Source organism: Paenibacillus dauci (genome assembly GCF_000971985.1).
Taxonomy (GTDB): domain Bacteria; phylum Bacillota; class Bacilli; order Paenibacillales; family Paenibacillaceae; genus Saccharibacillus; species Saccharibacillus dauci.
Genome location: NZ_KQ040798.1, coordinates 230,687 through 288,357, shown reverse-complemented (window position 1 = coordinate 288,357; position 57,671 = coordinate 230,687). Strand labels below are relative to the sequence as shown.

Sequence of the window (57,671 nt, the reverse complement as noted above, 5' to 3'; positions counted from 1 at the left end):
CGCTTCAAGTTATTATGTCACGTCTGAATCAGGTAGAAGAGAGCTTTAAGCATAATGTGGAATTATCCCGTCAGCAGGCAGGCAGTTCACAGGAACTGGCGACTTTTGCTCAGATGATTGAACAGGTAGCACGTGAGCTGGAGGAACTCCAACAGGCAGAATGCAGGAGCTGATTCACCCCGGAATAGAACAGAAATAATGAGCAAAAAAAAGTTTGATAAAAAAACAGAAGTTCTTTGACTTTTTGAGGTATGAGTGTATAATAGGAAGAGCGTGATTAATTTTATGAACGAAGGTGATTACTCATGAAAAAAGAAGGACATCCTAAATTCCAACAGGCTATTTTCTTGGATCCAAGCTGCGGATATAAGTTCCTGAGTGGAACAACTAAAACTTCCGGCGAAACAATGGAATGGGAAGACGGCAACACTTATCAAGTAATTCGTGTTGATACTAGCTCTGCTTCTCATCCGTTCTACACTGGTAAACAAAGAAACGCAGACGTTGGTGGCCGCGTAGACAAGTTCAACAAAAAATACGGCTTGAAAAACTAAGACGTATCTATTGTGAGCTTATCTTCACAACCATTTGCGTTGTGAACCGTCATAAAAAGCGTACCGAGTGCATAATCATTATGCATACGGTACGCTTTTTTTGTGCTTTTTAGCAAATTCGTAAACCGGATGTACATAAGTGTATGCGCATGATTAAAACGAATACTGGTATGTGATGGAAAAGTTTATACTGCGTTTACATTAACCACACACTGCATACAAATTCGACAGATATACTGTTCAAGAAACCATTATCTCATCCGATCGAACTGGCAAAGTAAATACGAACGAAATCTGCTTCTGCTGAAAAATGGTTAAAACAGGTGGAGTGAATATCATGATGGAGCTTACTATTCTAGGTGGAGCAGGCGAGCAGAGCCGTTCCAGTTATCTGCTCCGGCAGGAAGAGCAGTATGTACTGCTGGATTGTGGAATGGATATAGCAGAGGAATCCGGGAATTCTTCAGACAAACTGACGCATATCATGTCCCGGCTGCAGGCTGTTTTTTTGTCACATGCGCATGAAGATCACAGTATCGGACTGCCGCTGCTGGAGCGTTATGGATATACCGGTGAGGTATGGACGACCCGGGCGACGATCCGGCAGCTGCCGGTTTGTCTCAAGGCGCTGGAAGAACATCAATATGCTGTTGCTGATCGTCAATATGCTTCGCTGCCGGCTGGCGAAGAGACGATATCCAGTATCCGTTTCCGCTATCTCGAGGATACCGCGCCACGCGGAGAGTGGACCTGGCTTCAGCCGAATCTGGAAATATGCTGGGGAAGAGCAGGTCATTTGCCGGGTTCTATCTGGATTGCTATCCATTGGCAGGGTAAAACGATTCTCTATACCGGCGACTACAGTGCTGAATCCAGGCTGCTGGAAGCAGATCGGCCCTTGCATCATTCTCGTATCCTGTCGCGTGCCTATCCTGCTCCAGGTCAAATCCGGGATCTGGATCTTGCTATTGTGGATGCAGCCTATGGAGTGGATACCGATCGCCAGGGCAACAAGCTGTCCCAGCTGAATCGCTATATGAAGGAAACACTGAAGCAGGGAGGGGCTATTTTACTGCCGGTTCCCGTGTACGGAAGAGGACAGGAGTTGATGATCTGGGCGAGTGAACAGTACGGAGAGATCCCGATTCTGGTCGAATCGGATCTGCTGGATGCGCTGGAATTGTTCGCAGCAGACCCACATTGGCTGCGTGCTGACGGGATGGCGCGTATTGAGCGATTGCTGCATCATCCACGGCTGCACCGGATGTATGACGATGATTCCAGGGAAGAGCTATTTCTGCGTTATCCCCGTTCGATAGTGTTTACCGACGATGGTATGATGCAATCGGTCAAAGCCCAGCAGCATTATACCCGAATGGCTGCAGGCTCGGCGAATCGTGTTATTTTCACCGGGGATCTGGCTTATGGATCATTCGGACGTGCACTGCTTATGGATATGGAACGGCGTGGTTGCCAGATTCATCATGTACGGTACAAGGTACATCAGGGACTGCCGGATGTGCGCCAGATGCTGCTCGATCTCAAAAGTCCACGCACTCTGCTGGTACATGCGACCCGGCCCCGTACAGATGGATTGGCCCTTCGGCTGCAGCAGGAAGGATTCCAGCAGGTACATGCTCTGCAGCCGGAAGACCAGCTTTACTTTTAGACCATGCAAGCAGAGGAATTGGGGAATCGGACTTGCAGATGTCTAATAGAAAGAGCTGGTAAAGACTCATAACGATAAAAGCGTACCGCAGAGAAGAGATTTCTCAGCGGTACGCTTTTTTGTATATTTACTCTATTTTATTGTTCGCTCTCTAGATATCTAGACCCCTGAACCCTCTCAACCTCTGAATCCCTCATCTGCATAAGTTTGTTCTAAGCAACACCTTGTCTGTTCCGATTAGTTGGTATGGGTAAGACAGGAAGCAAAACGATGGATCAGACCGGAATAATGACGCTCCTTATTGTAGGCATAATACAGATACCGTCGCTGATCCAAGCCAGGCAGTGCTTTCATTTGAAGACGATGCTGACGTACTTCCTCTTCAACAGCCATTTTGGAAAGAAAAGCGACAGAGCCGCCCAGCATTACCGAGCGTTTGATCGCTTCGGCAGAGTCCAGCTCCATATAGTGAAGGGGCTGTAGCCCGATATCGTTCATCCAGCGATCGCTCAGCTGACGTGTGCTGGATTCGCCGCTGTGCAGTACCAGGCGGCTCTGTTGCAGCAGGTCCAGACGAAGTTCTTCTTCTGCCGCCAGCGGATGATCTGGCGAGAAAATGGCAACCAGCTGATCTTCGCCGATCAGTCCTTTGACAAGGGCGGGATGTTCAAAAGGTTCAGTCAGCATAATTCCCAGATCGATCTCGTGATTAATCAGCATCTCTCGTGTTACCGGTGACGTCTGCACTGCAATCGAGATGCTCACACCCGGATGCTGCAGGCTAAACTGGTGAATAATTTCCGGCAGCAGATAGGTAGCTGGTACATAGCTGGCTCCAATACGCAGCTGTCCACGCTCCAGCGCGCCAAATTCCTGTACGATTCGTCTGGATTCTGCCGCAAGTGCATTGATTTTGACAGCATAATGCAGCAGCGCTTTTCCCGGTTCGCGCAGGATGACTTTGCCGCCGCGCGATTCGAACAGGCTAACACCCAATTCTTTTTCCAGACTTTTCATATGAAAGGTAACTGTAGGTTGCTTGAGTCCCAGCTCATCTGCAACCGCAGTGATTTTCTGATGCTTGTTCAGCAATTCTACAATTTGCAGCTTGATCAGATTCATGATTGATTTCCTCCATGCCCCGCTTCGTTATGGAATGGGGTCTGATTTGTTATCCTCTGTTCAATCTAGCATAGATTTATTCGATGACTGTCAAAAGACATCATAGTTAAAATTGATACTTCGTTTACATTATCCGCATATAATACATAAACTCCGTAGCTATACTGAATTCAGAGAGCAATTATCTGATTGAATGACAGGCACCATTTACCTTTACCGCCTAACTGAATAATCATGAAACAAGCATAATCATGGAACAATGAGTTAAAAGGGGAATACACCAATGACACAAATTACGCTTCAGGGAGTAAGCAAGAGCTACGGGAATGTGCAGGCGCTCAAGCCTGTGGATCTGATAATTCCTGCAGGCAAATTCACCACACTGCTGGGACCTTCCGGCTGTGGTAAAACAACGCTGCTGCGTCTGATCGCCGGGCTGGAGACGCCGGATACCGGCGAAGTACTCGCTGATGGCAAACCGGTCTTCTCGCAGCAAAAACGCATTAATATGCCATCGCATCGGCGTGAATTTGGCATGGTATTTCAGGAATTTGCCTTATGGCCGCATATGACCGTATATGAAAATGTTGCCTTCAGCCTGAAAGCAGCCGGCCAGAAAAAGCAGATTCGCGAGTCCGTGGAGCGGGCGCTGGAGCAGGTACGGCTGACAGGCATGGAGCAGCGGCAACCGCATCAGCTGTCAGGTGGACAGCAGCAGCGGGTCGCTTTTGCCCGGGCTATCGTTATGCAGCCGGGACTCATTCTGTTCGATGAGCCGCTCAGTGCATTGGATGCGCTGCTGAGAGAAGAGATGCGGCATGAGCTGATGAATCTGGTACGGGAGCTGGGCATTACGGCTCTGTATGTTACGCATGATCAGACAGAAGCGATGTCGATGTCTGATGAGATTATCGTTATGCAAGGAGGCAGCGTTCTGCAGCGCGGTACGCCGGAAGACATTTACCGGAATCCTGCGGATTCGTTTGTTGCACGATTCATTGGACGCTCCAACTGGATCGAACCGGGACAATCCCTGTTCCGGCCGGAGCATGGATGCTGGGAGACTACCCGTGAAGCTGGCGAGCATACCTACCGCGCTATAATTCGCAGGGTCAGTTATATGGGAGACCGGTATGAAATAGAGATCGACGCCGGACAGGAGCGAATCTGGACTGCCTATCATACCCAGCGGCTGCAGCCGGGCGAGGAAGTACAGATCCATGTTGCTCCCCAGCATGTATGCAGCGTAGCTAGTAGAGAAGCGACAGATACACTGCATAGTAGTCGTCAGCATATTTCCTGAATGAAAGATTGAATATTATCGAAACGGCGAATTGATCGCCGCTTGAATGCGTGAATATCTGAATAGCCAAATGTTTGAATACAGCAGGAGAATCAGTGCTTTATTGATACCCGGTCATTTACCAATAATACGTTCATATACAGGAGGAATTATCCAATGAAATGGAATCAGACATGGAAAAAGGCAAGCTTACTCGCTATTACAGCAGTAATGGGAACTGCACTGGCAGGCTGCGGTACAACCGGCAGCAGTGTAAGTCAGGCCGCCAACGGCAAAACAGAAAATAGCGGGACTCTCGTCGTATATAGTGCGGGACCCGAAGGACTGGCCAAAAAGATCGAAGAAGGCTTTGAAGCGAAGACCGGTATTCAGGTCGAAATGTTCCAGGGAACAACCGGCAAGATTCTGTCCCGAATGGAAGCGGAAAAATCCAATCCGGTCGTGGACGTTGTGGTACTGGCCTCATTGCCTTCCATGCAGTCGATGGCCAAAGATGGTCTGACACTTCCTTATACAGGTGCACCCAACAGCGACAAGCTGGTCAAAGACTGGTCTGATCCAAACGGTAATTACTTTAGCTACAGTGCATCGGCACTGGGTATCGTCTACAACACCGGTCAGGTGAAGACACCGCCGACTTCCTGGGCGGATCTGGCCAAACCGGAATGGAAAGACAAAGTCAATATTCCCGATCCTTCCCTGTCTGGCTCGGCACTGGACTTTATTACCGGCTATCTGAGCGCCAAGGGAGATAACGGCTGGTCGCTATTTGAGCAGTACCGACAAAATGGTGTAGCCATGGCAGGAGCCAATCAAGAAGCACTTGATCCGGTCATTACCGGTGCCAAAGATGTAGTGGCAGCTGGTGTCGACTATATGGCTTACAAAGCCAAAGCGGATGGAGAGCCTGTCGATATCGTGTATCCGGCAGAGGGTACTGTGATCAGTCCGCGTCCGGCAGCTATTATCAAGACGACCAAGCATGAGGAGCAGGCCAAGCAGTTTATCGATTATCTGCTGTCCGATGATGCCCAGAAGTTGGTAGCGGGTGCTTATCTGCTGCCAGGGCGAACCGATATTCAGGCAGAGAATCGCACCAATCTGGCTGATATTCCGACCTACCCGGTGAAGTGGGACTGGATGGATGAGCATGGTGAAGAAGTGGCTACTCGTTTTACCGGACTGTACCAGTAATATCTATCAATCCATCTGAGGGTGAATCCTATGATCCATTATCGTAAATGGAGTACGGCTGCAGCGTTTCTGCTGCTGACCGTACTCATTGTTTTTCCACTGCTGCTGATTTTCTATACGGCGATCGAACGGGACGGGCATATTGATCTTGCTGCTCCGCTGGAGATCATTGCTGGCAGCAATTTGGCTTCTGTGCTTTTTAATTCACTATGGCTCGGCATACTGGTTATTCTTGTAACGACAGCTCTTGCCCTGCCTTTGGCATGGATTATGGCACGTTCGCCGCTGGGACGACAGCGCTGGCTGGATGTAGTGCTGCTGATTCCTTTTATGACACCACCGTATATCGGCTCGATGGGCTGGATGCTGTTTATGCAGAAGAACGGTTATATGGAACAGCTGCTGCCAGCTGCAGCTGCATGGACACCGGCCTTTTTCAGTCTGGGCGGGATGGTCATGATTATGAGTCTGCATCTGTTTCCTTTTCTGTATCTGATTCTGCGCAACACTCTGCTGCAGATCAGCGGCAGTATGGAAGAAGCAGGCGCTGTCCATGGCGGTACGCCGGGCTATCGGTTTCGGCGAATTATTCTGCCGCTGCTGCTGTCCAGTTATGCGATGGGCGTTCTATTGATTTTCGTCAAAACGATTGCCGAATTCGGTACGCCGGCTACATTTGGCCGCAGGATTGGTTACTATGTAATGACTTCGGAGATTCACAAATACATTTCCAGCTGGCCGATTGATTTTGGTAAAGCTACTGCGCTGGCGTCCCTGTTGCTGAGTGCCTGTCTGGTGATGTGGTACATACAGAGCATTCTAAGCAGTCGTTATTCGTACCGATTGACCGGAGGCAAAGGATCTCGCAAAAAGGGCTATACGCTGACCGGCTGGAAAGGGTTGCTGAGCTGGCTGTATATTGCTCTGCTGCTGCTGGTCTCGATTGGAATTCCGTATTTTTCCGTTATTACGGCTTCGCTGCTGAAGCTGCGCGGTGCGGGGATAGCTGCCGGCAACTGGACGTTCAAGCACTATGCAGAGCTGCTGCAGCCGGGATCAGACAGTCTGGAAGCGCTACTGAACAGCTTTACACTGTCCCTGGCCGCTTCGACAATCGCTGTGATCATCGGTACATTTCTGGCTTTGAAAGTAAGTCGTGGGCAACGCATGTCGCAGAAGTGGATCGATCTGTTCAGTCTGATGCCCAATACTGTACCGGGTATTGTGATTGTTGTCGGTCTGATTCTGTTCTGGAATTCGCCCTGGATGCCGGTCCCTCTGTATAACTCATACGGTATGGTGGTACTGACCTATGTTATTCTGTTCCTTCCCTATACGGTGCAATACGTCAAAGCCAATTATGGTCAGATTGATTCGGTGCTGCTTCAGGCAGGAGCGATGGCTGGCGGCAGACCGCTGTATGTATTCCGGCGTATTCTGCTGCCACTGCTGATCCCCGGCATTATCGCCGGTTGGATGATGACATTTACTATTTCTAATCGTGAGCTGGTCGCTTCTCTGTTGATTCTTCCGCCATCCATGCAGACGTCAGCTACGTATATTTTTGCCCAGTTTGAGCAGGGAGCCGTCTCGATGGGAATGGCGATGGCTGTTGTCTCGGTCGGAATTACGACGATCCTGCTGCTTATTCTGAATGTACTGCCTTCGGCGCGTGGAGGACAAAAGGTCTGATGGAACTGACAGTACTCGGCGGCGCGGGAGAACATGGACGATCAAGCTATCTGCTGACAGCGGATCAGCAGCATGTGTTATTGGATTATGGGGTCAAAAAGGAAAACGGCGGTGTGTATCCGCTGATGGAACATATGGATGAATGGATCGGTGGACTGAAGGCGGTATTTCTGTCCCATGCTCATGAAGATCACTGTATTGCTTTGCCGGTATTGTACCGTAACGGATATCAGGGAGAGGTATGGACCACAAGAGCGACAGCGAATCAGCTGCCGACCTATTTTGAAGCCTGGAAAAGGTATACGGACAAGCATGCAGCAGCGCGTCCATATGATGATTGTGACGTGCAAAGTATCCGTTACCGTTATCTGGAAGATGTGATTCCGTCAGGGCAGTGGGGCATCCTGCTGCCGGAGCTGGAAGTATGCTGGGGACGCTCGGGCCATCTGCCCGGCTCGATCTGGATCGCACTGTCCTGGAAAGGAAAACGAATCTTTTTCTCCGGCGATTACACGAGTGAATCCCAGCTACTGGATGCCGATCGTCCGCTTCATTATGCACGAGGATCTTCGAATCCAACGGCACAGGGGATATTGCCTGATCTGGATCTGGCCATTATGGATGCAGCCTATGGTGATGATCCGGAACAGCAGCGCAGCAAGCTGTCGCACTTGCAGCAGCATATGGATCATGCTCTGGACAGAGGCGGCTCTGTATTGCTGCCAGTTCCACTTTACGGAAGAGGGCAAGAGCTCATGCTGTGGGCAAGCGAACAATATCCGGGTATCCCGGTACTGGTCGAGGAAGTGTTACTGCAGGGGATCGAACTATTTGCCAATTATTCAGGCTGGCTGCACAGCAATGCTCTCCAGCGGCTGAAGCGGATACTTTGTTCTCCCAATCTGCACCGGATCAATAGTGATCAATCGGTTGAGCAGTTGTATTCCCGATATCCGCAGGCGATCGTGCTGGTAACCGATGGCATGATGCAGTCCATAATTGCCCGGCAGCACTATGAATATCTATCCAAACAGTCCCATCATACGATTATTCTGACTGGTCATCTGGCTGCAGGTTCACTTGGACGAAGACTGCTGGATCAGTATAAAATAGAGCAGACCGGCTGTGCTGTACATCATGTACGCTATAAGGTTCACCAGGGACTGCCGGATGTACGTCAGATGCTGCACGATCTGAATGATCCGCCTACTGTACTTGTACATGCACCCAAATCCCATACCGACCGTCTGGTGGAGAGGTTGGAACAGGAAGGATTCCGTCATATTCATTCTCTTATACCCTCTGCCAGACTGAGTATCTGACCGGTATTGAATAATTGATGGTTGGCATATAGAGATTATGGATATAATTAATCATTTGGCATAGAAAGAATGAATCCCCTTTAATCCACAGTCGATACAATGAATGGGTAAGAACATTCCTTACACCAATTCATGAATAAGGGGAGAACAACAGCGTGAACAATAATGTGTTGAAGAACTGGAAAAAGACGGTCGCAGTATGGGTAAGCAGTACAGTGATGGCAGGATCATTCATTATGATTCAGCCTTCTACACCAGTGGAAGCCGCTGCCAATATGACACCCGGTTACGAAGTGAAATTTGTATTGAATCAGAACGTGCTTGATCCCGATTCTACTCCGGATGCAGAATTGACAAGTGCCTTCGCACTGCCGGGCACTGCACAGAAAATTGCCGTCGAGTACTTTGACACAGATGCACAAAGTCTGAACGAGCAGGGCTGGAATGTACGTCTGCGCAAAAAAGAAGATAAAAAGAATTACGAAATTACTTATAAAAAGCGTTACGCTGTAACTAATGGAGATATCAATGCTGCGCTGAACCTGGCCAATAAGGAAGGATTTGATGCAGACGATACCAACTATGAAGCAGAGATCGACTGGGGATATAGCAAGCAGACACTAAGTCTGTCCAATGACAAGGATGTCAAAGCATCGGACTCCAAAGCCACGCTACCATCGGATTCCAAAGCACTGGGTATGATCCTGGATAAACTTCCGGGCAAATTGGATGATTGGAACGATCAATCCCATTGGGGTAAGCAGCAGCTGAAAGATTCGCGTGCCTATGGTCCGATTATGGCCAGCAAATACAAAGGTACATGGAACGGTCTTGAGGTAGATGTAGAAGTATGGCCCATCCGCAGTGCAGACGGTTCCACTACAGAACCGGTTATCGAAATCTCCTTTAAGGCAGATGAGTATGCAGATGCTGCGACCAATCGTCAGAAGCTGATGGATTATCTGAACAAGGAAGGCTGGCTTGTGCCACAGGATTCTCTCAAAACACAGCTTGTACTGGATCGTTACTGATTGTAAGCGGATGATCGTTTTATGAGAATCATATAAGTACTTAAAATAAATAAACAGGCAGGAATTCCGTATAGGAGCATCCTGCCTGTTTATTTTTATAGTTATTGTTCGGTATATAGTTGCCGGGAGCCAATGGATTGAACCGGACGGTGGTTATCGGGGAAAATAGTCGCAAAACGCTCAATCTGTTCCTTGGATAGCTGAATCGGCTGTTGCAGGACGGTCCAGCTGACATGTTCGGTACAGGGCGGGGTAGTGAGCGAGCCGGTATAATGAACTGCATGATGATCTGCAGGCAGCAGATGGGACAGCTCTATGGGCTCGGTCAAAGGAACGGCCTCTTCGCTTGCTTGATCCGGTAGATGCTCCCACAGCTGGCGGAAGGCACTGTTATCACTGCCAGGCTGGATCAGAACCCCGAGAACTGCGCTTTGACCATCTGCGCTTTTATGTACCAGATGCAGCTCCATGGCTGCATTTTTGCCATCAATCTGATGTTCGCTTGGATGATGAAAATGGAACTGGACCAGCGTATATTTTTGACCTTCAATCGTGATATAGTTATCTGTATTCTGTACATTGACTTGAATGGTATGACCGTTATTAATCACGTTCACTGGTGTAGTGCCATAATGAATCTTGACCGGATGTACAGTAGCAGAAGGTACCAACTGGGCATCTTCAATATCAATAGGGGACTGCTGCTGACCGGTACGACAGGTGGAGAAGCCCGTCTCAAGTTCTGCCCAGTGGGCGGGTCCGTGCTCATGATCGTAAGACCAGTGAGGAGCTGCTGTGGTAGAGATAGCTGAATGGGCAGCAGATGCAGAGGCACCGGGCGTGGTCACGGAGGAGGCGGCCTGATGAGTCTGGCCGCAGCCAGCGAGCAGCAGAACAGCTGCCGATAATGTAGTGTATTGCCATTTTCGATTCATTATGATCCTTCTTTCGAATAGAATAGTAATAGATTCACATTGTAAAATAATACATATTATGAATTAAATGAGAAATGAGAACCGTCACATTCTATAATGAATCGATAAAAATGAAAGAAAGAGGGAAGGATCAAGAAGAGAATAGACATAAAAAAAAGAAGCTCCTCTGCGAAAGGAGCTTCTTTGGCTATAATTAGTAGCTGGATTCTGTAGAATATTGGCTCAGACCTGCGATTGCTGCGCCGAACAGAACAGAAAAGATAACCGACACGACGATACCGATAACTATCCAGATCAATGCTGCTTTGGCATAGTTGGATTTGGAAAGATTAGTGTTACCACCAAAAGCCCATACAAACAGCATAACAAGGTTTACGATAGGAATAGCCATCAGCAGCATAGTGATCATCCATTCCTTGAAGCTTACTACTCCTGTGTTATATCCTTGTTGACCTGGTGGATAGTTGTCTTGCGGCAAATTACTCATGAAAAAATACCCCTCTCAAATATGTATATTGTGAACTAAATCTATAGAACGTTTACCATTATACAAGAGGTTACCTAAAAATGACAACTAAGTAACTTTAAGATATTCATGGTAATATAGCTACTATATCTTAATAGCACAAGCAGTGGTTTAAAAATATTTAAAAAATTTGGAATAATATTACTTTGTTTCGATATGACTACTTGTGATCATTTTCTTCCAGCTCTTTTCTTTACAAAATGAAAAGGGTAAGCGATACTATAACTAAGTTTTTTGATCGGAATTAAAAGAAAAAGCTCGTATATGCCAATATCCGTATAAAAACTATTGCAAGTTACTAAAAGTATCTTTATAATGAGACATATTGAAAGATTGACCTGTGGAAATTTCAAAAAGGATTTTCAGGGTTAATAAGAAACGTATTCTACTAATCGAATAGAGATCTTCGGGGTAAGGTGAAATTCCTGACCGGCGGTGATTGCTGACAATAGTCAGCAGCAGCCCGCGACTCACTGCTTTGTTTGTGAAGCAGATGACTGATCTGGTGCAAATCCAGAGCCGACGGTAAAGTCCGGATGGGAGAAGATCAATAAATAGGCTTATGCCGGTTTCTTTACTGATGCCGCATACGTTTATTTGATCAAGCCCCTGACTGTCGAATTTTCGATATCAGGGGCTTTCCGCATTAAGATCTCCTATTCAAATTCTAATCATACGAGGAGTTTGAATTATGGAAAATGCCAATGTACGTATCCAATCTGCATCATCTGCCAAACAACGTCATATTAAAAGCGGGTTCTGGCTTGTATTTATCGGGGCAGCTTTATGGGGTATTGATCCGCTGTTCCGGATTATTCTGCTGGATTCCTTTACCTCTACCCAGATTGTTCTGCTCGAGCATCTGGTTGCACTGCTGTTCGCCGCACCGATCCTGTGGATCAACCGGCATGAACTGCGCGGCCTGAAATGGCAGCATGTAGGGGCGCTACTGTTCCTTTCCTGGGGCGGCTCGGCGCTCGCCACAGTCCTGTTTACAATGGGACTTGCACATGGTGATTTGAATGCCGTGCTACTGCTGCAAAAGCTTCAGCCGATCTTCGCGATCGTACTGGCTCGCCTGCTGCTCAAGGAAATGCTGCCACGTGGATTTGGCTGGTTGTTCGTACTGGCACTCGGCGGTACGTATCTGCTGACATTCGGATTTGCCATTCCAATCGGTCATATGGGTGATTTTGCGCAGGTCGGTTCACTGCTGGCACTCGGTGCAGCAGCATTATGGGGCGGATCGACTGTAATGGGTCGTCTGATGGTCGGCAAGATGAAATATGAAACGGTCACTTCTCTGCGCTTTATTCTGGCGATTCCATTGCTGCTGTTCATGACACTGAACGAAAATGCAGCGTGGAGCCTGCCTGCCGGTGCGCTGCCGGTTACACTGGTTATCGTTAACCTGCTCGGTCAGGCACTGCTGCCGGGTCTGCTCAGCCTGCTGATGTACTACAAAGGATTGTCTACGACCAAAGCATCGGTAGCTACACTGGCAGAACTCAGCTTCCCGATGGTAGGTGTACTGATCAACTGGATCGTCTATAAGCAGATTGTAACCTGGTCGCAGCTGCTCGGCTTCTTGCTGATCTGGGGGGTACTGTTCGTGATTTCCCGTCAACAACAGCCTTCCGAAGCGAAAAATACCGTTCCCATGGCTTCCTGAACCGCCAAGTAAAGTAGAAAAATATGGAAGCATCCGCTTTCTGTAGAGGATAAACAAGCTTTTGCGAATATATAAAATAAAAAGCTGCTGTCTCATTCGTCCGGTGCGGATGTGAGACAGCAGTTTTTTTCTGTTTTATAGACGTATTTCTGCATTTCTTGTTGTGAAATAATCTGCCTTGCTATACAGCAGATAGCTCGTTAGCATAACCTGTACGCGCAAGTTTTTTCAATCCCTTATTTACGGCCGGAGACAGGTGCGATATCAAAAAAGTCGATCTCTCCATATCCGTCTCCTTTGGAGAAACGAATCGTATGCTGACCACGATCCAGTTCCAGTAGCTGAGTGGAGAGTCCCCAGTTTTCCCAGCCCTTATTGGTAATATAAAAAGGAGTGGGAGCAGCGCCATCCACCGATAGCATCAATGTGGACCAGTCCATTCCTGTCGTACCATTAGCAGTGCGGGCAGAGAGGATATACGAACCATCTGCCGGAATCTTGATCTTATATTCTGCATAGCTGTCCGGCTGATCGATATGACCGGCTTTGGAACCACGTGAGCCATTTTCGCTGGAAGAAGCATAAGCACCACCGCCGAATACAGCATTTTCCGCTTCATAACGGGTGTGCTTGGGCTCTCCAGAAGGCAAGCTGACCTGTTCGTTGGCAGCTGTCGGTTCATCCAGATCCGGTGTACCATCTCGATTCCAGTCAAATTCCTGTGCACGGATCTCGCGATTCCATCCAGAGCCGTCAAATTTGGCAGCATGGTAGATAATCCAGTCTTCACGCCCATCCGGGGAAGTGGTGAGAGAGGCATGACCGGGGCCATACACACCATTGGCAGAGGCGAATACCGGTTTGTCCCGCTTGTTCCAGGAAGCAGGTTTGAGCAGATCGCTCCGGGTATCAGCAGTGATCAGACCGAGTGAATAGTCATTGGTCCAGCTACCGCTCGCAGAGTAGAGCAGATTGATCGTGCGGCCTTTGACATAGACCTGCGGGCCTTCATTAACATTGGGTTGATGATTGGTCTCCCAGGCATATTCCGGGCGGGCAATTTCTACCCTTTCCGAACTGATCGTCCATGGATTGCTCATACGGGCGATATACAGACGCTGACTGACATTTTCACTGCCTTCCCAGCCGGACCAGATATAGTACAACTGGCCTTTGACTTCGAATGCGGTACCGTCAATGCCCCAGCGGTTGGTAGTATCGGTGATCTGTCCTTTGTCTGTCCAGGTACCCTGCATTGGATCGGCTGAGGTATTTTCCATGACATACATGCGATGATTGGCATTGTCGCCGTCATCCTTGGCGTAATAGATATACCAGGCACCCTGCAGATAATGAATCTCGGGAGCCCATACATTTTGTCCACCGGTCGCAATCTCGCGCTTCTCGGCGGCGTCGATACCTGTAATCGTAGAGGACTTCCAGATGGTCACGTTATTGCCGGTGGTTTTGGTAAAATAATAAAATCCGTCGCTGTGTTTGTACATCCATGGATCTGCGCCATCCTGCATAATGACAGAATAGAATTTTTTGGTCGAATTGGACTTGCTCGTATGTGCTTTGTCAGCGGATGCCATGCCTGTGTAACTGCTGCTAAGTATCAGTACAGCCATTATAAATAGGAATCCCCCTTTAATAATAAGTCGATGCGATTTCATTCAGCCAACCCCTCTCTTGAATTATTAAAACGCTTACATTTAGAACTCTACAGTAGACCTCTTCCAGCGAACAGGACAATATTTTGGAAGAATGGACATTCCATTGGAGATTATTGCGCAGCACATTCCCAAAAAGGAAAGAAGAGGTTATACTTCCTTGCCAACAGGCAGATGTTGTTGAACGATATCGATATTAGTCCATCTCTCATCTACAGAATTGTACAGGAATTAGGATAACCGTTATTCAGACAGAAACAGTGTATACGATATATACATTTTATTTGATAAAGGAGGCAGCCGATGCGGCAGCAACGGAAATATTATGGAAGTCTCGGACGCAGGCTGTGGATACTGGCGGTAGCAGCAGTGCTGCTTTTGCTGCTGGCTTATAGTGTGTATGCACTGGAATCGAACCGCAGGCATGATACGATCACCCCGTCAGCAGCAGAGGGAGAAATTGAAAAAACAATATCAATTACATTCTGGACACCATTTAGCGGCGGAGATATTTCATTTATGCAAGAGCTGGTTCAGCAGTATAACGATCAGAATCCCGATCATATCCGGGTAACGATGAAAAATAATAAGCTGGACGATTATTATACCAAGCTATCTACAGCGATTGTGACCGAGGAAGCACCGGATGTGGCGGTCGTCCATGCTTCGATGTATGCGCAGTATGTACCTGCCCGGTTTATCACGGATATCAGCTCTGCTGCTTCATCTGCCGGTGTACAGTGGGAGCGTTATAATCCATCGATTCTGCAGCGTACAGTCATCAAGGGCAATCATTATGGTCTGCCACTGGATACTCATTTTAGTGTGCTGTATTACAACAAAAAATGGCTGCAGCAGGCAGGCGTCTACAAGGATGGACAGGTCATTATGAAGCCCGGAGAAAAAGGGTTTATGGAATTCTTGCAGACGATACAGCGCAAGGTACCTGAGGATGTAGCACCGCTGGCAGTGCCGAATGTGAGGATTGATTCGCTCTGGCTATGGTGGTCACTCTATGCACAGATGCAGGACGGGGGTGTATTGTATACTCCGGATGGCAGCCGGGCAGCATTGAATATGCCGGCTGCGCGCCAGTCGCTGGAGCTGGTCGCTTCCTTGTATGATCAGAAGTTGATCCCGCCGGATATTAGCAATGCGACCAGCCAGTTTGCCCAGGGACGCGCGGCACTACTATTTCTCGGTGTATGGTCGATCGGCTCGTTTGAGCAGGTAGACGGATTGGATTTTGGGGTGATGCCTTTTCCACAAATTTATGATCAGCCTGGTTCCTGGGGAGATGCGCATACACTGGCATTTCCGGCACACAGTGCACAGAATCCCGAGCGTCTTGCTGCAGCGCTGAAATTTGCACAGTGGCTGACAGAGCATGGGGCAGTATGGGGCAAGGCTGGGCATGTACCTGCTGTACGCGACCAGGCAGCATCGGAAGCTTATCTATCGCTGCCTTATCGGCGGGAATATGCAGGAGCCGCGAATAGTGTGGAGTATTTCCCAGAGCATCCCAAGCAGAGCGAAGTCAGCGATGCACTCGTCAATGAACTGGAGAAGCTCTGGTATGGCAAGCAGACGGTCGATCAGATGCTGAATCGACTGGAGCCTCTGATCAATGGCATTTTAAAGGAGTAAATCATGAGAAAATGGCTGAAACGATGGAAAAATATGCGACTGGTCAATCGCCTGATTCTGATGAATACCGTACTAATCTCTATACCACTCATTATCTCGTCCTGGATCAGCAGTATCGGATATTCCAATTCCATTCAGGCGAATGTCGGCAGATATCAGGCTGATGTGGTACGGGAATTTACAGCTAATACGGATGCTTTTATGAATGAGCTGGTTCTGCTGTCAGTAACACCGTATCAGTCGCCGGAACTGCTGAATTATCTGGAGCAGAGCGGTACAGATCATCTGAACGGGGATATATATGATCAGAGGCTGCTGCTGGAAAGCTTTGTCCGACGGATTCTGGTGAATGGACGGGTCGATGTGGCCGGAGTCTCGCTATTATCAGCGCATGCCCGCTCCTATGTAGAGCTTCCGGATAGTCCAGGACGATTTGCTGAAGCTGCAGATCAAGATCGTGTCGTGCCAGCTGGAGCCGAAGTGACAGGTAAAGGGTATTTTGCCGCTCCTCATTCTCTCTTGTCGGATAATGGCTCAACCTACGAAGTGTTCTCGATTATTCGCCAGATTCGCAGTCTGGAGAATGGACGTCCGCTTGGCACGCTGGTGATTGATGTACCGAAGGAAGCGCTGATCCAGCGTATACGCAATCTGGAGAGTTCGCAGACTTCCGCATTTGCAATGGTGGATCAGCAGGGAAAGTACATTTATCGCAGTCCTTCATTTGCATTAACCAATCAGGTACTTGCCAGCTATAGGGGAGAGGGCACGCTCACGCTGGACAATAATGGTCAGCCTGTACTGCTGACCTATCAGACTTCGCCGGTCACCGGCTGGACCGTGCTGCAGGCAGTTCCTCTATCGGTACTACTGCAGGATGCGAGCCGGATCAATCAGCAAATGATCTGGCTGGGCGGCCTGTGTCTGATTCTGTCTGTACTGCTGTCGGTCATTCATTCGATGCGTATTACCCGTCCGCTCAGCCGACTACGCGATTCGATGAAGCTGGTGGAGCGAGGACAGTTCGATATCGAACTGCCGGCGAGAAATACGGATGAAATCGGCCATCTCAGTCGTGCCTTTAATATGATGGTCTCCCGGCTGGGACAATTAACCTACCGACTGTACGAAACAGAGATTCGGGAGAAAAATGCACAGATTGCCTCGCTGCAAAGTCAGATCAATCCGCATTTTCTGTATAATACCCTTGGATCGATCAGTATGTATGCCGAGCTGGAAGATAATCGGGAGATTGTGCAGATGACCGGTCATCTCAGTGCACTGCTGCGTTATAGTATCGGCGGCGAGCATACGGACGTGACGATTGCGCAGGAGCTGGATCATGTACAGGGTTATCTGGCGATACAGCAGATTCGCTATGGAGAACGTCTGTCTTATGAAGTGAATGCACCGGAAGAGTGGCTGAACTGTCCTATCATACGGCTGACGCTGCAGCCGGTTGTAGAAAATGCAATCGTTCACGGACTGGAAAGAGGACGCGGAGATGTGCACATCATCATCACTGTTCGCCGGGAAGCAGGCAGCATGCAGATTATCGTGCAGGACAATGGACCAGGGATGGAAAAGCAGGAGCTTGCCGATCAGTATGACAAAATGAACAAGGGAGTACTGCCGGAAGGGCCGGGTGGACATGGACTGGTCAATGTACATCGCCGGATTGTGCTGCGTTATGGCCAGGAATATGGGCTGCGTCTGTACAATCTGGAGCAAGGCGGTCTGCAGGTGAGGATATGCATCCCATTTTCCTGATACGAGCAGTAAAGGAATGGTATCCAACGTGATAAATCCAGTGAATAGATAAATAGATATAAAATAAATAAGTATATAAATAGGTCACTCGAATAGTAGAGAAAGATTACGAGTTATCAAGAGAAAGGGGCATATGTAATGTATAAAGTACTTGTTGTAGACGATGAGATGATTTTCCGTAAAGGAATACGCCATTTGATTCAGGGATTTGATCTGAAATGGGAAGTATGCGGCGAAGCCAGGGATGGTATGGAAGCATTAGAGATGATCCGGGAGCACCAACCCGAGCTGGTCATTACCGATATTCGTATGCCGCGTATGGATGGTATACAGCTGCAAGCTGCAGTAGCCGAGCAGTATCCGGATATCTGCTGTATCGTACTCAGCGGATATAATGATTTTGAATATGCACGCAGTTCCATTCGCAGTGGTGCGCGTGATTATTTACTGAAGCCGGTACAAAAGGATGAACTGTATGCAGCGCTGAACCGAATTGATACAGAGCTGGCTTCCCGTGAGTCTGTACGTCCGGTTAGTCGGCCGGCAGAGCAGTTGATGCGGCAACAGCTGTTATCGGGCATTGTACATGGTCGGGTAGCTTATGATGCAGCAGAACTGCTGGAAGAAGCCGGATTGTCTTTTGACGGCAAAAAAGTATACTGCCTGATCGCTCAACTGGATCGAAGTTCTGTTGCCGAGCAGCGTTATCATCAGACCGACCCGGAGCTGTTTTTGTTGTATATTCAGCAGTTGGTACGGGAGATTATTTTGGCAGACGGGAACGGCTATACCTTTATGGAACAGCACCGTGTAGTGACGCTGATTCAGGCGGAGCATACGGAGGATGCCGAAGCCCGTATACGTCAGCAGGCCGGTCAGCTGGTACGTACGATCAAGCGTCTCTCCCAGCTCACGATTACCGTCGGCATTGGGCGGGAAGCGGCAGATCTGGAGTGGGTTCCGCGTTCTTATCGTGAAGCGGAAGTTGCACTGCTATACCGGCTGACCACTGGCGGCGACCGGGTTCTGATCTATCCATCGTCAGCCGAGAGTGGGCAATCGGTACATCCGGTTCGTTTGCCGGCAGCGGACAGGCATTTTCTGGAGCAGCTGTTGTCCCAGGCAGATGTCGGTCAACTGAATCGGCAGGTGCAGGAGTTTATCGATCGGCTGTGCCGCCAGATTAGTCAGCCGCAGATCGTACAGCAGCAGATCAGCCGGATTATGATGGAATGTTACGAGATTGCACTGGATTATGGTATCGTGGAAAACTGGCTGCAGGGCGGCGATATTGGTCATACGCTGCAGGAAGTATGGATGATCAATGATCGCCGGGAGCTGGCCAATTACTGTAGTGGACAGCTCTATGCGCTGTACCAATTGATCCGGCATCGTGAAGGGCATGTAACTCATGCGGTGGATCAGGTAGTCGAATATATGGAAGAGCATTATGCAGAACCGATTACACTCGGTCTGATGGCAGAAAAGGTATATCTCAATGCTTCGTATTTGAGCAGTCTGTTCAAGACGCGTCTGGGAAGATCCTTTATTGAAGTGTTAACTGATATACGTATCCGCGAAGCGATTCGCAGATTGGTGCATACGGATGAGAAGATATCCGGTATTGCGATCGAGACCGGCTTTGTGAATATCCGGCATTTTAACCGCGTATTCAAAGCCGAGACCCAGATGACACCCAAACAGTACCGTGAGCACAGGCGCAGCCTTTCGAATCCGGTCTGATTTTTTTGAACTGCTATATCTATCGTTATGCTGTTAGTGGCTGCTATCTAAGCAGACATGAACATCTATCAAAAGACAGAACCCAAATATATGTCCATACTATCGAAAAAAGCGTCATGGTTCAGGACCTCCCTGTATTTTAAGATAAGTAATGTAAGCGCTAGCAATTAAGAAACGGCGCATCATCCATCTTAAAACATACAGGGAGGTTTTGTAATGAGAAGAAATAAATTTATATCGACTGGCATACTGCTGCTGGCTATCATGCTCGTATTATCCGCCTGCGCAGGAGGCAGCCAGCCTTCACAAAGTACCGAAGGCAAAGAGACCGGAGGCAAGACCAAAATCACGTTCTGGACACCATTCAGTGGTGGTGATGGTGAATTCATGACCGCTATGATTGATAAGTTCAATCAGGAAAATAAAGACATTCAGGTAGAGCAGCTGAGTAACCGCTCGGAAGATTATTATACCAAGCTGCAGACGTCCCTGGCTTCGGATCAGGCTCCTGATCTGGCCGTGCTTCACTCCTCACGCATGCCGCAGTTCGTTCCATCCGGTTATGTGACACCGCTTGACGATCTGGCATCATCTGCCGGCGTCAAATGGGAAGACTTTAACCCGACGATTCTGGAATCGACCATCTACGATAACAAGCATTATTCCATTCCACTCGATACTCATGCGATTGTTATGTATTACAACAAAAAATATCTGGAACAAGCCGGTGTACTGAAAGACGGCAAGCCTTCCTTTGAACAGTCTCCCGAAGGATTCACGGAATTCCTGACCAAGATCAAAAATGCTGTTCCAGCAGATGTAGCGCCGCTAGCCCAACCAAGCGTACGTATTGATGCCTACTGGATGTTCTGGGGATTCTATAACCAGCTGACTGGTGGAGGCAAGTTCTACGATGCCAATGGCAAAGCCGAACTGAATAATCCCGAAGCTCTGAAAGCATTGGAATATGTGAATAGCCTATATACATCCAAGTTGATTCCGCCAAATGTCAATGATGCCGTCAAACTGTTCCAGGATCAAAAAGCTGCCATTGTAATCACTGGTGTATGGAGTACAGGTGCATTTGAAAATATCGAAGGTCTGGACTTTGGCGTCGTACCGATGCCGCAAATCTATGATCAGCCAGCCACATGGGGAGATTCCCACACACTGGCTCTTCCCAAGCACAGCAAAGAAGATCCTGCCAAGCAGCAGGCTGCACTGACGTTCGCCAACTGGCTCGCCCAGAATGGTGAGATGTGGGCCAAAGCCGGTCATATCCCGAGTGTAAACAAAGTACTGGATTCACCTGAATTCAAGGACATGCCATATCGTAGTGACTATTCGCAGTCTGCTGACTTCGTCAAATACTGGCCTCGTAACGAAAAGCAGGGTCAGGTGAACGATAATGTGATCAAAGAATTCGAGAAAATGATGGCAGGCAAGCAGGACCCAGCTACCACGCTGGAAAAATCCAATGCCGTTATTGACAAAACGATAGGCCAGTAAGCCTGAAGGAGAAACAGAGCGGAAAAGGCAGCTGCCGATTCCGCTTTCTCCATCTGTACGAACATTTTGCTAAGACAATGATACCGGTGCCACGCCGAACAATCATAAGGTACCGGATTATATCTAAATAGAAGGGGGCATTATAATGGCTGTCAAATCCATTGCGCAGAAAAAAAGCATGACTATGGGCAGCAGAGGACTGGCCCGCCAGGGCTGGGTAACCGGTGTCATGATGGTACTGCCCTATACTCTGTTCTTTCTGCTGTTCTCGCTATTCCCGATTTTGTACGGACTGCGGGTCAGCTTTTATGACTGGTCTTTGCTGGGAGATAAGGAGTTCATTGGATTCCTCAACTATACAACACTGCTTCAGGATGAAGAATTCCGCGACAATCTGCTGCATACCGTATTGTTCACCCTCGTCAGTGTGCCTCTGATCTGTGGTGTGGGCTTGCTACTGGCAGTGCTGATCCATGGTATCCGGCGCGGACAGGCTTTTTTTCGGGCTGCTGTATTTATGCCGTACGTATTATCCGTCTCGGTGATCTCCAGTATCTGGGTTATTTTTCTGCAGCCGTATAGTGGTCTGTTCAATCAGATTCTGCGTACGCTGGGTATTATCAATAGCGAGATTTTCTGGTTGTCCGAGCCGATGCTAGCCTGGGCTTCGATCATCATGTCCACGATCTGGTGGACAGTAGGTTTTGTATTTGTACTGTTCCTGGCAGGATTGCAGGATATTCCTGCTTCTTTCTATGAAGCCGGACAGATTGAAGGCGCCAATCGTTGGCAGACATTCTGGCATATTACTTTTCCGTCCCTGTCCCGGATCACGATCCTGGTCGTGGTACTGCAGACGATTGCTTCTTTCAAGATCTTCGGACAATCCAAGCTGATCACTGGCGGCGGACCGGCAGGCGCTACCAAGACAGTCGTGTTTTCCATTTATGAGAACGGATTTCAGACGTTCCAGATGGGTTATGCATCAGCGATCGCCTTTGTGCTGATGATTGTTATTCTGGTTATCTCTGTACTGCAGACACTGATTCTACGCAAATTCGAATCCTAAGGAGGGACAGGTCAATGACAACAATGAACCGGGCGTATATGTATGTAAGCCGTATTGTAGCACTGCTGCTGGCTGTATTTTTCCTGATCCCGATCGTCTGGATGCTGCTATTATCCTTCACTCCCGAAGGTCAGCCGATCTTCGGCGGCGGGTTTCATTTCTCGTTTGCCAATTATGCCAAAGTACTCAGTCAGGCACCAATCTTCGGCTGGATGGGCAACAGTCTGATTGTATCGGTTATCACTACAGCGATGGTATTACTGCTATCTTCCATGGCAGCATATGCCTTTTCGCGGATTCGCTTTCCGGGCAGCAAAGTACTCTTTTTCCTTTTCCTGTCGGCGATGATGATTCCGGCTGAAGCCACATTGATTCCACTGTACCTGTTTATGAGAGATATCGGTCTGCTGGGTACGCGCACATCGCTTATTCTGCCTGCGGTTGCAGGCCCGATGGGGATATTCATCATGAAGCAGTTCTTTGACGGATTACCTAAGGATCTGGAAGAAGCTGCCCGTATCGATGGTGCCGGTTTCTTCAAAATCTGGTATCGCATCTTCCTGCCGCTATCTCGTCCGGCACTCGCTGCACTGGGAATCTTCACATTTATCGGGGCGTGGAATGATTATGTATGGCCGCTGATCTCGATCTCGGATAAGGCATTCATGACGATTACCCTGGGACTGCCGATGTTCCAAAGCTCCTACGTGCAGCAGTACGCGCTGCCCATGACTGCCAATGCACTCGCTGCTGTACCGGTTCTGCTCATTTTCCTGCTGTTCCAGAAGCAGATTATCAAAGGGATTGCGTTCACTGGCGGGAAAGAAATGTAAAGGGGGTATCGGGTGCAGAAGTGCAGCCACTGCGGTTTTGGTGACGCAGATGGTGAGTCTTGGTGGACCGCTGCGCAAAGAGATTTGGTCAAGTCCTCCGGTGGAGCCTGGAAATCTACGAATAGGGAGAGGCAGTCGATTTCCAGGCTCCAATGTCGTCCTTTGACCAAATTCTCTTTGCTTCGCTCCGTGCTAGATGTTTCCATTATTGCTGTCTAGAGGGCGGGTGTCTGCACTTCTGCAGATAGGGGAGGAGAGGGTAGTAAGAGATAACAGATAAGAAATAACAGATACAAGATACAAGATACAAGATGATTTATAGTTCTACTGTTCAGGAGAGCGAGGGAATGTTTGTTTGTTGAAAAAGAAATAAAGCAGTTGGTGTATGGATTTACTAAAAAGGAACGAAGTTGGTTCATGTGCGGAGCGAAGGAAAGGGAATTCTGCCGATGACCGACATTTAAGAATGGAGATTTACCGCTGGAAGCGGTAGTTCAAAATCTCCATTCTTAACAGGAGGGAGTGGCAGAATCCCTTTTCGCAGCAAATGACCTGTACACCGCCCGCTCCTGTGCAGCATAACCAACACCACCCAACAATGATTTAAACCAAGGAGGCTATATGTAATGAACGTACCTGCTGAACAATCGACTACACATCATAATGAACTACCTATCGTCCCAAGACCGGAGTATCCGAGACCGCAGCTGGTTCGTGAACAGTGGATGAACCTGAATGGAAGCTGGGCATTTGCGTTTGATGATGAGCGCCGGGGAGACAAGGAACGCTGGTATATGTCCGGGCAAGGAACATTCGATCGGCAGATTCAGGTGCCGTTTACTTTTCAGAGTGAACTGAGCGGGATTGGGGATACCGGGTTTCATGATCTGGTATGGTATCGCAGACAACTGGATATTCCGGCAGATTGGAATGGCAAAAGGGTGCTGCTGCATTTTGGAGCCGTGGACTACAAGGCAACGGTCTGGGTGAATGGGAAATGGGCAGCATCGCATGAAGGTGGGCATACTCCATTTACAGCGGATATTACAGATCTGCTGGAAGAGCATAACGAAGTTGTTGTGCGTACTGAGGATTATAGCCAGGATGTAACGTTACCGCGAGGCAAGCAGTATTGGAAAGAAGATTCGGCCAGTATATTCTATACCCGGACGACAGGTATCTGGCAGACGGTGTGGCTGGAGCCGGTAGAAGCTACACATCTTCAGCAGGTTAAATTCACGCCGGATATTGATACGAACGAAGTACGGATTCGACTGTTTTATCCAGAGACTGTACTGCAGCAGTCTGCCGCCTCAGCATTGACCGCGCGGCTAACTATTTCCTTTGCCGGAGAGCAGGTGACGCAAGATGAATTCCTGGTGAGCCATCCGGAGCATTTTCGTTCAATCGGACTTCATGATTTTAATGATCATGGATTAGGGCGGTGGTGGACACCGGAATCGCCGAATCTGTATGATATCCGTCTGGAGCTGCTGCAGGATGGAGCCGTACTGGATCGGGTGGATAGTTATTTTGGCATGCGCAAGGTCTCAATTGAAAATGGCAAGCTCAACCTGAACAATCGTCCGTATTTCCTTCGTCTGGTACTGGATCAAGGGTATTTCCCCGATGGTATTCTGACGGCGCCAACCGACGAGGCGTTGGTACGGGATATCGAGTTGACCCAGGCGATGGGCTTTAACGGAGTGCGCAAGCATCAGAAGATGGAGGACCCGCGTTTTCTGTACTGGTGTGATCGCAAGGGGCTGTTGGTCTGGGGAGAGGCTGCCAATGCCTATAGTTACTCGGAGCAGTATGTTCGCCGTTTCCTGAACGAGTGGCAGGAGGTTATTGAGCGGGATTATAATCATCCTTCGATCATTGTCTGGGTACCGATGAATGAGAGCTGGGGAATTCCGAATGTACAGGTAGATCCGCGTCAGCAGCAGCACGGGCTGACTCTATATCATTTGACCCGTTCCCTCGATCCGACACGTCCGGTTATTTATAATGATGGCTGGGAGATGATGGATACCGATCTGGTGGCGATCCATGATTATGAATGGCGTGAAGAAGTGTTGACCGAGCGGTATGCGGATGTTGGTACGGCTGTGAATGCGATGCCAGGCAGCCGCCGCATCTTCGTAGGTGGTGCCTCGTATCAGGGCCAGCCGATACTGGTGACCGAGTTTGGCGGTATCGCCTACAAGAAAAGTGATTGGGAAGGCTGGGGTTATTCGGGTGCAGACAATGATGAAGATTATCTCGACCGTCTGCAGGCGGTGATTCGGCCGATGCACCTGTCACCGATTGTACAGGGATTCTGCTATACCCAACTGACTGATGTAGAGCAGGAAATTAACGGTCTGCTCACGTACGACCGCGAGCCGAAAGTGCCGGTAGAGCAGATTCGGGCGATCGTGATGAATCAGCCGATGGAATCCTAAACCCTGTAAAATAAAAAATCCTGCGGTACCTGCCTAATCAGAGTACTGCAGGATTTTATTTTGTCCAGTTCAATTGTCATTAGAGATAAGGAAGAAATAGTGCATAATGTATCATGTAAATACTGTCTTACTGGAAAGAGCACAACTTTTATTCATCTGCCGGAGTATATAGTAACGAAATCAAATTCATGACAAAGAAGGGATAAGATTGAAAAAGATTATCGCAGCTTCTATTGCAGCAAGTCTGCTGCTTAGCTCCACGTCTACATATGCGTCACCTGTTACGATTACTACCCCGGATCAGAAAACCATCTCTGGATCGGATGTACAGATTCGAAAAGGTAAAATGATGATTCCGATCCGTGACCTTGCGAGAGCGATTGATGCTACACTTTCCACAGATCCGGTTCATCACAAGGTTGCTCTGAAGAAATGGGGAGAGCGGTATGTATTCACTATTGGAAAAGCTCAATATAGCATAAATAATCAGGATGCTGTCTCTGAGCTGAATGTAGTAGTACAGCAAATCAATGGACGCACGTATATCCCATCGGATTTTCTGGGATCGCTTGGATATGAGATTAACAGTAGTAACAAAGTACTTCGTATAGAATCTCCTCTGAGTACACAGGATAGCAAAACACTGTATCAAGGGGATTTGGCTTCAGCCAGAGAACTAGTGATGCAACTGATAATGCAGATCCCAACGCATGGTGAACAACAACTGTTGGAGAATCATGAAGAATCCGAGGCAGTTGATAATCAGTTTTTATTTCCCAAAGGGGAAGTTTTGCGAATGTACCATATCTATGGAGATGTCATATCTTTGATCGAATTCAAGGAGGACTTTCCGGTCATCATCTGGCAAGCTCGTCTTCCAAAACAATCTACAGATCATGTGAAAGATTTTCTGTCTTACAAGTTAAAGGAGAAGTGGGGAAGTGTCCCGTTAAAAAATAAAGATTATGTTTCTATAGAGAGTGGTTATTTTGGAGATAGCACTTCTATCGAGACTGGAATAATACAAGCTGGTAAAGGATATTACAGCACTGGACATGAGTATACAGTAGGCGGATCAGTAACAAGCATGGCGGGTAAAATCTCTTTTGTCATGCCAGAAGAAAAGCGTATAGATTGAAAATTAAAAACATGATAAAAATAGACAAGAAATTATTTTGAAAAATAATATGTAAGTCTGAAGATCTGCAGAGCTATTCATTAGCGAGCGATTTTCAGACTTATTTTAATTTATTCATTAAAAGATACAAAAAAGGGAACGGATAAGTACAGTTATTCGTCCTAAAAGGGAACGCATGATATAGAAGAGGGAAGGGGATATGTTGGACGACCGCCAATTGTTTGAAAGTTATAAAGAAAATGTATACTGCTATTGTCTCTATATGACCGGCAGCAAAGCCGATGCAGAAGATATATGTCAGGAAGTCTTTGTCAAAGCCCTGCTTGCCAAACGAAGCGAGATCGAGAATGAAAAAGCATGGCTGATGCGTATTGCAGCCAATGAATGTTATTCCATGTTTCGTCGCCGCAGCAAAGGAAGGGATAAGGAAAGCAAAGCGTTCTGGTTGGGCTGGCCGCTACGGTCTAATCCTTCGGTGGAGAAATCATATAAGCGTCAGGAGACTGCAAGCGAGTTTGTAAAGCTGCTGGAACAGCTTCCCGGGAAATTACGGCAGGTACTGCTGCTGCATTACATAGGCGAATTAAGTCATACGGAAATAGCTGATGTGCTGAAAATTCCTGTGGGTACAGTAAAGTCCAGATTAAGCCGGGCTATAGCTAAATTGAAAAAGCTGGCGAAGCATACTGAAGTAACGCTGGAAAAAGGGAGTGATATACATGCGACCCGAGGATAAAGAAAAAGATGATTCACTGATCCGACATCAAATGGGTAAGCTCCGCGATGATTCACCAGATTATGAGTCCATATGGCAAAAAGTAGAACTTGAAACAAGAAGACGACAATCCAAATGGAATCCAGCAGAGGAAAAAACAATACGTTATAAACATAAATGGAAAGTGGTTGTCATGGGGCTAATAGGAGTATGTTGTATAGGGATCGCAGTTATTCAAATGGGTGGAGTACCATCAATCATGAATACTGTTTTGTCGACCCCATCTGTAGTACAAAAGATTGGAGCAACAGCAGAAGATAAAGGGATACAATATACAGTTGATACCGTTACACTCAAAAAATATACGGATCAGACGAATTATATTCAACTAAAATCAAGCCTTAATGGAATAAAAAGGTCGGACTTTAAATACGCTAAATTCAAGAAAAGTGTATTAACTGATCTTGAGAGTGGCAAGAAATTCAGCATTGCTGCTGACCAATTTACCAGCGCAGACGGATTGCAAGCTTCTACCGATATCATACTGGATAATATGAAACCGGGAGAACACCATTTCCGCCTGCAGTTAAGAGACCTTTATCTAATCGATAAGAAAGAAATTCCAATTGAAGGTACCATCGCACCCGGTAAAAATTATAAAATACCAGTCAATCCCCCACTATCTATCAAAGTAAAACAATTTGATTGGTCGAACGCTAATCAAAAGTTGATTTTCAAGTATGCTATGCTGCCAGATACTCCAGCAAATAATACGATTAAGCTAATAAGTGGGAGTATGGATGAAGCCAGTTATGTAATAGTAAAGTCGAAAGCTGGAAGACCCGAGATAAATTCAATGAATGCAGAGCCAGATGGAATTAGGCAGGAATTCCACTTTTCTCCCATGACCGACCAGCAGCGTAACCAAGTGAAACTCTCCTATATGCAAGGCAGTATCGTACAGCAAGTCAGTGGTTACTGGTGTATGGATTTTTCCATTACGATTCCAGAGTACTAAGCATATTTTCTTTTGTAAAGCCCGGATGATGCAATTTCCCACATCCGGGCTTTTTCCTGTTACCCAAAATTTATTTTCGTTAAAAAAGGAAATTACAGGGATATTTTGGTAAAATATAAGTAGCCAGCTATCTTACTTTCACATGTACTTGATTACCAACTCATTCAAAGGAATGGTGAATAGATGAACATTAATGATCAGGATCATCCGGTCAATCGTCTGTCTGGGATGGAGACATCGGCTGAAGCAATGGAGCAGATAGGCTTGACCTTCTTTACGGTGCGCAAGCAAAAAGAAGCTGATCATTATTACCGCGCACGTGAAAGTGCCATATCGGCAGATGTGCAAAACTGGTTGAAAAAGCAGATTATCTATGCTTTTCGTTCCTTCCAGCGGGAAAATGGCCAGGGTGAGGATGAATTTATGGTAAGCGATTACAATTTTGAGGTTCAGAAAAATGATACCCTGGCGATGTTGGAGCTGGATTCTTCCGAAGGTACTGTCTCCGAACGCAAGGAAGGATTGCTTTTTGCGCTGGAGCATCCCGACAGCAGCCTGGAAGATGCCAGTACCCATTTCCAGATGATTCAGATCCAGCTGGATAACGAGAATATCTACTGCTGCTTTTATCGCAAGCCCAAACGAAATATTGGCAAAAAGAAATTTGCCTTCAAAAATTCGGGTGAGCTCCAGTTTGCCGATAGTGAACTGCTGGAAATTGGCGGCCCAATCGACTTTTTCATTGTAAATAATACGATTTATATTTCCAGTCTGCGTCCATTCGAGTATGCTTTTGATTATCAGGATCATATTAACGAACTGCGGGATGAGAATCTGGAGCGAATTACGGCGCTGCCTTTTTTTGACGGAGAGGAATCGAACAAGGAAGAGTTTGAGGACAGCTGCCGTCAGTACTTTTATTCTCGCAGTCTGGCACAGATTCAGCCAGAGACCATCGAGGTACTGCAGCGTAATTTTGAAGACCGGTGCGAAGAACTCAAGCTGATCCGCCGCAAAATGCCCCGCAATGCCAAGCAGGCGGAAGCCTATCAGCGAAAATACCGGGCACTGTGGGAGCTGTATGATTTTATTGATCTGGACAAGCGCAAAATTGTCTTCCACAAAGATCAGGAACCCAAGACGCTGATCCAGTTCTTTTCCGACAAGATTGTTCAGTCTTTCCTGACCGGAGATTACGGGGTTGCTGTAAGTTATGAGAATGCGGCTGATGAGCCGAATGCATGAACGATGAGGAGGGAGCCATATGATGTGGACCAAAAGAGAGCAGGTGCTGATGTGGATTACCGCATATATCCCGCTCCTGATCGTCATGTTCAGCGGATTTATTTATCATAATGATCTGCTGCCTGCCGGACTGACCAAGGAGAAGCTCGAAGAGATGTTTACCCGCTGGTGGATCGTGGAGCTGGTCTTTCTCGTGATAGTGCTCCTGATATCGCTCGCATTGTATCGTCTCGTAATCTGGTGGTTGCTGCGCGGACTGGAAGAACGCCTGTCTGCCCGGACGATTGGCCGGGAAGTGTCGATTCGCCAATATGAGAAAATTAGTGTAAATGATTATACTTTTTTCCTGCTGACTCTGCTGCTGCCACAGATTGTGGTCGACTATTCATCGGTAGTGAACCTGACAGTATCGATGTTTATTATTATTTTCATCATTACGGTGTATGTAAAAACCGATAGTATCGCAACCTGTCCACTGTTCTTTGTATCAGGCAGACAGGTATACCAGGGCGTTATCTCCAACCGCAGTCGCGATGAAGAAGAAGCTAACCCCGATGTACGGCTCAAGGCTGTATTGATCGTCCGTGAAAAAGATATGAATCTGGATATCAAATACCGGGCACAGGTGCTGGTCAGTAATGTATATATGATTCGGCCGGTAGATAAAGGGGAGCAAGAAGATGTATAATCTCCTGCTCCCGGTCTGTTCGATAGTAGAGCTAACGAATCTCGATAGCGAATACAGCAGAGGTATCACCGTCAGAGTGTTGCGTATTTTTCTCCCTCCAGTGAGCTTCCAGTAAGTAGTAATAGGTGCCTGGAGCGGTCGGAGCAGTAAATTTACCGTCTTGCAAAGGAACGCTTACAAGATCATTATAATTGGATTGATTCTTTTGATTATCCAGCTGGTTCAGTACAAGAATCGCAGGAGCAGGTTCATAATTATAGTTGGCTTGAATACGGGCTCCTGCTGGCACAACTGCAGGTACCTTTCCATCCATCATTTGCTTGCCGCCTATATAATCAGTACAGCCTCTGGACCAGCAATAACTGCTTTGCACCCAGGGAATAACGGTATCCCCAGCCATAATCGTTGGTGCCGGAGGCGTTCGGGTATTCCGATCAAGTGGAACACGTGTCGGCAACGTGTAGCTGCCCGGCTCAAGAGGGATAGAGACTGGCGACATCCATAATCGTGATACCAGCATTACACCCACAACAAGAATTATCAAAATACCTGCAAGGATCGGTATGCGTCTTTTTCTCATTATGCTCACCTCAACCTATCTGACGAATAAAATGGAAAAAAGTTACATAATTGAGCAAAGTATCTTATCACCAGAATCCGACTTGAAAATCCAACTTCAATTTTCTCCATCTATTGTAGACTTCTGCCCGTAGGCATTATAAAGTTGAATACCATACATCCTGCACAGTATGCAGTATAAAAAGTATTTGAATAGAACATCATTCCTGCAATGAGAACTAATCGCACGGAACGCAGTAAAGGAAATAAGGGCAAAGGACGACATTGGAGCCAGGGAATCTACCGTCACTCCTATTTCGTAGATTCCCCGGCTCCACCGGAGGACGTGCCCTTATTCCTTTACGGAGTGAATGATGCCAACCCGCCTGACTAAATGAAACAATGTATACTATTTACAACATTCTGCTGCATAATCAAATCGCTGAACTCCCCTGTGCCTCTTTTCAGGCATGCTACTGATACAACTTCAGCCCATTTGAGCCTTGTTCTTTACCTGCTCCAGATAACGCTCCAGATCCGGCAGCTGATGCTCGATCATTTCCTCCAGAATCTCCACCTGTACCGCCTGATAATCATGCATTGCAATATTGCGGAAGCCGACCATTGCTTTGAGACTGCGGCTTAGCTCACGGTCGATCCAGCCGCTGCGATGCAGCAGATCAAAAGCATCCCGGCTGCTCTGGGGAACGCCCAGCTGCTGTTCGGCAATGATATGCATCGCCAGATCCAGACATGCTTCACAGGCACGCTGCAGATTCAGAATAATCGAATCCTGTCGGGTAAAATTGTACAAATTGTCTGCACTCCCCGCATACTCTTCATGAATACGCTCGCTGCAGCGCCGAATCGTGGCACTTTTATTTAAAAATATATCCTGGTTCATCGTTGTTCCTCCTGATCGATCGTATTGAATAATAGGCTGCCGCTGCTCATTCAGCAGGGCATACTCCGTATAGGCTCTCATCCAGGCCAGCTGCCTGTGCAGCAGGTGTGTTTCATATATAATCTGACCGGTCGAAGTGATCTGCATCTGAAATACAGTGCTCGCTTCCCGGAAGTCGATCAGATCCACATCCCGTCCGAGTAGATCTGCCAGATCCTGAGCCAACATGAATCGCTGGTAGACCGATAGCCGTGTATTGGATAAATAGGCGATATCCACATCGCTGTCCGGCCGCATCTTTTCGCGTGCCGCGGATCCGAGCAGAATGATAGTGTCCGCCTCACATTGGTCTTTCAGGAAATGAATAATACAATTACGCTGCTCTTTAGTTAGTCCGGTTAACATTCGAGTCCTCCTTTGCCATTCATCAGACTCTGCATATTCTGTGACAATATACCACGAAGGCTGTTCCGATCACAAACCAGTATAGGAGTGCCCGGCTAAACATATACCTCTGATATCCAACAAATATATCATTGTATACACTCTGAAAAATACAACGCGAAAGTTTGCAAGGATTGTCAGAAGCAGCAATCTAGCCTATACTACAAAGTTGTTACTTTGTAACTCTTATGAAATTTTCAGAATATAGAAGATCGCCTTGTAATCGAAAAATAAAAGATACATCTTATTCAGCGTCCTGAACAGTAAAGGAGGAATGGAGTTGCCCGACGAACCAAACCCATCGCCCTCCGCCAGGAGACGCGACAAAGGGAAGCAAACGCGCGAGCTTGCTTCACTTCTGATAGAGCGATCCGGTGGACCGGATAACGTGCTGGATGTGGTTCACTGCACGACGCGTATTCGTTTTAAATTGAAAAATAATAATCTGATAGATGAAGCCGGACTTCATCAGATCCGGGAAGTACAAAATATAAACCGGCAGGCTGGACAGCTCCAGATCATTGTTGGTCCTGAACTGGTCTACAAAGTACACCGCCAGATCACACGACTGCTTCAAGAAAACCAGCAAAACCCACCTGTTACAGGTCAAGCTTTAGCGCATGATATAACAGATTCATCGGAACATGGCATACCAGTCAAAGCACTGCAACCCTCTGATGACTCCGTCGCGAAAAAGCAATCCGTATCGACTTCGCCTGTAGAGAAGCAGTCGATGGCAGCTGTTCATTATGAACCTGAAAATTCCGAAGTATCGGCGATACAACCACCGCGTTCATGGACGGGGAGAATGGTAAAGGGAGCCGCTGTGTTCTCGGATATTTTACTGCCGATCCTGCCACTGTTTATTGCGGCTGGTATTCTGCTTGGACTTGTAAGCATTGTTCAATCCTCCGATGCCGTCGCACCAGATGCTGTCTGGTTGCGGCTGTTACAGCTGTTGACCAGTTCTGCTTTTCAGGTCATCAGTGTACTATTTGGATATCATGCTGCCAAAAGGTTCGGCGGTACTCCGGCGATCGGCGCTGTGCTCGGGATTGCCATGTCCCGTCCGGATCTGGGACTGCTCGTCAGTTCCTACAGCAGCACGATGCAAACAGCGGGTACACTCGCTTCACCGCAGTTCAGCTACCAGGGCTCCATGATTCCGATTATTGTCGCTGCACTGGTAATGGCCTTAATTGAGAAAGGGCTGCGTCGTATACTCCCGGCAGCGGCAGCTACATTGCTCGCACCAGGCATTAGCCTGATCACAGGCGGAGCGCTGGCGATTCTCGTTATTGGTCCGGCTGCCGTTTGGCTGGGCGAATGGGTCGGTCAGCTGCTGGAATATCTATTCATGTATGGAGGAACCGTATTTGGGTTTATTCTCGGCGGCATCTACAGCACGATTGTATTGACCGGTTTGCATCAGGGAATACAGGCGATTGAGGTGGGATTGATCTCCGACCCCCATGTAGGCGTGAATTTCCTGCTGCCGATCTGGTCGATGGCCAACATGGCGCAGGGTGGAGCAGGACTGGCTGTGTATCTGATGTCTCGCAGCAGTGAACTCCGGAAAATAGCCTTGTCCGGTTCCATTACAGCCTTTCTCGGCATTACCGAGCCGATTGCGCTGGGAGTCAATCTCAAGCTGGGTCGCCCTTTTCTGGGAGCGGCTATTGGAGGGGCTGTAGGTGGAGCTTATGTAGGATTTCATCATGTCGTCGCCAATTCGTTTGGACTGACGGGTATCCCGATGCTGGCGTATATTATTCCTTTTGGCGAAGTTAACTTTGTTCATTATATGATCGGCTTTTTGCTGGCAGCAGGGACAGCCTTTGTCGCTGCACTACTGCTCGGTGTAGAGAAGCCGGCTTTCCGTTATCATCTTTCACACTTCATTCGTAAAGTCACAGGAGGACCTTATGAAAATCAAAAAGATTCTCAACAATAACGCCGTGGTCGTCGACGATCACGGACAGGAGAAGATCGTAATGGGCGGCGGCATCTCCTTTGAAAAAGGAAAAAATGATATCGTAGACGCCCAGCGTATCGAGAAAGTATTTATTCTGGAAGATCAGGAGCGCTATGGCTATCTTCAGGAAATGCTGCAAAAGCTGCCTGAAGAAGAAATAGCCGTCTCCGAAAGTATTATTTCCTATGCAGAACAAGAGCTGCAGGTATCTTTTAACGAGCATATTCATATTGCGCTGACCGATCATTTGTCATTTGCCCTGGAGCGGCTGCGCAGTGGGATGGTTATTCACAATACGCTATTGGAAGAGATTCGTCTTCTGTATCCAGCCGAATTCCAGATTGGCCTGCATGCGAGACAATTAATAGCCCGCCGTCTGCAGGTTGATATCCCTGAAGATGAGGTCGGATATATTGCGATGCATATTCATACTGCCCGCATGAATGCGGGAGCCCAGGCAACGGCTGCAGGCATGGCAGCCATTATGAAGGATATTGTAGAAGAGATCGAAGACGTGATCGATCAGCCGCTAGATCGCAAATCATCTGCGTACGAACGATTAATGAGCCAGTTGAAAAGTATCCTCCAGGATCATCAACAGGATCAGCCAGGCAGTGAATTGGACCCAGAGATTATTCGAATCGCTATAGAGCGGTACAGCAGCATCTATGCACAGGTAGAAGAGATGTCGGCGCAGATTGAAGATGAATACGGCTATGTGTTGACCGAGAGTCAACGCGTATTAATCGCTATTGAAGTGAATCGTCTGCTGGATAGACTGGGACATTCTGCCCGTTAACTGCGCTGCAAATCAAATCACAATCCTCTGTAAAACGATTGATTTCAAGATTGGAACTCATCCTGATACCAAATAAAGAATAACGTGCAGGTCTATTGCCCCATGATAATAGGACAAGATAGTTTGTGGGTTTCACCATAATATGGATAAAAAGTAGCGAGTAACCAAGCATGATTACAAAAATGTAAACTTTGAAACAGTGAAAATAAGACCAATTCGTGCAGAAAAACATGGAAAATTACAGAAATATCCTTTTTCGTCGATTTTTAAATTGGTTAATTCAGTCTATAGTGTCCTGAAGATCTGCCCTATAGAATAAATGTCAGCAACAGAATATCCGGGTGTGTTACTGGTAAAGCAGGCAAGACCTAAAAAACTCCGTGAGGAATCCGTACGGCAATCGCCGTCCGTTCCTTATAGGGATTTTTAGGTCTTTTTTCTGTGCCATCACAGCCCTATCTTCGATTCAGAAAGGGAGAAGGAACATGAAAATCAAGAATTTTTCCAGAAAGGCCGCTGTCTTTACGATGGCAGCAGCTATGCTTACAGGGGGAACTTCCGCTTTTGCAAGTGGATCAGGCCAGGATTATAATGGCGGCAATGATGGTGTTCAGCCGACTCCACCGGCACCCGTTGTTCAACCGGTATCACCTGTTTTTGAAGATACCTATGGATTCACGCATCTGACACGTTTTGATGCACAGCAAATTGCCAAGCAGCAGGGTCAGTCCCGTTTTGAGGTGCCAGGCTTTGATGCTTCTACTATTCGCAATATCCCATCTGCCAAAGGCAAAGATGCAAACGGCAATATCATTGATCTGGATGTATGGGACACTTGGCCGCTGCAAAATGCCGATGGTACAGTAGCCAACTATAACGGCTACGAAGTAGTCTTCGGTCTGGCGGGCGATCCTAAAGTATCCTCTGATACATTCATTTACCTGTTCTATAAAAAAGCTGGCGACCAATCGCTGGATGCCTGGAAAAATGCAGGCCGCGTCTTCAAGGATACCGACAAAATGGTGCCAAATGACCCGATTCTGAATAATCAGTCCGAAGAATGGTCCGGTTCTGCGACCCTGACCAAAGATGGCAAAGTGCGCTTGTTCTATACGAATCGTCAGCCATGGGATGCCGATAAAGGATTCTTCGGCAAGCAAACCCTGACCACCGCTCAGGTCAATGTATCCGAGCCTTCCAATGATACGCTGCAAGTAAATGGTGTAGAAGATTTCAAATCGATTTTTGATGGCGATGGCAAAATGTATCAGACTGTCGATCAGGCATTCCGTGCAGGCGACTATTCGGATAACCACACGCTGAGAGATCCGCATTATGTAGAGGATAACGGTCACAAATATCTGGTGTTCGAAGCCAATACCGGTTCGGAGACAGGCTATCAAGGTCAATCGATGCTCTCTAACAAAGCTTATTACGGCGGAGATGACAAGTTCTTCGAGAGCGAACGCGAGAAACTGCTGAACAGCCCGGATCGCAATTTCATTACGATTGCAAATGGTGCACTTGGTATTATCGAGCTGAATGATGATTATTCCCTCAAAAAAGTCATGAAGCCACTGATTGCTTCGAATACCGTAACCGATGAAATTGAACGCGCCAATATTTTCAAAATGAATGGTAAATGGTATCTGTTCACCGATACACGCGGCGCCAAAATGTTCGTGGATGGTGTGGATGCAGAAGATATCTACATGCTCGGTTATGTAGCCGATTCAATCGATGGCCCTTATAAGCCGCTGAACGGCAGTGGATTGGTACTGCACCAGGATCTGAATAAACGTGATATTACCTGGAATTATGCACACTTTGCGATTCCACAGGTCAAAGGCAACAAAGTAGTTATTACCAGCTATATGACCAACAGAGGATTCTATAATGATCATCACTCTACCTTTGCACCAAGCTTTGAAGTGATGATCAACGGCAATCGTACCAAAGTAATGCCAAACAGCACCCTGGAACAGGGACAGGTAACATCCAAATAAGATATTGTATTGATAATCATATCGAAAGATCTGATAGTACAGTAAGGCAGGAAAGGCAAGCAGACAAGTAATGCAACAGGAAAAGAAAATGTCCGGGTAGGAGCGGCATTTTCTTTTCCTTTATTACTTTTAACGACAGCAAGTTAGCCGGCTTGATAGGCGGTAATAGGGGGAAGATAACCAACACGAGGAGGTGCCCACTTGAATAACAACATCCCGACATCCAGACGTCGTCGTACACTGGTCATTCTCGGTGTCATTATGCTCATTATACTGGGCGCATTGTTATATTATTTTACACAGAATCATGCGGAAGGCAGCAGTCAGGCTAGCCCACCCGGTACCGCACATCTGAACAATCAGCGGGCCAATTATCATTTTACGGTTCCGGACAAGTGGATGAATGATCCGCAGCGTCCTGTTTATTTCAAAGGCAAATATCATTACTATTATCTCTATAACAAAGACTATCCGAATGGTAATGGCACCGAATGGCGCCATGCTACCTCCACCGATCTGGTGCACTGGCAGGATCAGGGAGTAGCCATTCCCAAATATACAAATAAAAATGGAGACCCGTGGTCAGGCTCTGTGGTCGTTGATACCCATAACACTGCCGGTTTTGGCAAAAATGCGTTTATCGCGATTCTGACCCAGCCGTCTGCCAATGGCGGAGCACAGGAGCAGTATCTCTGGTATTCTAAAAATGGAGGCAAAACATTCACCTCCTACAGCAAAAAGCCTGTTCTGGCGAATCCGGGTACTGCCGATTTCCGGGATCCCAAAATCATCTGGGATCCCCAGTCGAAACACTGGGTTATGCTCATGGCAGAAGGTAACAAGATCGGCTTCTATACGTCAACCAATCTCAAAAAGTGGACCTATACCAGTGGATTCCTGACCGATAATGTGGGTACACTGGAATGTCCGGATCTGTACCGGATGCAGGCGGCGAACGGCGCCTATAAATGGGTGCTGGGAGCCAGTGCCAATGGCCGTGGAGCAGGTAATCCCAATACCTATGCCTACTGGACCGGCAGCTTTAACGGCAAGAAATTTATCGCCGATCGGCAGGAGCCCAAGTGGCTGGATCATGGATTTGACTGGTATGCAGCAGTGACCTTCGATATCGCCGGAGCTTCCAATCCATATGAGCAGCGTTATGCACTGGGCTGGATGAACAACTGGGATTATGCCAACAATACGCCTACTCTGCAGGAAGGATTCAATGGCATGAATTCTATCGTTCGCAAAATACGGCTTCGTTTTAATGGACAATCCTATGTGCTGTCCTCACAGCCGATTGGAGCGATCAGCCTGTTGCCTGCCTCGACCCAGAAATTTCAGCGAATGGAGGTAGATGGCTCCAAGACGCTGAATGCCAGCGGAGCCTCTTACCAGCTGGATGCCGATATCTCCTGGTCCCAGCTGAAAAATGCAGGACTGCGACTACGGGAATCAGCAGATCACAGTCGCCATGTCGATGTGGGCGTGTTCACCGAAGGGGAAGGGTACACATACGTGAACAGAGCGTACACCAACCAACCGGATACGGACGGTAACAGTCTGGAGAGCCGGGCACCGTTCAACAGTGCCAATCACAAAGTACACCTCAAGATTCTCGTCGATAAGAACAGCATCGAAGTATTTGTGGATGACGGCACAGTAGCCTATTCCAGTCTGATTTTCCCGAATAAAGATGATCAGGGAATCAGCCTGTTCTCGGAAGGCGGTCAAGCCGTTTTCGAAAATGTAGTGATTCGACATTTTGATCAGTAGGCTCACAGATATAAGGAAGAATGCAGGGTACGCTGCAATATAATGTACTTGATACCCAATCAAGTTGTTCCTATCAGAAAATAACTTATAGAAGAAAAGTATTTTTATAAAAAAAGGATGGACTTCTCCACTATGAAATTCTACGTGGGGAGTCCATCCTTTTTGCTGCTGTACGAGTCAGCGAAGTATAGCTATATTATTGGAGTTCCTTGATCATGCGGATATGTGGAATGCCATCTTCCAGAAATTCATCCGAATCGGCTGTATATCCAAGACGTTCATAAAATCCGCGTGCCTGGGTCTGCCCGTGCAGCTTGGCGCGTGTCAGTCCATGACTTTTGGACATTTCCTCCAGTTTTTGAACGAGCATCTGTCCGATTCCGTATTTGCGGTGGGTATCAACTACACAGATCCGCTCCAGCTTGGCGATTCCATCGACTTCGCGCAAACGTGCCGTGCCTACGGGTTGTTCTCCATCGTAAGCGATAATATGCGGAATACCGGCACTGTAGTTATCCCACTCATCATATTCGTCTGCGAGCGGTACACCCTGCTCATTAACAAATACGATTTTGCGGATAAACAGACAGTGGTCCAGTTCGTATTCATTTTCTACCTGCTTGATTTGGATATTGGGCATGTGATCACCTGTCCTTGTTCATTTGAAATGGAATGTGTAATAGAGCTATCATTATATCTAACCCGTATGTACATATCAAAACATGGAGCATAGTCGTAACGCTTCTGATCTTATGAAGGAACAGTTCAAAATGTGGATTCTTTTTTGGGCTGCTTTGCCGTATATTGATTAGAGGTGTACATACGTCACAGGAATCAACGGATAAACAGGAAGGTGTGAAAAGATGGAGTTTATGCTTCAGGAAGCGACGATTCGCCAGCTTCAGCAGGCGATGGAGTTAGGAGAGCAGACCGCTGTCTCTCTGACAACAGCCTATATGCAGCGTATCGCTGAGATTGATCAGGACGGACCGCTGCTGCGTTCTGTGATTGAACTCAATCCCGATGCGATTTATATTGCTATGCAGATGGATCAGGAAAGAGCAGCAGGACAGGTTCGCAGCGAACTGCATGGAATTCCGGTGCTGATCAAGGATAATATCAATACCGGGGATCATATGCATACAACAGCTGGTTCACTGGCACTGGCCGATTCTTTTGCACCGGAAGATGCTTTTCTGGTGAAAAAATTGCGAGCGGCAGGAGCAGTCATTCTGGGCAAGACCAATCTGACGGAAATGGCGAACTTTATGGCAATAGATATGAAGAATGGCTACAGCTCACGAGGAGGGCAGACATTGAACCCTTACGGACCTGGGCAACTCGATGTAGGAGGTTCCAGTTCGGGCTCCGGAGCAGCTGTAGCAGCCAATCTCTGCGTCGTCGCTGTAGGTACAGAGACTAACGGTTCGATTATGAGTCCGTCGGCGAACAATAGTCTGGTCGGAATCAAGCCGACGCTTGGTCTGATCAGCCGCACAGGTATTATTCCGATCACGTACACCCAGGATACCGCCGGACCAATGGCACGGACAGTCACCGATGCAGCGATCCTGCTCGGCATTCTGGCAGGGCAGGACGAGCAGGACATAGCAACTCTTGCTTCTCCTGCGGACACAATAGATTATACGACCAGCCTCGATCCAGAAGGTCTGCGGGGAGCACGTATTGGCATTAACCGATACTATATGAAAGATCTGACTGAAGAAGAGCGGACGATTATGGAAGCTTCGATCGAAGCCATGCGTCACGCCGGTGCCGTAATTGTAGAGGGGACCAATCTTGCCGAAAGTGCTGAAGAACCAACCGTGCTGCTGTACGAGTTCAAATCGGCGCTGAATCGCTATCTGTCTACACTTGGTCCAGGTGCGCCGGTACGTACGCTCAAGGAAATGATCGATTACAATCATTTGCATCATCGGGAGACATTGAAATACGGACAGGATATACTGCTGACAGCGGAATATGAGACCTCCGGCAGAATGACGGAATCCAAATACATTCAGCACCGCCTGCAGTATCTGAAAAATGCGCGCGAAGATGGTATTGATCGACTGCTGCGCGAGCATCAGCTGGATGCTATTTTCAGTCCACGATTTACCGATACGCCTGCAGTGGCTGGGTACCCATGTATTATTGTGCCAGCCGGTTACCGCCGGGATGGTCTGCCGTTTGGAATCAATTTTATGGGTACAGCCTACAGCGAACCGGAATTGATTCGTATCGCCTATGCTTTTGAGCAAGTGGTACCGGCACGTCGCAGTCCTGTTTTATAGAGAATCACGAAATGTATAATCTGATATGCTTAGCGTGAAAAAGAGACCAGGACCGTCCTTGAGGGACGGTCTTTTTTGTTCTTCAAAAGTATGTAAGCAAGTAGATAAAGCCTGGTATATGACTTTAAAAAAAGCAGAAAATCACCCATATTTTTATTAATAAATACAAAATATTTCCAGAATAAAAACCGATATGTACAGTAGATATATGTATTGCCAGAATGGAACGTAAAATTACATGTTAATCAAGCTCTGTGTATAACTATACAAATTGTTACAGCTATAACCATTTTTCTATGATTTACCGACAAAGTAATATAGTTATTTAGCTAAAATTTTAGAGAACAGACATCAAGGAGGCACTATGAACCCATCTACAGTCACCACCGAAAAAATCCATGCTGATCCCTATGAGAAGCTGGCATCCAAGCTCCTTTTGTATACATTGCTCGGTATTCTGATTTCCTGTATTCCGATCTTTGTCGGAATCTATTTAACAGGACTGGCATCCCTTGGTATTATGCTGGGTATGCTGGTTATTGTTTTTGTAATGTGTCCGTCTCTTATTTTGCTTTACCGTAAACTTCATCATTTGTCGGTCGGAAAATACTGGATTTCCGGATTCTCATTCATCGTTATTTTCTGTATTTTATGGGTTATTCCTTCACAGGTAGGCTGGGCAGCTATCTATATTTATATTGCACTATCCCTGCTGTACCTGGATCGCAAGACCAGCATACTGAGTATTATTTATGCCGTTGTTATTGAGATTATCCATGTTATTTTCAATCCATTCATCAGTTCTTCTTCCCCCATGGATCTTGTTGTTATGTTCGCAGTTACTTTGATGGTAGGAGCGGTTGTTGTATCGATCTGTATTGTTGGCGAGAAGATGACCGAGCATCTGGAAGAGCAGCGTGGACAGCTGGATGAGCTGCTGCAGGAAATTGAACAATCGGCGGAGAAGCTGACTGCTTTTGGTACACAGCTGCAGCGCAATGTGGATGATACCGACCGGATCGGTCGCGAGCTGACCACCGGATTTGGCGAGATTGCCAGCGGTATTGAATCCCAGGCTGGCAGTATCGGTGAGATTAACACATCGATTCAGCAATCCGAGAGCTTTATCAACAGTATTGGCCAGACTGCAGGAGACATGACCGAGCTGGCAGAGCGTGCAGCATCCCTTACACGTACAGGCAGTGATCAGGTAGAGAATCTGCGTGGCAGTGTCGCCGAAGTAGGACATGTGATCGATAATACGTACAGCGCGATGGGAACATTGCGAGCCTATGCAGAAGAGATCTCGAATGTACTGCAATCCATTGAGAATATCGCGAGACAGACCAATATGCTTTCCTTTAATGCAGGTATTGAAGCAGCTCGTGCTGGTGAACACGGCAAAGGATTCGCCGTCGTCGCCGAGGAAATTCGCAAGCTGGCAAGTGACTCCCAGCAGGCAACCGTTGATATCACCGATATCCTGACACGGATTCATCAGCAGACCGAGATTGTATCCGGCGGAATTGGACAGGGTAAAGATGCTATTGGCAGTATTCGTGTAGCCGCCGAACAGACCGAGCAGCTGTTCACCAGTATTCTGGATGAGACTGTAGTCGTCTCCAGACGTTCGGTAGATATCGGATCATCGATCAAGGAATTGATCGAATCCACTCGTCATTCTGTGATGGAAATGGGTACGATCTCTGCCGTTACCGAACAGTCCAGTGCGGCAGCCAGACAAATCTCCTCCAGTCTGGAACAGCAGACCGGACGTGTCACCACGATTGCAGGCAGCTTTGGTGAACTGCAGCGCTTGATTGATGCACTGAATGCATCCCTAGAGAGAACCGTGCAAATGGAACAGAGTATAACAACAGTGCCAGACGAAATTTAAAAACGTATAATAATTAAGAAATCTGGTTAATGATTAGTTGATGCTATTGTGTCGTACGCTTCAAAAAAAGAAATATGTGTAATGAAATGATTTTCGACAAATATAGATTTTATCCTTATTACTAATCTGTAAAGTCCACAATAACCCTGTATAGTAGCACGAATCAAAAAGCACAAATCATTGTTTTCCCAAATGATTTGTGCTTTTTTGTTATTTTAAAGTTGCGTTTTTACTTACTGGGTCTTTTGTCCAGTTTCTTATCTAGAGGATTGACTAAATACCAATCATGAATGAAGATGAATATATATCCACTTAATACCATTATATGGTTACTTTTTACATATAGTGGCCCCCTCTTGATGGTTTTGCCAGATTAGAACGCTTGTCTGAACTGATTCTCTGCCGTATGGTCACCCAATCCAAAGGAGGAATTAGCATGCAGCAATCCGGTGTTTCTGTAGAGCAAATCATTGCCATGATCAGCGAAGTAAAGGAAGATCCCGCCTGTCTTACCCGTCTTGATAGCGATTCCGATATTATTCATGATGCCGGTCTCGACTCTCTCCAGCTTATTCATTTTATCCTGCGTGTAGAAGAGAAATTCGATGTGGAAATTGATTTTGAAGAGTTTGATATGGATCATCTCGGTTCCATTGCAATGTTCTGTGATTTTGTAAATAAAGCCCAATCTGACGAAACAGTCCACCCGTTGGAAGCTTGACCCTACATAGCTGTAGGGATGGGGATACAGCATAGAGCTGATATCATAATGCAACAATCAAGAATGCCTTATCCAGCTTGGAGATACTACCATATGTAAAAATTAAAACGCTATTACTTTTGGTTATTTGCTTGGTTGTTGATTTGGCGTAATTTTTAATCCTCTGTTGTATACACAGTTGGTGTTTTGTATGCGTTAACAATTGAATAGGACTGTCTTTCGGTATCAGGCACTTGGTAACAACGAATCCGGGGAAGAGGTGTTTTCCGTGCAACCAAGAAGTGAAGTGACAATCGACCGCGAAGCCTTTAAGCTGATCAAACGAACTGTCCGTAATGCCGCCGTATCTTACCGTAATAAGGTGAAGGACCCTACCTACAAGACGCCTATACCGCAGTCGCTCGGCATCAAGCTGACCAACCGCTGTAATCTGCGCTGTACACACTGTTTTCAGTGGAATGAAGACGGCTATCACCACAATATGGAGAAAGCCGAGCAGAATATGGATCTGGATCCAGCCATTTTCAAACAGCTGCTGGATGATACCAAGAGCGCCAAATCACGCCTTTACTTATGGGGTGGAGAACCAATGTTCCACCGCCAGTTCAGCCAGATTCTCGAACATATTCAAAATGACCGACGTGAAATGACCATCTGTACCAACGGACTGCTGATCAGCAAGCATCTGGATCAGATTCTGGATCTCTCGGAAAATCTGGAACTGCTGATCGCTGTAGAGGGATTTGAACGCGAGCATGATCTGATCCGCGGCAAAGGAACATTCCAGAAAACGATGAAAGAAATCGACCGCCTCGTCGAGCTGCGTGACCAGGGCATCTACAAAGGCCGGATCTCGGTGCATGCTGTAATCAACGATAATATGATCGGACGCATGTCGGAGCTGCTGGAATTTTTCGAATCGAAAAAGCTGGATCTCGTTATGCTGTGCTTCCCTTGGTATATCTCCAGGGAGACATCGGTCAAAATGGATCACTATTTCGCCGACAAGTTCAGCTGGCTGCGCCAACTGGATGAGCGTCATATCAGCAGCTGGCATGCTTTTAAATACAAAATCAATCCTGAAAAAATGGAAGCGCTGATGGACGATCTACACCAGATCAATGACCGTGTCTGGAAAATCCGGGTGCGTTATCAGCCGGGACTGGACTACGATGAGATCGACAAGTTTATCCATGGCGATGAAATGACAAGTCGTTGTTCCAACAACTGTCTGGCGCTTACTTCACGTACGGATATTATTCCGGATGGCAGTGTAATGCCTTGCAAATTCTTCGCTGAATTTACGGTCGGGAATCTCAAGGAGAAGAGTCTCAAGGAAATATGGGATTCCGAAGAATATGAGCAGATCCGCAAAACGATTAATGAAGGCGGTCTGACCCCGGCTTGTTCCAAGTGCAGTGTGCTCTATCTGCATGGTGCAGGTGCCCTGCAGTCGCTCAATTATATCTGATCGGACAGGAGGCGAGAGTATGAGCGTAAGTGACAAGACGATTCTGCCCCTGCTGAGCGAAGTTCACAATATGCAGCCGGAGCATCTGGAGCTGATGCTGGGTTCCGAACCGTCGGTAGCGGGAGCTGCTACAACAGCCCGGATATTAACGCGGGCAGATGATCATTTTGTGATCAATCATTGCTACTACGGTGCCAAGCAGGCGATGCTGGAACAGTGCAGTATTCATATGGATGAGACGGATATTTATTTTCTCAGTAATGGAATTTCATTTAACTATGCTGGTGATATTCATACATTCGGTCTGCGTCCGATCAGGGAGATGCTGCAGGAATGGATCACCCATACCGGGATTGCACTCGCGTATACGGATACAACGCAGGAGCAGCAGGAACATCATGCCATGCTGCAGGAATGGCATGATGTATTGAGTCGTGGCAATACACTGCTGCTGCATGTCAAAACCGAGAATCTGGTCTACAATCCCCTATATACCGACAACCCCGGCAAGACACATATGATCCAGCTGTATGGTCTGCATTCACAGGAGAATATTGCTTATGTAGGCGATCACTTCCTGCTTGATTCGTCCGGATCGGTACTGGGCTACAGCGGTCCGACCAGCTTGTCCGATCTGCTGGAAGGAACGGTAGAATACGCCTATATGAATCATACCGGAGACGCTGTTATGGACGAGCAGCAGATTATAGCCGTCTGTACGGCTCATCTGGATGAATTCCTGAATGGACAGGATCAGGGTACGGCAGGAGCATGGGGAATTGCTGCCTATCGCAGGCTTGTTCGTGATATGGAGCAGATGAGTCTGCTGGAAGGCGAGGCATTCGCGGAAGCCTGTGATACTGTGTATTACCATCTGCGGATTGAAAGTCTTAGTCATCTGATGCGTTATACCGATCATTTTATCCGTAAATACCGGGATAAACTGGGTATACCGGGTGAGCAGCTTCAAGCGGAGATTACAGCGCTGAATCAGGATACCAAGCGTCATCTGCTGCAGCTGTACAAAATGGGACTGCAAAACAGTCCTCATAAGATGGATGCCTATATCCAGCGCAGCACAGAGCTGCTTGACCGGATAGAGCTGCATTTATCGAGCCTGCAGCAAGCATTATCCCGTGTTGCTGTCTGACCTTGTCAAGAACATGAAGTCAATCCGATGAACCGATATTAACCAGTTATTTGTGCAGCCTGCTTACGGATCTTACCTGCATCGCATCATGGATCACAGGTGACCGGGAGCAGGCTGTCTATTACGATAGCCGGAAAGGAAGGGATAAGGATGCAGGAACTACAATCAGGTGCATCAAGATCACCTGTACTACATATGGGCACCTTTGAAGCGGAACTGCACTGGCGAGAACATAATCTGGCAATTTTACCTGCGCTGCCGGACAGGGAAGCGGAGAAGATTGTCACCGCGATGGATGAACTGCTGTTCAGCTTTTGCCAGCCGGGTGATCTACTGCTGACACGTTATGCGATAGATCCTGCCCAGCGTGATTATACACGCCAACTGGGCTTTGATTTTATGAGCAATACCGTGCATCTGCAGCCGGATGAAGCAGCAGTACGCGCGCCGATTGCTACCGCAGCAGGATATGGACAGGCAGCAAGTCCGCAGCGTACAGCCAAAGAAATCACCCATCCGATCTCCGTCTTTCAGCTGCTCTATGATCATGGCAGTATGCTGGCAGACCAGCTGCCGCTGTCAGGAACTCAATTGTCACCATTTGCCTGGGTGCCGTATATCAAGGAAGCCAGTCAGCGGTTCGGTATTCACAGTCAGCATCCACCGCTGGAGATTGTACGCCGGGTGAATACCAAGCGGTATTCCGCAGAGATCAAGCAGCGGATTGGTCTGGAGAATCCGGGAATCTACGTAACCGGTACAGATCAACTGGAAACAGTAGGCCGGAAGCTGCTGGAACATGGAACCTTTATGATCAAGGATAATTACGGTGTATCCGGCAAAGGAAACATCCATATCGAATCACCTAATATGCTGGCGCGCATCGCGGGCAGTATCCGCAAGCAGGAAGACAAAGGACGCAATGTAGAGTTTGTACTGGAACGCTATCTGGACAAGACACGGGACTTTTCCTGCCAGTTTTATATTACGGAACAGGGTGATATCGAGATTATATCTGTACAATGGCTTGCGAACTCACAGTTTGCCTACCGGGAATCGCTGTCTCCGGATGCCGATTTTATGGATCTGCTGGAGCGTCATCACTATTTTGAGACCATGGAACAGATTAGCCGGGAGCTCTATCAGGATGGCTATTATGGACATGTATGTATCGACTCGATGGTGCTGCAGGATGGAACGCTGGAACCGATGGTAGAGATCAATGCCCGTCAATCCATGAGCCTGATCAAAAATAATATCGACCAGTATTTGCGCCAGCAAGGGCTTCAGGGGAATATGACCAATTACACAGTGTCCCATGACGGTTCACTATCTCATGAGCAGCTGCTGGGCGAGCTCCAGCGTACCAATCTGCTTTTCCTGCCGGAAACCGGGCAGGGTATCTTTCCATTAACCTCAGCCGCCTTATCCGTCAACCATCCATCCCAACCCGACGGCAAAAAGCACAAAGGACGTCTGTATCTGTCTGTAGTCACCGATCAGGAAGAGACCAAAAAGTATCTGCTACGCCGCCTGGAACAACTTTTAACTGCAAATAACTTTCAAATCCTGAACTGATCAGCGCTTAGTGTCTGGCAATATAAGCGTGACCTGCTTTCCATTAAAAGAAAAGGGTGATCCATATGACCGTCACCATTTTGTGTTCGGGTTTTGGACTGGGGTTCTATACACCGGGATTACTTGTAGAAGCGGGGTTCAGGCGCCGCGGGATTCCGGCGGAAGTGCTTGTTTTTGAGAATGTTATGGATGAAGATCAGCGTCACAAGGTCGATAACAGCCGTAGAGCCTATCACCAGGATTTCTCGGTAGCCCTGATGTCCCAGCGTATTCCGCAGGATATTCGCAAAAGCATGAATGAAGAGCAGATGGAGCAGCTGCTGCACAGCTGGGAAGCGGAAGGAAGAAGACATTTTATCGTTCTGTCCGGACACTGGATTTATCTGCTGGATATGTACAGAGAGCGCATCGGAGCAGAGCAGCTGCATGTCGATCTGCTCTATCTGGATGTCTCCGACTCCCCATCCTGGCGCAATGTCAAAAAGCGTCTGGGTCAGCTTCATGATCGCTACCGGGAAGTATGGCTGTTCGGCGAACCGCAGAAGCCAATGCAGACATATATCGATATCGCCGGTTCCGATCCTGTTCTCCCTTATGAACAGAGGGAACGCAGACTGTTGGTACATGGCGGCGGGTGGGGAATGGGAACCTATCGGGAACATCTGCAGCATCTGGAACAGTCAGGCTATGGGCTGGATATCGTCCTATATGAAGGCGATGAGGCAGGTCATACAGACAGAGGGCAGCGGTATTACCGGATGGATCCGCAGTGGCGTACCTGGAACCGGAATGAGCAGGGAAGACATACGTTTCCACCTTTTGCCGAATATATTCCTGATGCAGCTGCAACAGCGTATCGCATACATGAAGACTATCATCTGCTGTGTGAAGTAGAGCGTCGTGTTATGGCAATAGTAAGCAAGCCGGGCGGAGGGACGCTGGCAGATTCTTTTGCTTCCGGTACGCCTGTAATATTCCTGGACCCATTCGGGGAACATGAGCGTCATAATGCAGAGCAGTGGGAACAATACGGATATGGTATTACTTATCAGCGCTGGATGAGTGAGTACGGTGGTGATCATCAGATTCTGGAACAGCTGCACCGTAATCTGATACAGGGCCGCAGCAGGCTGCCTGGTTATGTGGATCAATACAGGGAACATAATACATTGGAGCCAGCAGCGATCAGGAGGAATCTATGAAAGAAAATCACAATATCGTTCAGCTGCCAGTGCGCATGGATGAATACCTGATGTCGCTTCAGTCCATTCCCCGGATCGAAGTTCCTGTTCGAATGGGCATTCTGGGCTGTTCGGGGATCGTACCGCGTGCCATATTGGAACCGTCCGCTCACGTATCTACTATTGAGATTGCAGGAGCTGCCAATCGTACGTATGACAAAGCCAGACAAATGGCCGACCAGTATGGGATTCCAACTGTATATAATAGCCTTGATGAACTGCTGGCGGATGAGCAGCTGGATGCTGTCTATATTGGTCTTGGCAATCGTCTGCATGCCCCATGGATTCGGCGTGCACTCGCTGCCGGCAAGCATGTGCTGGTAGAGAAGCCTCTTTGTCTGGACCCTGCGGAACTGGACGGACTGGAGGAGACTGCCCGGCGATCCGGCGTTCATCTGACAGAAGGCATTATGATCGCTCATCATCCATGGCAGCAGGAGCTGCGCAGCTGTATACAATCCAGCCAGTATGGAGAGTTGCAGCGTATACAGACCCGTATTACGATTCCTGCCCGTGATGGTCATGCCGGCAATTATCGCAGCCAGCCTCAGCAAGGCGGAGGCTGCTTCTGGGATCTGGGCTGTTATTGGCTGCAGTTTCTGCAGGCTATAACGGGTATTGAGCAGGCGCAGTTTGAAGGGAAGTCCGATTTCGATGGACCGAACGGCTGCGATTGGACCTTTGAAGCACAGGCAAGACTACAAAACGGCATTATCGCCGATGCTATATTTTCTTTTGAACAGCCCTATGCTTCGAAGCATATTCTTCATTTTGAACATGCAACGCTGACAATTAATGATTTCTTCCGCTGCAATCTGGGATTTTACCGAATCAAATTCAAAGTAGCCTTGCTTCAAAATGGAGCCGGGACAGGCGAAGTGCATCAGCATGTATTTGATCCGGTCAATTATTATGTCAATCAGCTGCGTTTTTTCAGCGATGTCGTGCGTGGTCAGCAGACTAATCTGCCTTTTGCCGAATCTGCAGAGCGCATTCGCTTATTGTCCAGTATCTATGCAACCGCTCGCAATCGGATGATGATGCCCGAGCTGTAAAATACAGGCGTATACCACCATTATGTCAAAAACCGCCTGTCCGCTTTCTGGTTGGAAAGCAGCAGACGGTTTTTGGCATGTAAAATAATAATCAGGCATCAGGCAAAAGCTCCTGCCAATCCAGCATAACCAGCGGTTTGGGACCGAGCGCTTCGGCAGCGCAGATAGCCAGTTGGTAATTGGCATCAACCATAATTTTGCGGAAATAACAGATCTGACCGGCATGATCTTCCCAGCTGCCGGAGGAGTCCTCGTCCGGACGTGGTGGACATAGCTGTGCTGTCCCATTATGGGCAATATCAATAGCAAATGAATCCAGCGGAATAGAAAGCCCTTTGCCTATATATTTGATGTAGCTTTCTTTCAATGTCCACAACGTGTAAAATAATTGAAGTTGTTGCTGTGGAGAGGCCTTCATCAGCAGCTGATACTCGGATGCAGTAAAAAAGCGTTCGGCAATTGCAAAATCAATAGGACGTACCTGTTCAATATCGATTCCGACAGGAACGGTACCATCTGCACATACAACCCAATCTCCTGCATGTGAAATATTAAAATAAATATCCGGATATTCATCCAGATAAGGCTTGCCATACGCATTTTTGGAAAAGGACACCGAATCGGCGGACAGATGATAACGTTGGCGCAAAATCTGCAGCAGCAGGGCTTCACCGATCAGACTGCGCTGTGCATCCTGCTGTCTGTGAAATTTGAGCGAAGCTTGCTTTCTTTCTTCGGATACTGCTTCACGCAGACGTTCCATGCCATCTTCCGGAATCAAATCGGGCACATATACACCGGTCACAGTAATCAATAGAAGATCCTCACTTTCGGGCAAGCGATTGCTTGTTCTGGTCTGCAGATCAGGGAAGTACTCCTAGTCAGACTACTTTGCTGCAGAATACGCATAACCATATATTGACGAATAATCCAGTGAACGTCAACATACGCAGAATACGCATGAGGGAGAAGCAATCTACATACATCTGTTTTAATTAAAATTTAAATGTATTAATATGAAAAGGATGACTATAAGGTTATCTGCTTATTTCGTAAAAAGAAGCTAAAGCGATTATGATAGAGACAGTAGAATAGATAGATGTAATCCGCAACGAGGAGGAAATACCGTGTCAGAAATCAAACATTTACCTTACCAAAGTGAAGATAACTATTTTGTACAATTGATTCCCGATGTACAATTTACCCGTTTCCCGAATGGATCGTCCCTCAAAATGAACATTTTGCGTCCGGTCTCGCATATTCCATTGCCGCTGATCGTCTGGATTGTGGGAGGTTCATGGGTCGATGTGGATAATTACAAGCATGTACCTGTATTGTCCGAACTGGCTGCACAGGGATATGTGATTGCCTGCATTGAGTATCGTACGGTTAACAAAGCGCCTTTCCCGGCACAGCTGGAAGATGTAAAAACAGCGATTCGATTCCTGCGTACTCATGCAGATGAATATGGTATTGATGCGGAACATGTCGGCGTATGGGGTCATTCAGCAGGCGGACACCTCGCGGCTCTGGCTGGCGTTACCGGCAGTCAGCCGGAATGGGACACCCGTGGAGACTGGCAGGGGGTATCGAGTCAGGTAACCGCTGTGGTGGACTTCTGCGGACCTATCGATGTACAGGCTGACTTTCAGACCGAATACGAACTACCGGTTATTTCACTGCTGATGGGCGGACCGATCCGGCATATGGCAGATAATGCGGCACAGTCAAATCCGGTCAGTCATATTCAGACAGGAACTGCTTCCGGAATTCCGCCATTTCTCATTATGCACGGCGATCAGGATGAGATGGTACCACTTCGTCAGAGTCGTTTTCTGTATGATGCTCTGCTGGAAGCAGGGGCCGAAGCAGATATGTATATCCTCGAAGGAGCACGGCACTCCTCTACAGGTCTGATGACCCGTCAGGATGTAATGGAGGCGGTAAGCCGATTTTTCGCAGTTCATCTCAAAGGATCCTGAATGAAATTACACAGATGCATGATAAATGACGATATAAGACCATGGCATATGAAAGATTGAGAGGGATCATTAATTGGATAATCACGAATATGACGTTCTCCAGAATTTAATTGCCGAAAATGGAGTCTACCGTCCTCTGTTTGAACATCATCCCGATGCTATCTATGTAATGGATCTGGACGGTAATTATATTTATACAAATCCTGCAGTGATGCGAATGAGCGGATATTCGCTGGAAGAGCTGCGTTATATTGATAAAAGGCTGATTTTTGGAGAATCGCGCCTTCACTTTCGGTCGCCTTATTTTCAGCAGGTACTACAGGGCGGGTCCGTTCAATATGAGACCGAAATTTATCATAAGGACGGACACGCTATTTACCTGGATGTTACCTATGCACCGGTAATGAAAGAAGAGCAGGTAATCGGTATTTTTGGTGCTGCCAAGGATATTACTTCCCGCAAGCAGGCGAGTGAACAGCTCAAAGCGAGCGAAGAACGTCTCGCCCTGGCCCAGGATATTGCCGGTTTTGGTTGCTGGGATTGGAACCTGGATACCCAGGAGCTAACCTGCACAGACAAGTTTTTCGAGATTCTGCGTCTGAATCATGATTCTCCGCAGATCATGTATCGTCGCTTTCTGGCAAGAGTGCATCCGGAAGATCGCAGTGACGTTAGTGAATCTTTTCGAAAAGCGATTGATGAAGGAAATATTCATGTTGAATGCCGGCTGACCGGCCAGTATCATGAGGTGCGCAATGTTTCTATTCGCGGACGGCTGGTAGAAGTAATGCCAGGAGAATCGCAGCGTATCCTGGGTACGATTCAGGATGTAACCGAACAGCGGCTGATGGAGAATCTGATCCGTGAGAGCGAAAGGCAGTACCGGATGCTCTCGGATAATACAATGGATCTGATCTCGACACATACTGCTGATGCACAGCTCAATTTTCTGTTTGCATCGCCATCTCTTAAAAAGCTACTGGGCTATGAAGTAGAAGAGATAGTCGGTACGAGTGCGAGCAGCTATTATCATCCCGAGGATTATGAAGTGGTACAGATTTATCTGCAGTCTATCCTGTATTCCCGAGATCAACATACCGTATCCTTTCGCTTTCGGCACAAACAGGGACATTATGTATGGTTGGAGACGAGCGGTACCTATACGCCAAGCAGAATGGAAGGAATCAGCGGTACTATCGTAGCAGTATCCCGTGATGTTTCGGATCGCAAATTTGCGGAGCAGCAGCTGTTGGAGAGTGAGCAGCGCTACAAATCGCTGGTCGAATATAATCCATCGGGTGTGTATTCATTTGATCTGGCAGGAAGATTGTTTACCCTGAATCCGGTAGCCGAGATTCAGAGCGGTTATGCAGCAGACCGATTGCTACAGACTCATTTTACCGATCTGATCGATGGCGATTACCAGATTGCAGCACAGGAGCATTTTAATAAAGCCCGTATGGGCATGCCGCAAAATTATGATACGGTACTGGTGCATTCTTCCGGTAACCGGATGGAAGTGAATTTTACCAATGTACCGATTATTGTTGGTGGGCAGGTTACTGGAGTCTTCGGCATTGCTACGGACGTAACGGAGAATAAGCGTTATCTGGAGCAGATTCAGACGATCAGCAAAGAGTATAATCTGATCCTCAGTTCGGTATCGGAAGGGATCTTCGGCGTGGATACCCAGGGGAATGGAATCTTTATCAATGCGGCGGCAGCGAGAATGCTGCAGCTCCCGAGAGAGCAGTTTATCGGTGTACCGGTGCAGCAATCGCTGGTGCAGGCACGTGCAGATGGGGAAGCCTACGCTGCCGGTCAGAATCCGGTAGGTCTGACGATGAGCGATGGAATCTCCCGCAGGGTGACAGAAGATGTATTTTTCCGCAGAGATGGCTCGAGCTTCTTTGTTTCTTATCAGACGAGTGCGCTATATGACCGTGAGCAGATTATTGGAGTTGTCGTGGTATTCAGCGACCGTACGAATGAAAAGGCCATTATCGAAGCCAAGGAGTCTGCTGAACGTGCAGCCTATGCCAAGTCACAGTTCATCTCACTGATTAGTCATGAGCTTCGTACACCAATGAATGCTATTATCGGTATGTCCGAGCTGGTACAGGATTCTCCGCTAAATGAAGATCAGCAGTTTTATATGGAGATTATCCGCCAAAACAGTGAAGAATTGATGAGAATGATGGATGATGTAACCGATGTGCACCGGCTGGAAAATGGGAATATCCGGCTGGAAGAGCGCATATTCGATCTGCATGAGCTGGTGGGATCGGTATATGAATTGTTTTTGCCGGTCGCGCAGGAGAAACAGCTGGTGCTCGAGAAGCGTGTCGATCAGGAAGTGCCACGTCAGGCCCGGGGCGATATGATGCGCATCAAGCAGGTATTGGTCAATATTATCGGCAATGCACTTAAATTTACCGATCGCGGAACCGTGGAGATTGTGGTAGGGGTCTCGCATATCTCCAGAGAGCATGGCATGCTAATTCATTTCCGGATTATAGATACGGGGATAGGCATCCCCGCAAATCGTCTGGGTGAACTGTTCCAGTCCTTTTCCCAGGTACACCAGGTGATGAACCGCCAATATGGCGGTACGGGACTGGGACTGTTTATCAGCAAAAATCTGATTGAGTTGATGAATGGTACGATCGGAGTAGAGAGCAGGGAACATGCCGGTTCAACATTCTATTTTACGATTCCGCTTAAGCTTGTGGATAATGAATAATAAGCAAAAAAAAGCGCTGCTGCAGATTCTTGGATGATCTGCAGCAGCGCTTTTTGGTATATAGCCAGTTCCCGAAATCCGAACCGTTATGCGGTAGTGTCGTACCTGTCGCCAGAGCAACAGAAGCAGTTGCTAGTTATGCCTGCGTTGCATACATAATGGCGATCGTCTGTGGACCGCAGTGACTGGAGATTACGCAGCCTGCCTCTGTGATCATAACCTGGCGTGCATTCGTCTGTTCCCTGAGGACAGCCTGCATCATCTTCGCTTCTTCTTCAGCAAAGGAATGGACGACAAAAATGACTTCTTCGTCCAATCGGTCTGCATTGGCGATCGCATTACGGAGCAGCTGTTCGACAGCCTTTTCCCGCTTGCCACGGACTTTGTAAGCAGGTACCAGTGTGCCCTGTGGAGTCACTTCGATCACCGGCCGTATTTTGAGCAGACTGCCGATTAGATTCTGCATACCCGAGCAGCGTCCGCCCTTATAGAGGTACTCCAAAGAATCGATAGCAAATTCTGTCTCAATCCGCCCACGCATATCGGTTAGCAGACGGATAATCTCTTGTACGGAGGCACCCGCTGCAGCGGCATGAACAGCCTTCATCACGAGCAGACCAATCGAGCTGGATAGATTCAATGAATCCAGTACATTGACCCGGCCCTCTTCCCATTCCTCCGCAGCGATGCGTGCATTGGCATACGTCGAGGATAAAGCAGAAGAAAGGCTGATATAGATAATATCCTGTCCGGCTTCGATAACAGGTGCAAAAGCTTGTATGAAATCAGCGGGTGAGGGTGCTGACGTCTTGGGCAGCTGTCCCTGCTGCTGAACACGTTGGTACAAATCGGCAGGCTTGATATCAACACCGTCCCGGTAGACCTGTTCTCCAAAAGTAACATAGAGTGGTACGATGCCCACCTGATGCTCATCCAGCCAGGAGGCTGGCAGATCGCAGGTACTGTCTGCAAAAATACGAATGGAATTCATAATATTCTCCTGTCTTCCTGGTTCATTATCATAATAAAATAGACTGTGATATCACACAGCTGGGGTTATTATACCATGACTTGCATTTTGCCAAAATATACGGCAGAATTCGGGCAAAAAGTACTTCCGACATGCTTTCATGATTTCCTCACAAAATAATCGCTATAGATACGCTATAATAAAAAGGATTTTGTTTATCTGCGGGATCTACCCGCAATGATCTGACAGGAGGTTTAACATGCAACGTACGTATATTATAATCGGCTCCATTCTAGGCATGATTGGGGTAGGCATTGGAGCATTCGGTTCGCATATTCTGGAACCGATTATTGGAGCGAGAATAGAGACATTTCGCACTGGAGTCGAATATCATTTTGTCCATGCGATTGCCTTGTTGATTACAGCTGTGCTGGCCGGTATATTCGGTGAATCGGCGCTGCTTCGCTGGGCGGCACGCCTGTTTACCGCCGGAGTCATTCTGTTCTCGGGTAGTCTGTATGTGTTGTGTATTACCGGCGTAAAAGTATTGGGTGCTATTACACCACTAGGCGGGTTATGCTTTATTGCAGGCTGGATTCTGCTGGCTGTAGCTGGTGCCAAATACGGTAAAAAAACAGCGTGAATAGGGTAGAAGATCGATTGAAGTGAATGGATAGCTGTAAAGTTATGATTAAAGTGCATCTCTTTTTTTGCGTATATATACCAATAGAAGAGTATAAATCAGGAATATGTTTATACTTACACAAATGTGCAATATATGCTGCGGAAAATATCAAAAGCGCCTGCTGGCTTCTGCCACAGGCGCTTTTGATATTTTTGCTGTTCTATTAAGCCGGTTTATACATGCTGGAAATCATCAATCTCATTAAGTTTGAAAGTATATACCTGCTTCTCATCCACATGGTATACGCTGATCGTCTGATCTTCATTATCGAATTTCAAAATCCGACAGGGGATCGAGAAGCGTTCGCCTCTACGGTTAATCGTCAGTCGAATAAGTTGATTTCCCTGAATATAGAGAGACAGCCAGCTGGACATGTCATTCTCAATTTTTTGCTGAAGAGCAGCAGCTGATTCGGCATCGGTACGCTGTTTTACAGGAGCAGGAGCTTCCTGTTGACGCAATGCTGCTTTGGCACGTACTTTTTGCGCGATTTCTACATTTACAGAGCTGCTTAGTTTGTCCGGTGATTGTTCGACAGCCTTGATTTTTTGTCCCCATTTAATGCCGGAGACAATTCGGAAGTCTGCCAGTTCCTCCTGATTATTAAGGATTTCCAGCAGCTTTTGAAGGGCAACCGCGTTGCTTGGTCCGGTAATCATAAGGTCGACATTGAATAAAAATTCGGTGTCATCATTAGTCTGCTGTTTCGTCATATTTCTCCCATCTCGCTTACTTTATCAGATTGGCAATCCCATTCCAAAATAAACTATATCATTTTAAGTAAAATATTCATAGGTCTTTAGAGATAGTTCTTAGGACTGGATGGATTTGGTGATATGCCTGGATGTTATGTTCATTTGTCCTGTCGACTACTCAATATATTTATCGGCTAAGTGTCGAAAAA

The 57,671-nt window shown here is 47.4% G+C and carries 46 protein-coding genes, 1 pseudogene and 1 riboswitch (1 of these 48 cut by a window edge); of the genes and pseudogenes, 36 read left to right on the top strand and 11 right to left on the bottom strand.

Annotated features, from left to right (window positions below):
• From WH46_RS01255 to WH46_RS01245, 3 genes are all read left to right on the top strand, one after another.
• A protein-coding gene (locus WH46_RS01255) for a globin-coupled sensor protein (RefSeq protein WP_046225432.1) crosses the window boundary here: on the top strand, positions 1-173 show its 3' portion. Its footprint begins 847 nt before the window's first position; the window shows 173 of its 1,020 coding nt (coding positions 848-1,020); the start codon falls outside the window, past its left edge; it ends in the stop codon at positions 171-173.
• 132 nt (positions 174-305) lie between these two features.
• Positions 306-554 carry a type B 50S ribosomal protein L31 gene (locus WH46_RS01250; RefSeq protein WP_017811312.1) on the top strand — a complete coding sequence of 83 codons (249 nt, stop codon included), beginning with the start codon at positions 306-308 and terminating at the stop codon, positions 552-554.
• A gap of 337 nt (positions 555-891) precedes the next feature.
• Entirely contained in the window at positions 892-2,223 is a 1,332-nt protein-coding gene (locus WH46_RS01245; protein ID WP_046225431.1) for an MBL fold metallo-hydrolase, read from the top strand.
• A gap of 237 nt (positions 2,224-2,460) precedes the next feature.
• Here the strand turns inward: WH46_RS01245 and WH46_RS01240 are convergent, their stop codons facing one another.
• Positions 2,461-3,345 (bottom strand): LysR family transcriptional regulator, encoded by an 885-nt coding sequence (locus WH46_RS01240; RefSeq protein ID WP_046225430.1) that lies wholly within the window; start codon positions 3,343-3,345, stop codon positions 2,461-2,463.
• 283 nt (positions 3,346-3,628) lie between these two features.
• On the opposite strand from WH46_RS01240, the gene WH46_RS01235 reads away from it, so the two are divergent.
• The 5 genes from WH46_RS01235 (at position 3,629) to WH46_RS01215 (ending at position 9,887) form a co-directional block, all read left to right on the top strand.
• The gene (locus WH46_RS01235) at positions 3,629-4,648 is read left to right on the top strand and encodes an ABC transporter ATP-binding protein (RefSeq protein ID WP_046225429.1); all 1,020 of its coding nucleotides are present in this window, start codon (positions 3,629-3,631) and stop codon (positions 4,646-4,648) included.
• A 156-nt stretch (positions 4,649-4,804) separates the two neighbouring features.
• Positions 4,805-5,842, top strand: a complete 1,038-nt coding sequence (locus WH46_RS01230) for an ABC transporter substrate-binding protein (RefSeq protein ID WP_046225428.1) — start codon at positions 4,805-4,807, stop codon at positions 5,840-5,842.
• Positions 5,843-5,872: 30 nt separating this feature from the next.
• Positions 5,873-7,534, top strand: a complete 1,662-nt coding sequence (locus WH46_RS01225) for an ABC transporter permease (protein ID WP_046225427.1) — start codon at positions 5,873-5,875, stop codon at positions 7,532-7,534.
• Positions 7,534-8,856, top strand: coding sequence for an MBL fold metallo-hydrolase (locus tag WH46_RS01220; protein ID WP_046225426.1), 1,323 nt, complete (start codon positions 7,534-7,536; stop codon positions 8,854-8,856). Before WH46_RS01225 ends, WH46_RS01220 begins: the two co-directional genes overlap by 1 nt.
• 218 nt (positions 8,857-9,074) lie before the next feature.
• On the top strand, positions 9,075-9,887 hold the full coding sequence (locus WH46_RS01215; RefSeq protein ID WP_046225714.1) for a CYTH domain-containing protein: 813 nt from the start codon (positions 9,075-9,077) through the stop codon (positions 9,885-9,887).
• A 101-nt stretch (positions 9,888-9,988) separates the two neighbouring features.
• Here the strand turns inward: WH46_RS01215 and WH46_RS01210 are convergent, their stop codons facing one another.
• Together WH46_RS01210 and WH46_RS01205 are read right to left on the bottom strand one after the other, a co-directional pair.
• Positions 9,989-10,822, bottom strand: a complete 834-nt coding sequence (locus tag WH46_RS01210) for a carbonic anhydrase (protein ID WP_052714070.1) — start codon at positions 10,820-10,822, stop codon at positions 9,989-9,991.
• 193 nt (positions 10,823-11,015) lie between these two features.
• Positions 11,016-11,309 (bottom strand): hypothetical protein, encoded by a 294-nt coding sequence (locus tag WH46_RS01205; RefSeq protein WP_017811303.1) that lies wholly within the window; start codon positions 11,307-11,309, stop codon positions 11,016-11,018.
• Positions 11,310-11,746: 437 nt separating this feature from the next.
• Positions 11,747-11,900: riboswitch (FMN riboswitch) on the top strand.
• Between the two features lie 139 nt (positions 11,901-12,039).
• Here WH46_RS01205 and WH46_RS01200 point away from each other — a divergent pair.
• The gene (locus WH46_RS01200; RefSeq protein ID WP_017811302.1) at positions 12,040-13,020 is read left to right on the top strand and encodes a DMT family transporter; all 981 of its coding nucleotides are present in this window, start codon (positions 12,040-12,042) and stop codon (positions 13,018-13,020) included.
• A gap of 236 nt (positions 13,021-13,256) precedes the next feature.
• On the opposite strand, the gene WH46_RS01195 is transcribed toward WH46_RS01200, so the two are convergent.
• Complete coding sequence (locus WH46_RS01195) at positions 13,257-14,651, bottom strand: family 43 glycosylhydrolase (protein ID WP_046225424.1); 1,395 nt, start codon at positions 14,649-14,651, stop codon at positions 13,257-13,259.
• A 345-nt stretch (positions 14,652-14,996) separates the two neighbouring features.
• Here WH46_RS01195 and WH46_RS01190 point away from each other — a divergent pair, with 345 nt between their 5' ends.
• From WH46_RS01190 to WH46_RS01135, 12 genes are all read left to right on the top strand, one after another.
• Positions 14,997-16,340 carry an extracellular solute-binding protein gene (locus tag WH46_RS01190; RefSeq protein WP_052714068.1) on the top strand — a complete coding sequence of 448 codons (1,344 nt, stop codon included), beginning with the start codon at positions 14,997-14,999 and terminating at the stop codon, positions 16,338-16,340.
• A 3-nt stretch (positions 16,341-16,343) separates the two neighbouring features.
• Positions 16,344-18,110, top strand: a complete 1,767-nt coding sequence (locus WH46_RS01185) for a cache domain-containing sensor histidine kinase (RefSeq protein WP_046225423.1) — start codon at positions 16,344-16,346, stop codon at positions 18,108-18,110.
• A gap of 138 nt (positions 18,111-18,248) precedes the next feature.
• The gene (locus WH46_RS01180; RefSeq protein ID WP_046225422.1) at positions 18,249-19,853 is read left to right on the top strand and encodes a response regulator; all 1,605 of its coding nucleotides are present in this window, start codon (positions 18,249-18,251) and stop codon (positions 19,851-19,853) included.
• A 216-nt stretch (positions 19,854-20,069) separates the two neighbouring features.
• Complete coding sequence (locus tag WH46_RS01175) at positions 20,070-21,362, top strand: ABC transporter substrate-binding protein (RefSeq protein ID WP_046225421.1); 1,293 nt, start codon at positions 20,070-20,072, stop codon at positions 21,360-21,362.
• Positions 21,363-21,507: 145 nt separating this feature from the next.
• A complete protein-coding gene (locus WH46_RS01170) occupies positions 21,508-22,431 on the top strand; it encodes a carbohydrate ABC transporter permease (protein ID WP_017811296.1) in 924 nt (307 codons plus the stop codon).
• Between the two features lie 14 nt (positions 22,432-22,445).
• On the top strand, positions 22,446-23,264 hold the full coding sequence (locus tag WH46_RS01165; protein ID WP_046225420.1) for a carbohydrate ABC transporter permease: 819 nt from the start codon (positions 22,446-22,448) through the stop codon (positions 23,262-23,264).
• A gap of 626 nt (positions 23,265-23,890) precedes the next feature.
• Positions 23,891-25,711, top strand: coding sequence for a glycoside hydrolase family 2 protein (locus tag WH46_RS01160; protein ID WP_046225419.1), 1,821 nt, complete (start codon positions 23,891-23,893; stop codon positions 25,709-25,711).
• 208 nt (positions 25,712-25,919) lie between these two features.
• Complete coding sequence (locus WH46_RS01155; protein WP_046225418.1) at positions 25,920-26,849, top strand: copper amine oxidase N-terminal domain-containing protein; 930 nt, start codon at positions 25,920-25,922, stop codon at positions 26,847-26,849.
• 199 nt (positions 26,850-27,048) lie between these two features.
• A complete protein-coding gene (locus tag WH46_RS01150; RefSeq protein WP_052714067.1) occupies positions 27,049-27,585 on the top strand; it encodes an RNA polymerase sigma factor in 537 nt (178 codons plus the stop codon).
• Entirely contained in the window at positions 27,569-28,582 is a 1,014-nt protein-coding gene (locus tag WH46_RS01145) for a hypothetical protein (protein WP_046225417.1), read from the top strand. Before WH46_RS01150 ends, WH46_RS01145 begins: the two co-directional genes overlap by 17 nt.
• 183 nt (positions 28,583-28,765) lie before the next feature.
• The gene (locus WH46_RS01140; RefSeq protein WP_046225416.1) at positions 28,766-29,827 is read left to right on the top strand and encodes a Kiwa anti-phage protein KwaB-like domain-containing protein; all 1,062 of its coding nucleotides are present in this window, start codon (positions 28,766-28,768) and stop codon (positions 29,825-29,827) included.
• Between the two features lie 19 nt (positions 29,828-29,846).
• Positions 29,847-30,515, top strand: a complete 669-nt coding sequence (locus tag WH46_RS01135) for a hypothetical protein (RefSeq protein WP_052714066.1) — start codon at positions 29,847-29,849, stop codon at positions 30,513-30,515.
• A 31-nt stretch (positions 30,516-30,546) separates the two neighbouring features.
• On the opposite strand, the gene WH46_RS01130 is transcribed toward WH46_RS01135, so the two are convergent.
• From WH46_RS01130 to mntA, 3 genes and pseudogenes are all read right to left on the bottom strand, one after another.
• Positions 30,547-31,095 (bottom strand): hypothetical protein, encoded by a 549-nt coding sequence (locus tag WH46_RS01130; RefSeq protein WP_046225415.1) that lies wholly within the window; start codon positions 31,093-31,095, stop codon positions 30,547-30,549.
• A 465-nt stretch (positions 31,096-31,560) separates the two neighbouring features.
• Complete coding sequence (gene hepT / locus WH46_RS24195; protein ID WP_026135983.1) at positions 31,561-31,977, bottom strand: type VII toxin-antitoxin system HepT family RNase toxin; 417 nt, start codon at positions 31,975-31,977, stop codon at positions 31,561-31,563.
• A gap of 51 nt (positions 31,978-32,028) precedes the next feature.
• Positions 32,029-32,382: pseudogene (mntA, locus tag WH46_RS24190) on the bottom strand (type VII toxin-antitoxin system MntA family adenylyltransferase antitoxin); the annotation flags it as partial.
• A gap of 319 nt (positions 32,383-32,701) precedes the next feature.
• Between mntA and WH46_RS01120 the strand changes: the two are divergent.
• The 4 genes from WH46_RS01120 (at position 32,702) to WH46_RS01105 (ending at position 38,980) form a co-directional block, all read left to right on the top strand.
• Complete coding sequence (locus WH46_RS01120) at positions 32,702-34,375, top strand: PTS transporter subunit EIIC (RefSeq protein ID WP_052714065.1); 1,674 nt, start codon at positions 32,702-32,704, stop codon at positions 34,373-34,375.
• Complete coding sequence (locus tag WH46_RS01115; protein WP_017811285.1) at positions 34,347-35,195, top strand: PRD domain-containing protein; 849 nt, start codon at positions 34,347-34,349, stop codon at positions 35,193-35,195. The genes WH46_RS01120 and WH46_RS01115 overlap by 29 nt, the downstream gene beginning before the upstream one ends.
• A 485-nt stretch (positions 35,196-35,680) precedes the next feature.
• Positions 35,681-37,201 carry a glycoside hydrolase family 68 protein gene (locus WH46_RS01110; protein WP_046225414.1) on the top strand — a complete coding sequence of 507 codons (1,521 nt, stop codon included), beginning with the start codon at positions 35,681-35,683 and terminating at the stop codon, positions 37,199-37,201.
• 261 nt (positions 37,202-37,462) lie between these two features.
• Complete coding sequence (locus tag WH46_RS01105; protein ID WP_046225709.1) at positions 37,463-38,980, top strand: glycoside hydrolase family 32 protein; 1,518 nt, start codon at positions 37,463-37,465, stop codon at positions 38,978-38,980.
• Positions 38,981-39,176: 196 nt separating this feature from the next.
• On the opposite strand, the gene WH46_RS01100 is transcribed toward WH46_RS01105, so the two are convergent.
• Entirely contained in the window at positions 39,177-39,611 is a 435-nt protein-coding gene (locus tag WH46_RS01100) for a GNAT family N-acetyltransferase (RefSeq protein ID WP_026135981.1), read from the bottom strand.
• Positions 39,612-39,843: 232 nt separating this feature from the next.
• Here WH46_RS01100 and WH46_RS01095 point away from each other — a divergent pair, with 232 nt between their 5' ends.
• The 8 genes from WH46_RS01095 (at position 39,844) to WH46_RS01060 (ending at position 50,387) form a co-directional block, all read left to right on the top strand.
• Complete coding sequence (locus tag WH46_RS01095) at positions 39,844-41,274, top strand: amidase family protein (RefSeq protein WP_046225413.1); 1,431 nt, start codon at positions 39,844-39,846, stop codon at positions 41,272-41,274.
• A gap of 364 nt (positions 41,275-41,638) precedes the next feature.
• Complete coding sequence (locus WH46_RS01090) at positions 41,639-43,171, top strand: methyl-accepting chemotaxis protein (protein WP_052714064.1); 1,533 nt, start codon at positions 41,639-41,641, stop codon at positions 43,169-43,171.
• Between the two features lie 436 nt (positions 43,172-43,607).
• Positions 43,608-43,892, top strand: coding sequence for an acyl carrier protein (locus WH46_RS01085; protein ID WP_046225412.1), 285 nt, complete (start codon positions 43,608-43,610; stop codon positions 43,890-43,892).
• A gap of 268 nt (positions 43,893-44,160) precedes the next feature.
• Positions 44,161-45,363, top strand: a complete 1,203-nt coding sequence (locus tag WH46_RS01080; RefSeq protein ID WP_046225411.1) for a radical SAM/SPASM domain-containing protein — start codon at positions 44,161-44,163, stop codon at positions 45,361-45,363.
• A gap of 19 nt (positions 45,364-45,382) precedes the next feature.
• Entirely contained in the window at positions 45,383-46,513 is a 1,131-nt protein-coding gene (locus WH46_RS01075) for a BtrH N-terminal domain-containing protein (protein ID WP_017811277.1), read from the top strand.
• Between the two features lie 150 nt (positions 46,514-46,663).
• Positions 46,664-48,091 (top strand): ATP-grasp domain-containing protein, encoded by a 1,428-nt coding sequence (locus WH46_RS01070; RefSeq protein WP_046225410.1) that lies wholly within the window; start codon positions 46,664-46,666, stop codon positions 48,089-48,091.
• 65 nt (positions 48,092-48,156) lie between these two features.
• Positions 48,157-49,293 (top strand): hypothetical protein, encoded by a 1,137-nt coding sequence (locus WH46_RS01065; protein WP_046225409.1) that lies wholly within the window; start codon positions 48,157-48,159, stop codon positions 49,291-49,293.
• Positions 49,290-50,387, top strand: a complete 1,098-nt coding sequence (locus WH46_RS01060) for a Gfo/Idh/MocA family protein (RefSeq protein WP_082208270.1) — start codon at positions 49,290-49,292, stop codon at positions 50,385-50,387. Before WH46_RS01065 ends, WH46_RS01060 begins: the two co-directional genes overlap by 4 nt.
• Before the next feature lie 91 nt (positions 50,388-50,478).
• On the opposite strand, the gene WH46_RS01055 is transcribed toward WH46_RS01060, so the two are convergent.
• Positions 50,479-51,192 carry a 4'-phosphopantetheinyl transferase family protein gene (locus WH46_RS01055; protein ID WP_231584267.1) on the bottom strand — a complete coding sequence of 238 codons (714 nt, stop codon included), beginning with the start codon at positions 51,190-51,192 and terminating at the stop codon, positions 50,479-50,481.
• Positions 51,193-51,514: 322 nt separating this feature from the next.
• Between WH46_RS01055 and WH46_RS01050 the strand changes: the two genes are divergently transcribed.
• A complete protein-coding gene (locus WH46_RS01050; RefSeq protein ID WP_017811272.1) occupies positions 51,515-52,369 on the top strand; it encodes an alpha/beta hydrolase in 855 nt (284 codons plus the stop codon).
• 73 nt (positions 52,370-52,442) lie between these two features.
• Positions 52,443-55,112 carry a PAS domain S-box protein gene (locus tag WH46_RS01045; protein ID WP_052714063.1) on the top strand — a complete coding sequence of 890 codons (2,670 nt, stop codon included), beginning with the start codon at positions 52,443-52,445 and terminating at the stop codon, positions 55,110-55,112.
• Positions 55,113-55,248: 136 nt separating this feature from the next.
• Here the strand turns inward: WH46_RS01045 and WH46_RS01040 are convergent, their stop codons facing one another.
• A complete protein-coding gene (locus WH46_RS01040) occupies positions 55,249-56,103 on the bottom strand; it encodes a DegV family protein (protein WP_017811270.1) in 855 nt (284 codons plus the stop codon).
• Between the two features lie 238 nt (positions 56,104-56,341).
• Between WH46_RS01040 and WH46_RS01035 the strand changes: the two genes are divergently transcribed.
• Positions 56,342-56,725, top strand: coding sequence for a DUF423 domain-containing protein (locus WH46_RS01035; RefSeq protein ID WP_046225407.1), 384 nt, complete (start codon positions 56,342-56,344; stop codon positions 56,723-56,725).
• A 215-nt stretch (positions 56,726-56,940) separates the two neighbouring features.
• Here the strand turns inward: WH46_RS01035 and WH46_RS01030 are convergent, their stop codons facing one another.
• Entirely contained in the window at positions 56,941-57,480 is a 540-nt protein-coding gene (locus WH46_RS01030) for a hypothetical protein (protein WP_017811268.1), read from the bottom strand.
• Positions 57,481-57,671 lie beyond the last annotated feature (191 nt).

What these genes read in the sequence shown, in the direction of transcription:
- WH46_RS01205 (WP_017811303.1), bottom strand. Translation starts at nt 11,309, where the DNA reads ATGAGTAATTTGCCGCAAGACAACTATCCACCAGGTCAACAAGGATAT.
- WH46_RS01200 (WP_017811302.1), top strand. Translation starts at nt 12,040, where the DNA reads ATGGAAAATGCCAATGTACGTATCCAATCTGCATCATCTGCCAAACAA.
- WH46_RS01210 (WP_052714070.1), bottom strand. Translation starts at nt 10,822, where the DNA reads ATGAATCGAAAATGGCAATACACTACATTATCGGCAGCTGTTCTGCTG.
- WH46_RS01240 (WP_046225430.1), bottom strand. Translation starts at nt 3,345, where the DNA reads ATGAATCTGATCAAGCTGCAAATTGTAGAATTGCTGAACAAGCATCAG.
- WH46_RS01170 (WP_017811296.1), top strand. Translation starts at nt 21,508, where the DNA reads ATGGCTGTCAAATCCATTGCGCAGAAAAAAAGCATGACTATGGGCAGC.
- WH46_RS01060 (WP_082208270.1), top strand. Translation starts at nt 49,290, where the DNA reads ATGAAAGAAAATCACAATATCGTTCAGCTGCCAGTGCGCATGGATGAA.
- hepT (WP_026135983.1), bottom strand. Translation starts at nt 31,977, where the DNA reads ATGAACCAGGATATATTTTTAAATAAAAGTGCCACGATTCGGCGCTGC.
- WH46_RS01085 (WP_046225412.1), top strand. Translation starts at nt 43,608, where the DNA reads ATGCAGCAATCCGGTGTTTCTGTAGAGCAAATCATTGCCATGATCAGC.
- WH46_RS01095 (WP_046225413.1), top strand. Translation starts at nt 39,844, where the DNA reads ATGGAGTTTATGCTTCAGGAAGCGACGATTCGCCAGCTTCAGCAGGCG.
- WH46_RS01215 (WP_046225714.1), top strand. Translation starts at nt 9,075, where the DNA reads ATGGCAGGATCATTCATTATGATTCAGCCTTCTACACCAGTGGAAGCC.
- WH46_RS01110 (WP_046225414.1), top strand. Translation starts at nt 35,681, where the DNA reads ATGAAAATCAAGAATTTTTCCAGAAAGGCCGCTGTCTTTACGATGGCA.
- WH46_RS01140 (WP_046225416.1), top strand. Translation starts at nt 28,766, where the DNA reads ATGAACATTAATGATCAGGATCATCCGGTCAATCGTCTGTCTGGGATG.
- WH46_RS01130 (WP_046225415.1), bottom strand. Translation starts at nt 31,095, where the DNA reads ATGAGAAAAAGACGCATACCGATCCTTGCAGGTATTTTGATAATTCTT.
- WH46_RS01190 (WP_052714068.1), top strand. Translation starts at nt 14,997, where the DNA reads ATGCGGCAGCAACGGAAATATTATGGAAGTCTCGGACGCAGGCTGTGG.
- WH46_RS01030 (WP_017811268.1), bottom strand. Translation starts at nt 57,480, where the DNA reads ATGACGAAACAGCAGACTAATGATGACACCGAATTTTTATTCAATGTC.
- WH46_RS01175 (WP_046225421.1), top strand. Translation starts at nt 20,070, where the DNA reads ATGAGAAGAAATAAATTTATATCGACTGGCATACTGCTGCTGGCTATC.
- WH46_RS01180 (WP_046225422.1), top strand. Translation starts at nt 18,249, where the DNA reads ATGTATAAAGTACTTGTTGTAGACGATGAGATGATTTTCCGTAAAGGA.
- WH46_RS01250 (WP_017811312.1), top strand. Translation starts at nt 306, where the DNA reads ATGAAAAAAGAAGGACATCCTAAATTCCAACAGGCTATTTTCTTGGAT.
- WH46_RS01220 (WP_046225426.1), top strand. Translation starts at nt 7,534, where the DNA reads ATGGAACTGACAGTACTCGGCGGCGCGGGAGAACATGGACGATCAAGC.
- WH46_RS01040 (WP_017811270.1), bottom strand. Translation starts at nt 56,103, where the DNA reads ATGAATTCCATTCGTATTTTTGCAGACAGTACCTGCGATCTGCCAGCC.
- WH46_RS01225 (WP_046225427.1), top strand. Translation starts at nt 5,873, where the DNA reads ATGATCCATTATCGTAAATGGAGTACGGCTGCAGCGTTTCTGCTGCTG.
- WH46_RS01150 (WP_052714067.1), top strand. Translation starts at nt 27,049, where the DNA reads ATGTTGGACGACCGCCAATTGTTTGAAAGTTATAAAGAAAATGTATAC.
- WH46_RS01245 (WP_046225431.1), top strand. Translation starts at nt 892, where the DNA reads ATGATGGAGCTTACTATTCTAGGTGGAGCAGGCGAGCAGAGCCGTTCC.
- WH46_RS01105 (WP_046225709.1), top strand. Translation starts at nt 37,463, where the DNA reads ATGCTCATTATACTGGGCGCATTGTTATATTATTTTACACAGAATCAT.
- WH46_RS01090 (WP_052714064.1), top strand. Translation starts at nt 41,639, where the DNA reads ATGAACCCATCTACAGTCACCACCGAAAAAATCCATGCTGATCCCTAT.
- WH46_RS01145 (WP_046225417.1), top strand. Translation starts at nt 27,569, where the DNA reads ATGCGACCCGAGGATAAAGAAAAAGATGATTCACTGATCCGACATCAA.
- WH46_RS01165 (WP_046225420.1), top strand. Translation starts at nt 22,446, where the DNA reads ATGACAACAATGAACCGGGCGTATATGTATGTAAGCCGTATTGTAGCA.
- WH46_RS01075 (WP_017811277.1), top strand. Translation starts at nt 45,383, where the DNA reads ATGAGCGTAAGTGACAAGACGATTCTGCCCCTGCTGAGCGAAGTTCAC.
- WH46_RS01195 (WP_046225424.1), bottom strand. Translation starts at nt 14,651, where the DNA reads ATGGCTGTACTGATACTTAGCAGCAGTTACACAGGCATGGCATCCGCT.
- WH46_RS01035 (WP_046225407.1), top strand. Translation starts at nt 56,342, where the DNA reads ATGCAACGTACGTATATTATAATCGGCTCCATTCTAGGCATGATTGGG.
- WH46_RS01235 (WP_046225429.1), top strand. Translation starts at nt 3,629, where the DNA reads ATGACACAAATTACGCTTCAGGGAGTAAGCAAGAGCTACGGGAATGTG.
- WH46_RS01135 (WP_052714066.1), top strand. Translation starts at nt 29,847, where the DNA reads ATGATGTGGACCAAAAGAGAGCAGGTGCTGATGTGGATTACCGCATAT.
- WH46_RS01115 (WP_017811285.1), top strand. Translation starts at nt 34,347, where the DNA reads ATGAAAATCAAAAAGATTCTCAACAATAACGCCGTGGTCGTCGACGAT.
- WH46_RS01065 (WP_046225409.1), top strand. Translation starts at nt 48,157, where the DNA reads ATGACCGTCACCATTTTGTGTTCGGGTTTTGGACTGGGGTTCTATACA.
- WH46_RS01230 (WP_046225428.1), top strand. Translation starts at nt 4,805, where the DNA reads ATGAAATGGAATCAGACATGGAAAAAGGCAAGCTTACTCGCTATTACA.
- WH46_RS01070 (WP_046225410.1), top strand. Translation starts at nt 46,664, where the DNA reads ATGCAGGAACTACAATCAGGTGCATCAAGATCACCTGTACTACATATG.
- WH46_RS01160 (WP_046225419.1), top strand. Translation starts at nt 23,891, where the DNA reads ATGAACGTACCTGCTGAACAATCGACTACACATCATAATGAACTACCT.
- WH46_RS01185 (WP_046225423.1), top strand. Translation starts at nt 16,344, where the DNA reads ATGAGAAAATGGCTGAAACGATGGAAAAATATGCGACTGGTCAATCGC.